The organism is Streptomyces sp. MCA2 (assembly GCF_023544705.1).
GTDB classification, from domain to species: Bacteria; Actinomycetota; Actinomycetes; order Streptomycetales; family Streptomycetaceae; genus Streptomyces; species Streptomyces decoyicus.
The window spans coordinates 1-54,769 of sequence record NZ_JAMJFM010000053.1 but is presented as its reverse complement, the minus strand read 5'-3'; the positions used below and the strand labels follow the sequence as shown (position 1 = coordinate 54,769).

Sequence of the window (54,769 nt, the reverse complement as noted above, 5' to 3'; positions counted from 1 at the left end):
ACCGGTATCAGGGCGGCGAGTGCCAGCAGTGGCAGCGGGAGCACCGCCATCCACAGCCACGTCAGCCAGCCGCCCGCGAAAAAGGGTTCGTTGTACAGGAAGCCGGTCAGCATCCCGGCCACCGAGGCGATCAGCAGATGCAGCCAGCGGGTGTAGGTGGCGGCCCGGAAGAGCGGGCGGAGAACGGCGGGGAGCGAGGAGGGCACCCCCTCATCGTGGCAGCGGCCGCCGGCCCGCGGCCTCCCCCGCCCGGGGGAGGCGATCCCCGACGACGGGGGAGGCCGGCGGGCGGGTACGGCCGACAGCCTTGCGGTATGACCCCCATCGAAGTGCAGCAGTTGACGAAGGTCTACGGAACCGTGCGCGCCGTGGACGAACTCACCTTCCGCGTGGAGCCGGGGAGGGTCACCGGGTTCCTCGGTCCCAACGGCGCCGGCAAGTCCACCACCATGCGGATGGTCGTGGGTCTGGACCGTCCCACCTCGGGCACCGTCACCGTCGGCGGCCGTGCCTTCCGCACCCTCGACCACCCGTTGCGGCACGTCGGGGCGCTGCTCGACGCGGGCGCCGCCCACGGGGCGCGGCGCGCCCGCGACCACCTCCTCGCCCTCGCGCACAGCAACCGCATCCCGGTACGGCGCGTGGCGGAGGTCCTGGAGGAGACCGGGCTGTCGGCCGTGGCGGGCAAACGGGTGCGGACCTTCTCGCTCGGCATGCGGCAGCGGCTCGGCATCGCGGCCGCACTGCTCGGCGACCCGGCCGTGCTGATGCTGGACGAACCCGCCAACGGGCTGGACCCGGAGGGCATCATCTGGATCCGTACGCTCCTCAAGCGCCTCGCCGCCGACGGCCGTACGGTGCTGGTCTCCAGCCATCTGATGACCGAGACCGCCCTGACCGCCGACCACTTGATCGTGCTGGGGCGCGGCCGGCTGCTGGCCGACACGGCCGTGGACACCTTCCTGCGCGAGCACACCCGGCGCAGGGTGCGGGTACGCACATCCGAAGGGCCCCGGCTGCACACCGAGCTCACCCGGGCCGGGTGGGCGGCGGTGCCCGACGGCTCCGGAGGCTGGCTGGTCGAGGGCGCGGAACCCGCCGACATCGGCGCGCTCGCCGCCCGCCGGGCCATTCCGGTCCTGGAACTCGCCGAGGAGGCGCCCTCGTTGGAGGACGCCTACCTGCGGCTGACCGCCGACGCCGCCGAGTTCGTGTCCGCCACCGCGAAGACCCAGGAGGTCTGACGTCATGCACTTCACCGCCGTGCTCCGCTCCGAGTGGACGAAGATCCGCTCGCTGCGTTCCCTGTCGTACAGCCTCTCCGCCATCCTGGTGGTGACCGTCGCGCTGGCCTGCTTCGTCTGCGGCGGTTACGACGGCTCGGAGGCACCCTCCGACCCGGTCTTCCACGCCTACTTCGGGCTCAACATCGGCCAGTTCGGGGCCATCGTCTGCGGGGTCCTCGCGGTCGCGGGGGAGTGGTCCAGCGGCTCCGTCCGGGTCTCGCTGGCCGCCGTGCCGCGCCGTGGACTGCTGTACGCGGGCAAGATCGTGACCGTGGGCGGGCTCGCCCTCGCCGTCGGGCTGGTCGCCGGCTTCGCGTCCGTGACCGGGGGGCAGGCGCTGCTCGGCGAGGCGGGCGTGAGCGTCGGCTCGCCGGGCGTGGTGCGGTCCGCCGTCGGCTGCGGGATCTACTTCGGGCTGCTCGCGGTGTTCTCCGCCGGTGTCGCCGCGCTGCTGCGCAGCCCCGTCGGGACCCTGAGCCTCCTCGTCCCGCTCTTCCTCTCGCTCGGCCCGCTGTTCGGCTCACTGGACGCCACCAGAAAGGTGGGCCAGTTCCTGCCGGACCGGGCGGGACAGCAGATTCTGCACCTTGCGCCCGAGGGGGCGCTCGGGGCGTGGGCCGGTCTCGCGGTGATGGCCGGCTGGGCGGCGCTGGCCGCGGCGGCGGGGCTGTGGTCACTGCTGCGCAGGGACGTCTGAGGGCCCGGGCGCGGGTCAATTGTCAGACCCGGGAGGTTTACTGACGGCATGACCATCGACGCGTATCTCACCGTCATCGACCGCTGGCGGCTGCGGGATTTCCCGGCCGCTCCGGGGCGCTCCGCCCTGGTCGAGAGCGGTCCGGGCTTCCACATAGCCGGCCTGCGGGTCAGCCAGGAGTTCTGGGACGCGGACCTCGCCGAGGTGGCGGAGGCCGCGGAGGAGTTCGAGGCCGAGCTGACGGCGCTGGTGCAGGCGCTGTCCTTACGGTGGGGCGAGCCCGAAGTAATGTATCTTGCCGACGACTTGGAACGCTCCGCGAGGGGCATACCGGTCCGGCCGCCGCTGGACACGCTGTGCGGCTATGTCCCGCGCATGTACGGCTGGCGGGTGCAGAGCCGGTGGATCGGGGTGGGCGTGGGGCAGGGCGACCGTGAGCTGCCCTTCCAGCTGCTGGTGGCGGTGGGGGAGGGGGAGGTGGCGCAGATGCGGGGTTAGCGGGCGAAGGCGGGGGCGAGCGCCGCGGTGACCAGGCGCTGTGGTCTTCCGGTGCCGTCGGCGGGAACGGTCCACAGGTCGGAGCCGAAGTCGCCCGGCAGGGAGTAGACCAGCGTGCGGCCGTCGCGCCAGACGGCCTGGTCGTCGACGTTGCGGTGTTCGCCGGTCGCGGTCTCGCGCAGGGTGCGCAGATCGAGGACGTACAGCCGCCAGGGCGCGTCCGGGTCGGCGCCGTTGACGCGCTTCTTGTACGCGATGCGGGTGCCGTCGGGGGAGAGCGAGGGGCATTCGACGTTGGTGTGCAGTGCCGTGAGCGTCCTGGCGGTCCGGTCACCGCGGACGAGGTAGGTCTTTCCGCCGGTGGCGGCGGTGGCGTAGAAGCGGTTGTCGTCGGCGAAGGTGACGCCCCAGATGTTGATGTCGACCGCGTGGACCGGGTGTCCGTCGACGGTCAGCGCGTAGGTCTCCAGGTTGGCGTCCAGGCGCCAGGTGCGGGTGTCGACGAGGGAGGTGCGGGTGGAGAACGCGGTGCCCGCGTAGGAGTCGCCGCTGACGAAGACGGTCCAGGCGACGGTGTGGCCGCCGGGGGAGACCCGGGCGCGGGTCGGGGTGCCGGCCACGTCGTAGCGGCGCAGTTCGTGCAGGCGCTTGTCGAGGACGACGGCGCGGTAGGTGTCGCGGAGTTTGCCGTGGACGGCCCGCAGACAGATACCGGTGCCGGCGGCTTCGTGGAAGCGCAGGCAGCGGACGCCGGAGGCGGTGCGCGGACCGGAGAGCCGGCCGGCCGGGACGGCAGTGATCTCGTCGCGGTGCGGGCCCCAGGCCATATTGCGGAACAGGGTGTGGCGCGGGTCGTCCAGGCGGACGGTTCCGGGGGCCACGGCCGGCCCGCCGGCCTGGGCGCGGTCCTTCTGGGCGGCGCGCCCGGCAGCGTGCAGGGTGGCGCCGACGGCGACCCCGCCGAGTACGAGGACGGTGGCCAGCAGGACGAGGAGACGTGCGGTGCGGCTCAGCGGGGGGCGGCTCACGATGCTTGCTCCGAGGGGGAGGCGAGGGGCGGTGGCGTGCCGGCACGGCGGAGGAGGCGGGCGCTGACGGCCGCGGCGAGGGCGAGGCCGACGGTGGCGGCCAGGACGGCGGTGTGGTCGCCCCAGGCGGTCCAGACGGCACCGAAGGCGATCGAGCAGACGAAGCGTGCGGCGGTCTGGCCGGTCTGGACCACGGCGAGCCCGCTGCCGCGGACGTCCTCGGGCACCGCATCGGCGGTCGCGGCCGCCAGCACCCCGTCGGTCGCGGCGTAGAACGAGCCGTGCAGCGCGAGCACGGCACAGACCAGGGCCGCGCCCCCGGCCGAGGGGACGAGCAGCAGCCCGTAGGCGCACAGCAGCGCCAGATGCCCCGCCAGGAACAGCCGCCGGCGGCCGATCCGGTCGGCGATCGCCCCCAACGGCACCGCCAGCAACAGGAAGACGGCGGCGGTGCCCAGCGGCAGCAGCGGGAACCACGTACCGGGCAGATCCAGCCTCCGTTGCAGGGTCAGATAGAGGAAGGAGTCGCTGAGGGTGGTCAGCCCCAGCAGTACCGCGCACCCCGTCAGCCGGCGGACCTCCGGCCGGCCGAGCAGCGCGCGCACCGGCGCCCGAGGTCCGGCCGGGGCCGACTCGGCGGTGTCCTCGGCGACAGCCGTGGGCCTGACGCCGACGGCTTCCTCGGCGACAACGGCGGGTCCGGCCGCAACGGTGCCCTCCGTGGCAGTGGTGGCGCGGCGCGGGACGAACAGCAGCAGCACGACCACGCCCACCACGGCCACACAGAAGCTGACCGTGAACACCGCGTCATACCCGTCGGCCGCGGCCCGCAGCAGCATGAACGCCACCAGCGGCCCGCACAGCGCGCCCGCCGTGTCCATGGCCCGGTGCACCCCGAACGCCCGTCCACGGGCGCCCGGTTCGGCGGCCAGCGAGATCATCGCGTCCCGCGGCGCGGTCCGCAGCCCCTTGCCGGTACGGTCCACCGCCAGCACCGCCCCGATCAACGGCAGCGAGTGCACCATCAGCAACAACGGCTTGCAGAGGGCGGAGAGCCCGTACCCCACCACGGCCACCGCCTTGTGACCGCTGCCCCCGCCCCGGTCCGACAGCCGGCCGCCCACCAGCCGGACCAGCGCGCTCACCCCGTTGTAGACCCCGTCCAGCACGCCGAAACCCAAAGGCGACAGCCCGAGTTCGGCGACGAGGTACAGCGGGAGCACGGCCGTGACCATCTCCGAGGAGATGTCGGTGATGAGGCTGACGGTGCCCAGGGCGAGCACCGTCGAGGGGAGGGCGGACCCGGCGCGCCGGCCCGGACGCCGGTCCGGTACGGCGCGCCGGCTGCCCGGCGCAGCTGAGGTGGAGGGAGCGGAGCCGCGGTCCGCGAGGTACACGTCAGCCGGCCCAGATGCCGCTGATGTCCTTGGCGTCGGCGGAGTTCCCCGCATGCGAGGTGCCGTACATGTCCTCGAGGGTGCGCAGTACGTCGTAGTGGTTGTAGGTGGTGGCCGAGGTGGCGCCGGCCGTGACCGGCTGGCCGTAGAGCACGGTCGGGATGCGGTTGCCGCTGAGCCGGTTGTCCTCGTCGAAGGTGACCAGCAGCAGGCTGTTGTGGGTCCTGGCCCAGTCGGCATAGGCCTTGAGGTGGTCCTTCAGCCAGGTGTCACCGGTGGAGACCGAGCAGTCGTGCATATCGCTGCACAGGTTCGGGACGACGAAGGAGACGGTGGGCAGCTTCGAGAAGTCGGTGGGGAAGGCGTCGAAGGTGTGCGCCGAGGCGGTGGAGACGTTGCCGAAGCCGAACCACGGGTTGTGCTTCTGCGCGTACTTGCCGCTCTTGCAGGTGGTGGAGCCCTCGGACGGCAGCGATTCGTTGTAGCTCGCCCAGGACTTTCCGGCCGCCGTCACCTCGGAGGCGAGGTTGGGGGCGTCGCTGAACCCCGGGTCGACGCAGCTGTCGTCGGTGACGCCCTGGGTGTCGCCGGAGAAGAGGGCGTAGTAGTTGGGCTGGCTGGGGTGCGTCTCGGCGTAGGACGCGGTGAGGCTCGCGCCGCCGGCGGCCAGGGAGTTGAGGTACGGGGCGCCGGCGCTGCCCATCACCTGGCCGTAGGCGTGGTTCTCGAAGACCACCACGACCACATGGTCGGGGGTGGGTACGGCGGCCGCGGCCGGCTCGGCGCCGAAGCCGGTGCCCGCCCAGATGCCGAGGCCTGTCGTGGCGAGGGCGAACGCCCCGGCGAGCGCGCCGGCCCTGCGACGGCGCGAGCGGCGGATGCGGTGGGAGGAGGAGCCGGAACGCGAGGACGACGGAGCGGGCACGGGGGGCCTCCGACGAGAGTGGGGGGTGCGCGGGCGGCGACAGCGTAGAACCGTCAGGTCGACATGTACACGGCCAGTAGATGACGCGCAGTCGAACGGTCACCGAGCGGTCGGGGCCGTGTGCTCACGGGCCGCCTGCGGACGGCTTACGGACGGCTTTCGGCCATGGCGCACGGTCTCCGCACCCGCGTCTCCGCACCCGCGTCGGCGGGGCAGCGGCCGGGCGTCGGCCGGGCACGCGCCGTCAGCCGTGCTCGCCGTCAGCGCCTCACACGTCGTCGTCCGCCGCGAACGCCGCGGCGCGCAGCCGCCCGTACTCCTGTGCCAGGGTCGCCGGCGTCCAATGGGCGTTCAGCCCGCTCGGGTTGGGCAGCGCCCAGATGCGGGTGTCGCCCAGGGTGCGTTCCTGGGGCCCGATCGCGGCGTGTTTGTCGTCGAAGGCGAGGCGATAGGCGGTGACACCGGCGACGGCCAGCCAGCGCGGGCGCAGCCGGGCGACCTTCTCGGCCAGCAGCCGGCCGCCCTCGCGGTACTCCTGGGCGGTCAGCTCGTCGGCCTTGGCCGTCGCCCGCGCCACGACGTTGGTGATGCCGAGCCCGTGGGCGAGCAACTCCTCCTGCTCGGCGGGCCGGAGCTGCCGCGGGGTGAACCCGGCGGCGTGCAGCACCGGCCAGAAACGGTTGCCGGGCCGGGCGAAGTGATGGCCGGTGGCGGCCGTCATCAGCCCGGGGTTGATGCCGCAGAAGAGCACGCGAAGGCCGCTCGCGGCCACGTCGGGGACGAGGCGGTCGCGAGCGGCTTCCAGCTCTTCGGGGGTGAAGCGCACAGGTCCTCGCGTCAGAGGATCGAGCCGGGGGTGTACGCCGCGGCCTGCGGGTGCTGCTTGGCGATCTCCCCGATCCGGGCGACGACGGACGCCACCTGGTCGGCCGCGGCGCCGGTGAAGGAGAGCTTGTCCGCCATCAGGGCGTCCAACTGCGCCTTGTCCAGCGGGATCCGCGCGTCCGCCGCCAGCTTGTCCAGCAGTTCGTTGCGCTCCGCGCCCTGCTCGCGCATGGCCAGCGCCGACGCGACCGCGTTCTCCTTGATCGCCTCGTGCGCCTCCTCGCGGCCCACACCGGCGCGTACGGCACCCATCAGCACCTTGGTGGTGGCGAGGAAGGGCAGGTAGCGGTCCAGCTCGCGGGCGATGACGGCGGGGAAGGCGCCGAACTCGTCGAGCACGGTCAGGAACGTCTCCAGCAGGCCGTCCAGCGCGAAGAACGAGTCCGGCAGGGCGACCCGGCGCACCACGGAGCAGGACACATCGCCCTCGTTCCACTGGTCACCGGAGAGCTCACCGGCCATGGAGGCGTAGCCGCGCAGGATCACCATCAGGCCGTTGACGCGCTCGCAGGAGCGGGTGTTCATCTTGTGCGGCATCGCCGAGGAGCCGACCTGGCCGGGCTTGAAGCCCTCGGTGACCAGCTCGTGTCCGGCCATCAGCCGGATGGTCTTGGCCAGCGAGGAGGGCGCGGCGGCCAGCTGCACCAGCGAGGTCACCACGTCGTAGTCGAGCGAGCGCGGGTAGACCTGGCCGACGGAGGTGAAGGCCTGGCCGAAGCCGAGGTGCCCGGCGATCCGCTGCTCCAGGTCGGCGAGCTTGGCGGCGTCCCCGCCGAGCAGGTCGAGCATGTCCTGAGCGGTGCCGACCGGGCCCTTGATGCCGCGCAGCGGGTAGCGGGAGAGCAGGTCCTCCAGCCGGCCGTACGCCACCAGCAGCTCATCGGCCGCGGTCGCGAAGCGCTTGCCGAGCGTCGTGGTCTGGGCGGCGACGTTGTGCGAGCGGCCCGCCATCACCAGTTCGGCGTGCTGGGCGGCCAGCGAGCCCAGGCGCGCCAGCACGGCGACCGTACGGTCCCGCATCAGCTCCAGGGACAGCCGCACCTGGAGCTGCTCGACGTTCTCCGTCAGATCGCGGGAGGTCATGCCCTTGTGGACCTGCTCATGGCCGGCGAGGGCGTTGAACTCCTCGATGCGGGCCTTGACGTCGTGCCGGGTGACCTTCTCGCGCTCGGCGATGGAGGCCAGGTCGACGGTCTCCAGGACGCGCTCGTAATCGGCCAGCGCCTGCTCGGGGACCTCCACTCCCAGGTCCTTTTGCGCACGCAGCACGGCAAGCCACAGCTTCCGCTCCAGCTTGACCTTGTACTCGGGGGACCACAGCACAGCCAGCTCCGCGGAGGCGTAGCGGCCGGCCAGGACATTGGGGATGCGAGGCTTCGCAGACACAGCAGTCACGTGGTCAGAGTCTACTGGCGGTTTACGCAGGCCAGCGCCCCGGTCCCGGCTGTACGTTCCTCCAAGCCACACCCGGAGGCGCGGCACCCCGAGCCGACCGGGCCGTCAGCCCTCGTACGGCAGCAGCTCGGGGCGCTTGGCGGGGCGGCCGTCCCCCGAGGAGCGGCCGGTGAGCCGCCGGGCTATCCACGGCACCAGATGCTCGCGCGCGAAGCGCAGATCCGCGGTGCGCCGCGCGCCCCAGCCCGGCGGTGCGGTGGCGGGCAGCGGTGTGTCCCAGTCGGACGCGGCAGGCAGTCCGAGCGCCTGCCAGACGGCTTCCGCGACCCGGCGGTGCCCCTCGGCGTTCAGATGCAGCCGGTCGTCCGCCCACAGCCGCGGATCGGACAGCGCCCGTGAGGCGTACAGGTCCACGACCACCGCACCATGCCGCGCGGCGACGTCGTCGATCCGCGCGAAGAGCTGCTCCATGCGCGGCCGGAAGCGCTCCATCACCGGACCCTGCCGCCCCGGACTGCGCATCAGCACCAGCTGCCCGCCGCCCCTGGCCAGCTGCCCGGCGGCGTCCTCGAACCGCGCGCAGACCTGGTCCACCTCGCACTTGGGCCGCAGCACGTCATTGAGCCCGCCGACCAGCGTCACCAGGTCGGCGCCCATCGCGGACGCCGGCCCGCACTGCTCGTCGGCGATCTGCCCGATGAGCTTGCCGCGCACCGCGAGATTGGCGTACCGGAAGCCGGGCGAGCCGTCCGCCAGCCGGGCGGCGAGCAGATCGGCCCAGCCGCGGTACGAGCCGTCCGGCAGGCCGTCCGACATGCCTTCGGTGAAGCTGTCGCCGACCGCGACGAAACTGGTGTACCGAGCATTCATTTCCATGGCGGGGAGATCCTACCGCTCGCCATACCGCGCGGTATGCCCGGCCCCCGGGGGTGCGCCGGGCCCCGCGGTGTACGGTCTGATCTCGTCGCAGGGGCGAGGAAAGGTACGGGTGGACGCACGATGACTCCTCGCCGGGGCGCCGGCCCCGACGCGCTGACCTTCACCGAACGGGCCCGCCGCCAGCAGCTCATCGACGCCACCATCGACCTGATCTCCACCCGCGGATACCCCGCCACCTCGCTGTCGGCGATCGCCGAGCGGGCCGGGCTGTCCAAGGCCGCGGTGCTCTACCACTTCTCCTCGAAGGACAACCTGACCCGGGCCACCCTGGAGCAGGTGATGGAGCAGTTCGGCGCGTATGTCACCGAGCGGGTGGCGCAGGCGGCCGGCCCGCGGGACGCGATCGTCGCCTACGTACGGGCGATGATCGGCTACCAGCAGGCCCACCGCCGACAGGTGCGCGTGATCACCGAGATGCTGCTCGACGACGAGGGAGGCACCCGGCTCAAGACGCCCGGCTCCCACGACACCCAAGGCCGCTGGCAGGCCCTCGCCGACCTGCTGGAGGAGGGCCGGCAGGCAGGTGCGCTGCGGGATTTCGACACCCGGACCGTCGCCCTGGCGATCGGCGGGGCGATCGACGGCGTGATCGCGCACTGGCTGGTGCACCCGGAGCTCGACCTGGACGCCGCGGCCGCGGAGCTGGAGGAGTTCACCCTGCACGCGATCGAGCGCCGGGCCTGACCCGGGCGAAGGCGGGGGTCCGCTCGGGGCGTACCCCGATCCCGCCCAGATAGCCGGTCACCGTCCGCAGCGGCGGCACCCTCCGCAGCAGTCGCATCGGCACCGGCAGCCGATCGCCGTCGAGCGTGCCGGCCAGCGCGTCCCGGATCATCGTGTGCTCGGCCCGCTGGGACCGCTGCATCACGCGCACCGGCAGCTGCCGCCGCTTCTGCACCCGCGCCAGCTCGGCCGCCCCGACCGTGCCGCGCCGCAGCGGTGCCGCCAGGATCCGGGCCGCCGCGACCGCGTCCTGGAGCGCCAGATTCACCCCCACACCGCCGACCGGCGACATGGTGTGCGCCGCGTCCCCGAGGCACAGCAGACCCTGCCGGTACCAGCGCCGCAGCCGCCCGAAGGTCACCTCCAGCAGCTTGACGTCGTCCCACGAGCCGATCGCCGCGGTCACCTCGTCGTCCCAGTCGAACAGCGCCCCGAGCCGGTCGCGCAGCCACTGGATGTCCCGGGCGCGCAGCTCCGCGTCCCGGCCCTTCTCGATCAGATAGGAGGTCTGGTAATACGTGCCGCGGTCCATGGTGACCGCGGCCTGACCACCGCCGAAGCGTGCAAAGACCCGGCCGTCCGTGAGGGCGTCGGCATGGGGGTCCCCCCTGCGCATCGGGGTCCTCCCGCTCGAGCGAAGCCGAGAGTGGGGGAGCGGTTGAGCGCTCGGGGGAGCGTCCACGCGCACCTGCCAGACGTCCATCGGCACGTCGAAGAGCTGCTGCCGCAGTCCGGCCGCCTGCCGCACCACGGAGTCCCGGCCGTCGCAGGCGACCGTCAGATCCGCGGCCAGCTCGCACGGGGTGCCGTGCTCATCGAGGAACCGCACCCCCGTGACGCGGCCGTCGTCGGTCAGCAGCCCGCGGACCTCGGTCCGCATCCGCAGCGTGAAGCACGGCTCCTCGGCCGCCGCCCTGGCGAGCAGATCGAGGAAGTCCCACTGCGGGACCATGGCGAGGTACTTGTGCCGGCCGGGGATGCGCCGCATATCGGCCATGACCACCGTGGTGCTGCCGATCTGCGCCCGCATCTCCGCCAGCTTGGTGAACGGCAGCCGCGCGAACGCCTCGCCGAGCCCCAGTTCGTCCAGCAGTCGCAGGGTCGACGGATGGACGGTGTCCCCGCGGAAGTCGCGCAGGAAGTCGCCGTGCTTCTCCAGCACGGTCACCTCGATGCCCGCCCGGGCCAGCAGCAGTCCGAGCATCATTCCCGCGGGTCCGCCGCCCGCTATGCAGCACGTGGTGCGTTCCATGCTCTGCCCCCTCCTCGCGCACGAATGCGATGGCGACCGGCGAGGACGCGACGCGTCCAACCGATCGGTCAGTAATCTAACCGATCGGTCAGAGCGTCGCTCGGCACCCCCTCGTCAGGCCGCGGGCCGCTGCTGTAGCACCAGCTCCCGGAGCACGTCCTCCATCGTCACCAGCCCCGCCAGCCGCCCGTCCTCGCCGATCACCGCGGCCAGATGCGTACGGGATCCCCGCATCGCCGTCAGCACGTCGTCCAGCAGCGTCGAGGCCTTGACCCGTGCGATCGGGCGCAGCGCGGACACCGGGAAGGGGACATCGCGGGGGGTGGCGTCCAGCGCGTCCTTGACGTGCAGATAGCCGAGGATGCGGCGGGTGTCGTCGACGACGGGGAAGCGGGAGAAGCCGGAATCGGCGGCCAGCTGCTCCAGTTCCTCGGGGGTGATCCCCATCCTCGCGGAGACGACCTTCTCGACCGGCAGCACCACGTCCCTGACCGGGCGGCGGCCCAGCTCCAGGGCGTCCCGCAGCCGCTCCTGCGCCCGCTCGTCGAGCAGCCCGGCCGCCCGGGAGTCCTCGACCATCTTCGCCAGCTGGTCGTCGGAGAACGTCGCGGCGACCTCGTCCTTGGTCTCCACGCGCAGCACCTTGAGCAGCGCGTTGGCGAGGGCGTTGATCGCGAAGATCACCGGACGCAGCGCCCGGGTCAGCGCGACCAGCGGCGGCCCGAGCATCAGGGCGCTGCGGACCGGCTCGGCCAGCGCGATGTTCTTCGGCACCATCTCGCCGAAGAGCATGTGGAGATAGGTGGCCAGCGACAGCGCGATCACGAACGAGATCGGGTGGATCAGCGCCGCCGAGATCCCCACCGCGTGGAACACCGGCTCCAGGAGGTGCGCGATGGCCGGTTCGGCGACCGCGCCCAGCACCAGGGTGCACAGCGTGATGCCCAGCTGGGCGGCCGCGAGCAGGGCCGAGACATGCTGAAGACCCCACAGCACGCTGGTCGCCCGGCGGTCGCCGCGCTCGGCGTACGGTTCGATCTGACTGCGGCGCACCGAGATCAGGGCGAACTCGGCGCCCACGAAGAAGGCATTGACGACCAGCGTCAGCAGGCCCACGAAAAGCTGGAGCGCGGTCATCGGCGGGCCTCCTTCTCCTGCTCGTCGGTGCTGCCGGGGCGGGGGGCGTGCAGCAGCACCCGGGCCGCGCGGTGGCCGGCGGCATCGAGCACGTCCATCCGCCAGCCGGCCACCTCCAGCGTGTCGCCGGCGACCGGTATCCGGCCGAGTTCGGTGGCGATCAGCCCGGCGAGGGTCTCGTACGGGCCCTCCGGCAGCCACAGGCCGATCCGCTTCAGCTGGTCGGTGCGGGCGGCGCCGTCGGCCTGATAGACGCTGCGCCCCTCGGTGTCGGTGCCGGCCGGCGCCAGGTCGGGGGTCTCCATCGGATCGTGTTCGTCGCGGACCTCGCCTACCACCTCCTCGACGATGTCCTCCAGCGTCACCACGCCGGCCGTGCCGCCGTATTCGTCGATGACCACGGCCATCGTGCGCCTGCCGGACAGGCGGTCGAGCAGCCGGTCCACGGTCAGCGTCGTGGGCACCAGCAACGGCTCGCGCACCAGCTCGGAGACCGGGTGGCGGGGGCGGCGCTCGGCCGGGACGGTCAGCACGTCCTTGATGTGCGCCACCCCGACGACGCTGTCCAGGCTGCCGCGGTAGACGGGGAAGCGGGACAGCCCGGTCGCCCGGGTCGCATTGGCCACGTCCTCCGCGGTGGACTGCACCTCCAGCGCGATGACCTGCACCCGCGGCGTCATGACGTTCTCCGCGGTCAGATCGGCGAGATTGAGGGTACGGACGAACAGCTCGGCGGTGTCGGGCTCCAGCGCGCCCTCCTTGGCGGAGTGCCGGGCCAGCGCCACCAGCTCCTGCGGCCCGCGCGCCGAGGCCAGCTCCTCGGCGGGCTCCAGGCCCATCCTGCGGACCATGTGGTTCGCGGTGTTGTTGAGATGCCGGATGAACGGCTTGAAGGCGGCGCTGAAGCCGCGCTGGGCCGTGGCGACCTTCTTCGCGATCACCAGCGGATCGGAGATGGCCCAGTTCTTCGGGACCAGCTCGCCGACCACCATCAGCACGACCGTGGAGATCGCGGTACCGAGCACCACGGCCACCGAATCCGCCACCGTGCGCGACAGGCCCATCGCGTCCAGCGGCCCCGCCAGCAGAGTGGCGATCGCCGGTTTGGACAGCATGCCGATGACCAGGCCGGTGACGGTGATGCCCAGCTGGGCACCGGAGAGCTGGAAGGTCAGGCCGCGCACTGCCGTCAGGGCGCTGTCCGCGCCCCGTTCACCGCGCTCGGCGGCGCGTTCGAGGTCGCTGCGCTCGACGGTCGTCAACGAGAACTCGGCGGCGACGAAGACACCACAGGCCAGGGTCAGGAGGAGCGCCACGCCCAGAAAGAGCAGGTCGGTCATCGAGTCACCTCCGTCCCATGATCGAACAGGATCGGGAGGTTCGCGCTCTGTCGGGAGGGTGCTCGACAACTAGGAGGCTCGTCCATGGCTGGACGCTCACACACCTTTCACTGGGGAGAGAGGAGACTCCATGGTAAAGGATCAGCAAAGTGGGTGGTCAGGGAAGAGCCCGCCCCTCGCCGGGGCGGGCTCATGGTGCGCTTCGGGTGCGTCGCTCAGCCGTCGAGGCGCCTGACCCAGCGGCTCCACTGCGGCTCGGGCGCGTAACCCGCCGCGCGCCACGCATGCCGCACCGGTTCGTTGCGGTCCAGCACCATCGCGTCGCCGCGCCGGCCGCCCAGCGCACGGAACCGCTCCTCGGCGGCCGTCAGCAGCGCGCCGCCGATGCCCTGCCTGCGGCGGCCGGGGTGCACGGCCAGCCGGTAGAGATGGCAGCGCCAGCCGTCGAAGCCGGCTATCACGGTCCCGGCGAGGACGCCGTCGCACTCTGCCAGCAGCAGGGCCTCGGGGTCCCGTGTCACCAGCCGGGCCACTCCGTCGCGGTCGTCGCTGATGCTCGTTCCTTCCGCGGCTTCGCGCCAGAACTGCAACACGGCGTCGATGTCCGGGAGGGTGGCGTGGCGGATGTGAAGATCGCTCATGGGGCGAGCCAAGCAGAGCGCCGGTCCGGCATGCGAACGGTTTCCGTGGTGGATGACGAAGCCGTCCAGGAAGGCTCTCCGCCGAGCACCTTCTAGGCTTCGGCCGGCCGGCGCGGTTCGCGCCACATCGCCCACAGGACCGGCCCGTTCCCCGGGAGCCGCAGCTCCTCACGCACGGTGAAGCCGAAGTGCTCGTAGAAGGGCAGATTGGACGGCTTGGAGGACTTCAGATAGGCGGGCAGACCCGCGGCGTCGGCCTTGGCCAGCCCAGAGCGCAGCAGAGCGGCCCCGTGTCCCCGGCCCCGGGAGGCCGGGTCGGCGCCGATCACCGCCAGATACCAGTGCGGTTCCTGGGGCGTGTGCTCGGCGGCCGCCTCGACGGCGTCCCTGAACAGTGGAGCCCGGTCACCGAGGATGTTCTGGAGCTCCTGGACGGTCTCCGCGTCCGGAACGGCCTTGTCCCGCGCCTCCGGCGGTACCCAGAAGGCGGCCGCCGACTCGGTGCGTTCGCACACCCCGTGCTGGGCGTACTGCCGGGTGAAGAGGGTGGTGAAGTAGCGGCCCGGTCCTGCCTCGCGTGAGGCAGGACCGGTGAAGAGCCAGCGCATCATCGGGTCGTCGTCGAAGGCGCGGGCCAAGGTGCGGCTGATCAGCGGAGCGTCGTCGATCGTTGCCGTCTTCGGGGTAGTTGTTATCGGCATACGGGGCATTATGTGCCCCGGTGTTCCTCGGCGATGGGGTGGGGTCCGGTTCCGCTCGGGGCAAGAGGCAGGCCGACGGCGGGAGTTGGGGCATGCCGACAGGGAGAGGCCACCGGCGGCCGTGCGGCGTCAGCGGGTGATGCGCCTGCGGGCCGCGTACGTGGTGGCGTCCACCGAGGGGCTGTGTGGTGGAGCCGGGCCGACGGCTCGTGCGCCCTGTCTCCCCCCCCCGCAAGCCGGTCAGATGTGGCCCTCCCGTAGCGCATAGGCGACGGCGTGGGCGCGGTTGCGCAGGTGGAGCCGGGTGGTCATGCCGTGCAGCACGTTCTTGACCGTGCGTTCGGAGTACGAGAGCTTGCTTGCGATCTCCGCGGTGTCCAGACCTTCGGCGATCAGGCGGATGACATCGACCTCGCGCGGCGCCAGCCCTGCCAGCGTGCCGGGCCGGTCGTCGGCGCTGCGCTGGAGCTGTCCGACCTGTTGGAGCAGCCGGGCGAGCAGATCCGAAGGTAAGTCGCCCTCTCCCCGGGAGGCCGCCAGGACGGCCCGGTACAGCCGGCGGGGGGTGGCCTGGTGGCGCCAGAGGATCGCTCCGACGCCGCACTCGATGACGGCGAGAAGTTCGGCCTCCCGGATCTGGTCCGCCACCAGCACGACCCGTGCCCCGTCGATCCGCACGAGACGGCGCAGCTGAGCGATCGTGGCGTCGTCCATCGTCGCGGTGACCACGACGGCCACCGGGGCCCGGAACTCCCCTCCGCCCTCCACCACCCGCACCCCCCGTTGCTGGCTGAGCTGGCTGGTCACGCCCGCCAGGGAGATCGGATCCGGTGCGCGGACCACGACGGATATCCTCGGCTCGCTCTGATGGTCGGTCGAATGCATCTGGGTTACCTCGTTTTCTGGAGCCCCCGACTCCGGCCGTGCCCCGCCCGCCCTCCGGCGCGCCGCCTTGGCGAGAGGTGCAAGGGCTGCCTGCCGGGAAGACGCCGCCCGGGGCCGCCGAGCCCGGTCCGGGCAGTGGGCGTCTCCCCCACCCGCATGAATCGGGAATAGTGCGAATCGTTCGTGAAGCATGCGGAGAAGCCCGCGCAGTCCAGCTGGTCCTGCTAGTTCAGCTAGTTCAGACGGTGGTGGCGGGCGTGGGGCCGGTTGCGGTGCATGGTGGTACGTCTCCCCGTGGGACTTCGGTGGCGGTTGAGCGGTTGAGCGGTTGGCGAGCGGGTCGGCACTGCCGGTGATGGAGGCGACGGCGAGAAAACCGTCGATGCGGAGTCGATGCGGAAGCGGGTGCGGATGCGGCTGCGCAGTGCGGCTCCCGGTTCGGCAATGCTGTGCACAGCCTGCGGGGCGGGGTGTCCGCGCGGCAATGATTCCGGGCCAACTAAGAACGCTGGAATGCCGGGAGGGGCCTTGACCTGCGAGAATGCCCTTTGCCTGGAACGCCTGCCTGGAACGCCTGCCTGGCACGACGCCCTTCCGGTCGACGAGACAGGGGGCCTCCGGGCGGAACTGACGCGGCGCCGGCAAAGGCAGCCGGCGTGCGGGGGAGCGCCGCTCGGCCCGGCCGCCAAAGGCTCCGTACTCCTGCCGACGGCGGGCCGGGAAAACAACGCTCAGTAACCGACCACCGCCTGCGCATCGATCTCGACCAGCATGCCGGCGAGCGGAAGCCCGACCTTCACGGTGGTGCGGCACGGCCGCGGCCCGGTGCCGAAGCAGCGGTCGACGAAGCGTCCGTAGGCCTCGTTCATCGCCGCGTAGTGCTCGCGTTCCGTCAGATGGACCCGGAGCATCACGAGGTCCGTGAGAGAGGCACCGCCGGCCGTCAGCGCGGCACGGACGTTCTCCAGCGCACACGTCGTCTGTGCCGCGACGTCTCCCGTGTGCAGGACGGCGCCGGTCGCCGGGTCGAGCGCGCCCTGTCCCGAGACCTGGAGAACGGGGCCCCGGCGGGCGAAGGGCGGGAAAGCCACTGGTGCCGACGGCACGTCCGTGGTCCGCGCGGTGCGGCCGGGAGAGGCCGTGCGGTGGTGGGAGGTCGGGGTCATGCCGGTTCTCCTGTGCCGGCCGAGGTGGGGGTGCCGTGGTGCAGGCGCCAGGTGCGGTCGATGCGCATGGTGGCCTGCCGGCCGGAGTCGTAGGGCTGCCAGCCTGGGTCGCCGTGGGTGGCGAAGGCGACCCAGGCGGCGTGGGTGCGGGCCGCGAGGTCCGCGACACCACGGTCCGGCAGGTCGGGGCCGAGGAGGGCGCGTGCGCCGTGCAGTGCGGGGAGGTCCGTGCGGTCGAAGGCGAAGGGCAGCTCGACGCAGTGGCAGGCGCCGAGTTGGTCGTCGAAGGCGGTGGACCGCCAGGCGAAGGTGTAGGCGAAGGTCCGGGTGCCCGGGAGGGCGCTGTGGGCGTCCGCGAGTGCGCGGCTCCCGGCGGTGTACAGGTCGGTCATCAGGCGGGTCGCCAACTCGCCCGGCCCGGCTCCCGGGAGCCGGGCGCGGTAGTGGGCCAGCAGGGCCTCCGGCCGGGCGGAGCGCCGTGCCGCGATGGCGTCCAGCGTGCGGGTGGTCATCGAACTGATCGCGCCGCCGGGGACGGTGTAGAGGGCCGCCTCGTCCGTGGTGGTGCCGATCAGGAGCTCTCGTGCCGTCACCGGTCCCGAGCCCTCACGGCCCGCCGTACGGAGGGCGAGTGCGGGCTGTCGATCCAGCAGAACGCCGTCGATCACGGGTTTGAAGGGGCTGTTGCCCAGAGACGGATCGAAGTGGCCGGAGAGCGCGGGACCGGCGGGCGGGAGTGCGTGCAAGGCGGCCGTCAGACGGGTCTCGTCCACACCGTGGAACGCCTCGGCGCGGGCCGGCAGTCCGAGCGTCGCACACATCTGACGCGTGATCGCGAGGCTGTGGCCGGCCGGGACGGCGCACAGACCGTTGCCGCTCTGGCTGATGGCCCGGCGGAAGAGTCCGGTGGCCGGGGGAGCGGCCAGGAGGGCGGCGACGATCATCGCGCCGGCGGACTGGCCCGCCACTGTCACGCGGTGCGGATCGCCGCCGAAGGCCGGGGCGTTGTCCGCCACCCAGCGCAGTGCGGCGATCACGTCGAGCAGGCCCCGGTTCTCCGGGGCGCCGGGCAGGGAGAGCCAACCCGGGATGCCCAGCCGGTAGTTGAGGGTGACGAGGACAACTCCGTTGTGTGCGAAGGGGCCTCCGTCGTAGAGGGCCGCCTGGCCGGTGCCGGAGAGGAGGCCTCCGCCGTGCACGAAGACCAGCACGGGCAGTCCGCCCGTGCCCGCGTCCGGCGTGGTCACGGTGACGGTGAGGTAGGCGTCGCCCGGTATCGGCGGGGGGCCGGTGACGGGGCTGAGGTCCATGCCTCCGAATCCGTTGCGGACCGGGGCCGGCGCGGTCGGGCCGGGCCGTGTGGCGTCCCTGACACCGTGCCAGGCGGGGGCGGGGGCCGGTGCCGCGAAGCGGGCGGCGCCGACGGGGGCGGCGGCATACGGGATCCCGTGGAACACCTGCACACCGTCCTGGTGCAGGCCGCGTACCCGTCCGCCGGTCGTGCGCACGACGGGACCGGGCCGTGCGTCGCGCGGAGGCGCGGTGCCCCGGCGGATCGGGTCCGGCCGGTCGGCACCGTGGTGGGCCCCGGTCATGCCGTGGCCTCCAGCGACGCCCAGGAGCGGATGGCGAACCGGCTGCCGGACCGTTCGACCCGCATCCCCGGCCGCCCACCGCGCAGATGGGCCGGGAAGACGATCCGCCCCGCGTCGGCGGCCTCGCCGAGGACCCGGTGGCGCGACTCGCGGGCACCCGCAGGGTCCTCGCAGAAGCAGCTGTTGCACTGGGGCTCCACCACCTGCACCGGGTGGTGCAGCAGGTCTCCGACGAAGACGGCACGGTCCTGGCCGGAGGAGAGCAGCACCACGCAGGAGCCCGGGGTGTGGCCGGGCGCCGGGGCCAGGGTCACGTTCTCGTCGATCACGAACGAGTCCTCCCACAGTGTCGCCAGGCCGGCGCGGACGACAGGCTCGACGCTGTCCTCGAAGACATTGCGGTTGGCCTCTTCCATACGGCGGGCGTGGTGGTTGGCCGGATTCCAGAAGTCGTAATCGGCACGCGGGAAGAGGTAGTGGGCGTTCGGGAAGGTCGGCACCCACTCCCCGTCCACCAGGCGGGTGTTCCAGCCGACGTGGTCGGCATGGAGATGCGTGTTGACCACGACATCGACATCCTCCGGTGTCACCCCGGCGGCCGCGAGGCGCGCGAGGTATCCCGTGTTCAGCCGGTGGAAGGCCGGCATGGCGGGGCGTTCCTTGGCGTCGCCCACCCCGGTGTCGATCAGGATCGTCCGGCCGGCGCTGCGCAGCACCCAGGTCTGGACGCATGACCTCAGCAGTCCCGTCCGTACATCCCAGAAGTCGGGGGCGAGCCAGGGCTGGTGGGCCTCCCAGACCTCGCCGGGTATGTCGCCGAACATCTCCTCCGGCAGCCGGGTCGTGCCCTCGTACTCCACCGTCCGCAGCACCGAGACGTCTCCAAGGGTGATCGCATTCATGAGTTCTCCTCACGGGCAGGTGGCGGCAGGCGCGGGACGCAGCCGTCGCGCTTGCCGCAGTCGTGGTGGCCGTCGGCGCGGCATCAGCCCCTGTGCTGCGTGCCGTTTTCGTGCACTCGATGTGCCGCGTGCGCCGTATTTCGTCACGCTAGCACGCCGAATGGCGCGATGCAGGCATAGAATGACGCAATCGGGCGCAAGGTGCGGCGTCGATGCCGTATCCCCGCACAGGGTCCCTCCTGGTGCCTGATTCCGGCAGAGGCTGGGCTAGGGTCGAGAGCCGACGAGAGCCGACCGGCCGACGCCAGTCGACGTCAGCTGTGGAAGACGAGGCGCCAGTTCCCATGGAGGACACCGTGATCGACGAGATCGATCTCGACCTGATCGCCGCACTACAGATCGCCCCCCGGGCCTCCTTCGACGTGCTGGCCCGCGTCCTCGACAGCTCGGCCCGTACCGTCGCCCGCCGCTACGCCCGCCTCGTCGACGAAGGGGCGATGCGGGTGATCTGCGAAATCGAGTGGTCGCTGCTGGCCGAAGGCCTGCCCGCGACCGTGTGGATCGGCACCGACCCCGGGCGGGCCCCCGAGGTGGCACGAGCCCTCGCCGCGCGCGCCGACACCCCCTTCGTGTCACTCGCGTCCGGAGCGGCGGACGTCTTCTGCATGCTGCACGGCCCCACCCGCGCCGACACGACCCGGGCCCTCACCACCGAACTGCCCGCGGTGCCGGGGGTCCGCACGCTGCGCACCGAGTGGATGCTGCGCCGGCTCACCAGCACATCGGCCTGGCGACTGCCTCGCCTGACGTCCGATCAAATCGCCGCGCTCGCCGGGCAGAACACCGTCCAGCGCGCCGCCCACCCGCGCGACACGCCGCTGACCGGCCTGGAACGCGACACCGTCGCCGCCCTGCGCCACGACGCCCGGATGCCCTTCTCCGCCCTTGCCCGCACCCTCGACATCACCGAGTCCCGCGCCCGCCGCACCGTCGCCGCCCTGCTCGAATCCGGCCTCTTGCGTCCCCGCGTCGAGATCGATCCACGGGACATCGGCTACGCGGTCGAGGTGGTGCTGAGCATCGGCTGCCGCCCCGGGGCCGTGCAGCGCCTCGCCGCCTCCCTCGCGGATCATCCGGCGACGCGGTTCCTCGCCCTCACGGCGGCCGCTTCGGTCTTCACCTACGGAGGTGTCTTTCGCGACGAGGAGCACCTCGCCGACTTCCTCACCGGCGGTTTCGAGGGCAGCGAGGAAGTCACCTCGCTGGAATGCTCCCTACAGATCGAGGTGCTCAAGCGGTACTGGACGGCCCGCCCCTGAGCCCCGTTTGAACGGGGCCGAGGATCGCGGTGGCGGAGCGTCGGCCGGTGCGGGGGCCAGGGTGCGGTGTCGGCGTCGCATGCCGATCCGGGCGGGCTTGCGCGATCATGGTTCTCACGTAGGGGGCGACGAAGGCCGCAGCGGCCCGCCCGGTCTCCCGGTGACCCGTTGCCTGAAGAGTCCGAAAATGAGAGGGAAGTTGGCAATGTCGGGGCAGCTCGGGGAGGCTCGAGGTGGTTGTGTAGGGGTGAATGGTCCGTGCGCGATGCGCGTGGGCGGGGAGGGAGTTGACAGTGCAGGGGGCTGAGGAAACGTCCGGGGTCGCGGCGCTGCTCAAGGAGTTGAAGGACCGCTCCGGGAAAAGCTACGGGGTGCTCGCCAAGCGGCTGCACATGAGCACGTCGACGCTGCACCGCTACTGCAATGGTGATGCGGTACCGACGCAATACGCTCCGCTGGAGCGGCTGGCACGGCTGTGCCGGGCGACACCGGACGATCTGGTGGAGCTGCATCGGCAGTGGATCCTGGCGGACGAGGCGCGACGCCGGGAGCGGGACCGTAAGCAAGGGGGTGGCGACAGGACGGTTGTTGCCGCGAGGGTCGAGACGGTTGCCGGGGCCAGGCCCGGGGCCGGGCGCGAGGCCGAGTCCGCGTCCGAGCCGCAGTCCGGGTCCGGGCCTGAGCGCGGGCCCAGCCCTGCGTCCACATCCGAGGCCGGGGCCCCGCCCGTGCCGCCAACGGCCCCTCTCGCGATCGACTCCGACTCCGACTCCGGCTCCGACGCCGCCTCCGAATCCGCCCCCGGCCGGATCGCAGTGATACGCCCCGAGGGGCGGCCCGTGGCCCAGGCGGGGCCCGGCGGCGGCCGGCGGCGTTTCGCGCTGGCGGCCGGAATCGCCGTGGCCGCCGTGGCCGCGTCCGCCGCGCTGGCCGCCGGACTGGTCGCCGACGGGGACGGGACCGGCCGGAAGACGGCAGTCGGGCGGACCGCGAGCCCGGAGGCCGGTAACGAAGTGGCGAGGAGCGAGGGCGGCCGGTTGCCGTCGACGTCCGCGAAGCCGACCAGAAAGGGGAGCGTGAGCCCGCCCCCGTCTCATACGCCCGGAGGTCAGGCGCCCGGCGACGGCGGGGCGACCACTCCGGGAGCAGCCGACCGGACCGGGCTTCCGGTGAGTGTGGATGTCCGCCCGTACCGCTGGGAGGACCCGTGCAGCCAGCGCTACTTGGTCGACCGGAAACCGGGCAAGATGCCGCCGCCGCCCTCCGAACAGGACGCCCGGGGCTGGATTTCGGCACTGGGCGCGGTCTCGGCGGGGAGTCAGCTGGTGCAGGTGTCGGTGCAGGGCGCGGGGGAGGACACCGTGGTGCTGCACGCGCTGCGGGTGCGAGTGGTGAGTACTTCCGCGCCGCCCGCCTGGAACGCCTTCAGCATGGGCGTGGGCTGTGGTGGCGGCATCACCCCCAAGACGTTCGGGGTTTCCCTGGCCGCTGCGCAGCCGAGGCTCACGCCGGAGGGCGGACAGCGGGACTTCCCCTACAAGGTGAGCGAGCGGGACCCCGAGGTCTTCAAGGTCACCGCGCACGCCGGGGCCCGGGCGGTGCGCTGGTACATGGAGCTGGAGTGGTCCAGCGGGAACCGGCACGGCACGCTCCGCATCGACGACAACGGGGAGCCGTTCCACACCGCGGGGATGGAGGGCCGGCCGCAGTACGACTACCCGCTGGGCGGCAACGACTGGGTTGCCGCCCCGAAGGAGAACGGCTGAACCCGGCCCCGGGCAGCCACCCGGGGCCAGGCTCCAGCCGTGATCAGGCTCCGACCGTGCTCAGTGATGAACGTTCACCAGGTCAGCGCGTCCTGGGCGCGGGACTGCCAGTAGGTGACCCAGGCCGAACTGTCGGTGAGAACGCCTCCGTTGGGCAGGGAGAGCCGCACGGCCGGGCCGGTGGAGCCGTCGCCCGCCCGGTTGCCGAACAGGACGCCCAGAGTGCGGGCAGTGTGGCCGCTGTTGCCCGAGCCGTCCGCGGACTGGTACATGATCCCGGCGTACGCGGACTCGCCCGGCGCGAGCGTGACCACGGCCTGCGGCTTGGAGGCTTCGAGGAACGTGGTGGCGGACTGCGCGTCGTCCCAGCGGAGGTAGGGCGCGCCGTAGGCATTGCAGGGGCGCGGAGCCGGTGTTGGTGGCGGTGAGCAGCATGTGGTTGAGGGGGCGCTTGACCTTGGTCACGGTGACCTTGACGTGCGCACCGGTGCAGGCTGCGGTCGTCGTCCGGCTTCCGGAGCCCTGGCCGGCGGCCTGACCCGGGCCCTTCTTGCCGGCGTTCCCGCTGCCGGAGGCGCCCGACGCGGAGGCCTTGGACGCGTGACTGCCCTCGGCCGGGCCGTTCCCCTTGGAGGGGGACGGGGCACCCTGATCACCGGTCGCGGACTGGGAGGACGCGGCCGGAGCGGGGCTGCCGGTGTCCTTGGTGTCGTTCTGGCAGGCGGTCAGTGCGAGGACCGCCGTCAGGGCGGCGGCGGAGGCGACGAGATGGGTGGCGCGACGGGTGGTGGGCATGGTGAGTCCGGTGCCTTCTGTTCGGTTGGCTGCGGTCGGAATGCGTGCCGTCAGAGACGGCTGACGATCAGGAGGAAGACGGTCGCGACTGACGCGGCGAGTACGGCCACAGCCACCGCATCGGTGACGTCGGCGTTGCGGAACCGGCGGCGTACGAAGCGGATCCGCATGACTTCTTCCTTCGGCATGAGGTCGTCGTTGCTTGCTGACCTCAGCTTGCGACGCCCTTCGTCCCGGCTGCCACGGCCGACGCGGGAAATGGGACACTGGAACGTTCGTAGCGCCTCTGACCTGCGTAAACGAACCTTCCCTGGGACGCGGTGACGGGACACCGGGACGGGACGCGGTGAGCCAGTTCCGCACCGCCCTTATGGCAGCTGGGCGGTCGTCGGATCCTGGGCGGACGCCACGACGGTGGCCAGGTCCGAGCCCGCACGGAGGAGCGCCATGGTTCGTGTGGCGATCCGGTCCACACGGTGCCGCAGGATGCGTTGGGTCTCTTCCAGGCCGTCGAGCCGCTGGAGGGAGCCCATGGCCTCGCGCACTGCGGGAATGCCGTAGCCGGCGCCACGGAGAGCCACCACGATGCGTGCCGCTCCGATGGCTGACACGCCGTAGCGGCGTGCGCGCAGGGATGTCACGCGCTCGGGGGTGACAAGTCCTTCCTGCTCCCAGAACCGCAGGGTGGAGGGGCGTACGTTGAGCGCTTCGGCGAGCTCCGTGATCGTCATCGCGTCACTCTCCTGCTCGAACCCGCTGGTGTCCGCCGCGCTGGTGTCCGCTTCGGCCCGGATCGCCCGCAAGGCCCGTTGGGCGCGCAGCGTCTCCTCGCGTTCCCGGGCGAGCCGGACATGCACCGCGTTGACCGCCGACGCGGCCTCCGCGGTCGTCCCCGTTCGCAGCTCCGCGAGCAACTGCCGGGCCGCGACCGGCCCCACCGCACCCGCGAGGCCTCGATAGGCCCGGAGGGCGTGCACATGAAGCGGTGTGTAGGAGCGGTAGCCGTTGCCCGACCGAGCGGCCACCGGAATGACTCCCAGCCGTTCCAGGTCGCGCACCTGTTGTACGGAGTACCCCGACTCTCTGGCGACATCGACGGTTCGGAGCGGTACTCGTGGCGAACCGCTCGCCGGCTCGTCCATCGGCCAACCCCACATAAGCACTTGAAGGTGATGCTTGAACCATGAGTATGGAACAGATCATCGCGGCCGTACGAGGCTTCGACGGCGCGCTCGTGGTCGCCCCGGCGCCGGGCGGCGACTTTCCCGAGCTCGCGTGGGGGGACGCCTTCTTCTACTTCGCCCCCGACGGTCAGCTGCCGCAGCACGTTCAGCCCTACGGAACGATCGTCGTCAAGAACTACCCCGACGACACCGCTTGCGACCTCGACGCTCCGGGACGGTGGCGGGTGAACATCCACGTCGACCGTGCGACGTTCCGGGAGTTCACGGAGGAGGAGCCGCGCAGCCTCACCCGGCCTCACGACTACACAGCCGCCGACACGGTGCTGCCGCACCCGGTATACGGGGCACTCGGCTGGCTCGCTGTCGTCAATCCCGGCGAGAAGACCACGGACACGGTGGTGCGGCTGCTGCGCGGTGCCCACGACGCGGCTCGTGCCAGATTCGCGCGGCGACATGAACCGGGAGGGTCGCCGGACAACGACTGACGCAGTCCCGGCCGCGCGGGCGGACGGCCGGGACCGGCCGTGGGCGGGTGCTCGACGGCGGGAGTTCAGCGGAGGGCGGCGAGGCCGGCCTTCGTGGCGTCCTTGATCAGGGCGTCATCGGAGGCCGCGTCCTTGGAGCCGCGGTCGGACAGGACGGCGACGACGATCGGCGCCCCGCGGTCCGGCCAGACGATCGCGATGTCATTGCGCGTGCCGTACCCGCCGTTGCCCGTCTTGTCGCCGACCTTCCATCCGGAGGGGACTCCTGCCCTGATGTAGGGGCCCCCGGTCGTGTTCCCGCGGAGCCAACTCGTGAGCAGTTGCCGCCGGCCTTCGGGCAGCACGTCGCCGAGGACGAAGCCGCGCAGATCGGTGCCGAGGGCGCGCGGAGTGCTGGTGTCCCGGGTGTCGCCGGGCTTCGCTTCGTTCAGCGCCGGTTCGGTCCGGTCGACCCGCGTCGTCGTGTCTCCCATCGAGCGGAGCGCCTTTTGCAGCCCGGCAGGCCCACCGAGCTGGTCCAGGAGCAGGTTGGCGGCCGTGTTGTCGCTGTACTGCAAAGCGGCCTTGACGAGATCGCGCAGCGTCATTCCCGTGCCCACATGCTGCTTGGTGATCGGTGCGTACTCCTCAAGGGCCGAGGCGCTGTAGTGGATGACGCGGTTGAGCTCGTCGTCCGTGCTGCGCTTGAGCACGACCCCGGAAGCGAGGGCCTTGAAGGTCGAGGCGTGCGCGAACCGCTCGCCCGCTCGGTACGTCACCGTGCGGCCTGTCCCGGTGTCCAGCATGTACACACCGAGGCGGGCATGGAAGCGGCGCTCGACCTGAGCGAGGGCCTTGGCGGCGCGCTCCCGTGATGCGGCCGGGGCGGTCGGTGTCGAGGCGGTTGAGGACGCCGGCCGGGCCGAATCGGTGTCGCCGGACCCGGTGCATCCGCTCAGCAGGCCCGATGCGAGCACGAGAGTGGCTGCGGCAATGGCTGTCCTGCGCTGGGAAGAGATCATGTCCGACACCCTTTCCGGCAGCAGTTCATGCGGTCAAAGACACAAACGTGGCTTCGCATGCTGTTTTGGCATACGGTGCCGATTGTGGATCTGGTGGCGGCGTGTCGAGTGTTCGTACAAGTGGGCGAGCGCGGCAGCTTCACCCTCGGCGCTGAGGCTGTCCGCGTGCCGCAGTCCGTGGCGAGCCGACGGGTTGCCGCGCTGGAGGAGCATTTCGGGGAGCGGCTGTTCGATCGCTCGACGCGGCGGGCGGCGCTCACCGCGTTCGGGCGCGACATGCTCCCGTCGGCGAAGCGGCTCGTGCAGTTGGCGGAGGCGTTGGAGTACCACGCCGAGCAGGCGAAGCTCCGGCCGTTCGGTCTCGCGGTGCCCGAGACCTGCTCGGTCCGGCACTTGGCGATGCTCGACGCGGCCGCTCGTGACGAGGACACCTTCCTGGACTTCCGTACCGCCGGCCCCGCGGAACGCACGGAACTGCTCCGGTCCCGCGAAGTCCGGGCCGCCCTCGTCGCGGTGCCACCGGAAGGCGCCGATTGGACGGTGCCGCTCGGCGTCGCCTCCCCGACGGACAGCGGCAGGGGGCCGCTCCACCTCGAGACCCTGCGGCCCGGCAGGGCGCAACGCGCGTTCCGGCGCATCTGGATCCAGCCGGAAGACGATGTTCCCCATATCCGGGACCGTCTGGAGCAGACCGGTCATCGTGTCGCCCTCGTGCCCGCGCAGGTCGCGGTCGCCGCATCGCTGACCGCCGCCGTGGCCGCGACGATGCACACGGACGACTTTCTCCTCTGCTCGGCGGCGCAAGCACATGATCTGGGGCTGTACTGGCGCCGGCTGGCGGGAACGCCCGTTGCCCGCGGCTACAACATGTCCGCGGTGGCCGGTGACGACGCGGAACGGGTGCAGGCCGGCCTCTGGACACAGGTGGCCCGCGCCCTGGGAGCGCCCACGGATGCCAAGGAGCGTGCATGAGCGCCGAGCGAGTGACACAGGAACTCCGCGGTGTTCTCGCCGGAGCGGGCCTGTCGGGATCCTTCCTGGTGCGCGATCTGTCCACCGGCGAGGAGATCGGCATCGATCCCGATATCGAGTTCCCGGTCGCGTCGCTGGTGAAGGTGCCGCTCGCCGTCGCCGTGCTGGACCGCATCCACGACGGGCGCATCGACGGGGCCGCGATGATCGACGTCGAGCCGGGGCGCATCGCGTCCCCGGGGCCGGTGGGACTCAGCAGATTCCGTCACCCCGCGCGCATCGCGGTCGACGACCTGCTCTACCTCAGCACGGCGCTCAGCGACAACGCCGCCTCGGACGCACTGTTCGACCTGGTCCCGCCCACCGAGGTCAACCGGACCCTGCGCGACGCCGGAGTCAGCGGCATCGCAGTCCGGCACCGCATGCGCGACCTCGTCGAAACCCCGGCCGAGCAATTCGACCCGGGCGATGTGCACCTCGCCCACTCCCTCGCGATCGGATCACGCACGGCAGGACGCGGCCACCCGATCCCCCAACTCGATGTGAGCAGAGCGAACTCGGGCTCCGCGCGCGCCTTCGTCGACCTGCTGGAAGCCCTGTGGCTCTCGGCACGCTTTCCGACCGGCGTGGCCGCGCAGGTGCGCTCGCTCATGGGCCAGAACGTGATCCGGCACCGCCTGGCGCCCGACTTCAGCTCGGACGCCTCGAAGTGGTCATCAAAGACCGGCACCCTGCTGAACCTCCGGCACGAAACCGGGGTGGTCGAGCACGACGACGGTGGCACCTTCGCCATCGCCGCCCTGACCGAGTCCATGGTCCCGGCGGCAACCCAACCGGCCGCCGAAGCAGTCATGGCCCAGGTCGCCCGGACCATGCACGACCACCTGCGCGCCCAGTGAGGACACTTCACCTGACTCCTGACTCCTGACTCCTGACGGCGTCTGGGGTCAGGACGGTTTGTGGGACTCGGGGTTCTGCTCCGCTGACCTTGGGGTCGGTTGGGGTGCGGTCAGGTCCAGCAGGAGCAGGGCGTCGTGGTCGGGGGTGCCGGGGGTGGCGACGTAGACGCCGAGGCGCTGGCCCGGGGTGTGCCCTCCAGGTGCATGGCCTGGGCGGTGAGGGTGATCGTGCCGACGTGGGGGTGGTGGAAGGTCTTGTGCGCGGGTTTGCGGCTGTCACGTCGTAGGGTTCACAGAGCTTGGCGGAGCCGACCGCCCGTCAGCTCCTCCGGTCCTGGCGCTGTCGGCCCGGTCCGTCCTTGTGTCGCTCGTCGCGGGGCCGGGCGCGCAGATGCTGGATCAGGTAACCGGCAGCGGCGACCACGAGGAGCAGGACGACGGTGCCGAGAGTGAACGTCTCGAAGGTGAGCCGGGAGACGCCCCAGATCGCCCGGAAGTCGTACGGGATCCCGAAGAGCTGCTCCAGGGTGCCGGGAAACAGGGCTACCCACGAGCCGAGCAGGATCCATGCATAGACGAGCAGTGTCGCGACGGCGAAGCCCCGGGTGCCGAACGGGGCCTGGTACGGCCGGGGCACCTCGCGGTGGCGCAGCCGCAGCGCCAGCAGGGAGGGGACCACGGCGAGGTAGGACAGCAGCAGTGTGGTGATCGCGACGGCCAGCACCACGCCGAAGACGGCCGAGGCATCCCCGTTCGCCAGGTTCATCGCGGCGGCCATGAAGACGGTGGCGGTGACACCGGAGAGCAGATTCATCCGCACCGGGGTGCCCAGCCGCGGATGGAAGGCACCCAGGCCCCGGCTGAAGAACCCGCCGTCGGCGGCCGCCATGGCCTGCATCCGGTCGGCGACGATCATCCAGGCGCTGCCCTGCGTCAGCAACGCCACCACGAACAGCACGGCGACACAGGTCAGCAGCGGGCCGCGCCAGCTCCCGTAGACGCCGAAGACCAGCCGGGCGGCATCCATGAAGCCGCCGACGCCGGTGATCCGACCGGCCGGTACGGCGGAGAGAATGGCCAGCACCGGCAGCAGATAGCAGCAGGTGGCGATGGCTCCCGACATCCCGATCGCGACCGGGACATCGCGCTGCGGGTCCAGCATCTCGTCCCCCGCCGCGTTGGGCGCCTCGAAGCCGACGAAGGCGAACAGCAACACCGGCACCAGCGCCAGAAATCCCGCTCCGGTGGGGGAGAAGCCGGCGCCCTCCAGGCCGCGGAAGCCGTGCTGGATGCCGTACGCCAACGCCGTGCCCGTGAAGAACGCCAGCGCGGACACCTTGGCACCGGCGCCGGCCGTGGTGATCCACTTGCCGCGGCGGAGCGAGACCACCGCGGTGAGGATGGCGGCCCAGATGAAGACCAGCTTGAAGGCGTGGTCCGCCACCGTGCCCGAGCCGAGCGGGAAGACGAAGCCGTCCCATGCCTGCGCGGCCACGAAGACCAGCGAGCCGCCGAGCCAGACGGGATTGGTGACCCAATAGAACATGGTGGTCAGTGCGGCCACCAGCCGGCCGAAGGCCAGCTCCACCCAGACATAGGGCCCGCCCTCCTGCGGGAACGCGGCTCCGGTCTCGGCGAAGACCAGGGCGTAGGGCAGCAGAAACGCCACCGCGATCACGGCGATCCAGGTGACGGCCTCGCCGCCGCCGGCGGCGATCTGCCCGATCACATCGAAGGAGATCACGGCGGCGACGCCCATCGCCATGATGTCGAAGCGCCGCAGGCTGCGCTTGAGCTGCGGGACGGGGGCTGGGACGGACACTGCGGTGGTCCTCCTGGGGGCCGGGCGGTCGTGGGCGGTCCGGTCAGTCGCCGAGCCCGCCGGTGGGCCCCGGCCGCACGACGGATCACATCGTGCGGCATCCGCTTCGGCGGCATCGGCAACGGCACGCGGGTGGGGCGCGGTCGGCCACCGGCTACGGCGTCGGGCTCATGCCGATCGGCGGGACGTCCGAACGGATGCCAACTCAGGAGGCGAGACCGGAGTTGCTGCGTTGCTGCGCGGAGGGTCGGTGGTACGGGCGCCGCACGAGCAGCTCGCGCGGGCACCGGATCTCCTCCGGCCCCTGTGCCCCCGCCATCCGGGCCCCTGCCCCCGGCCATCCCGTCCCCCGCCCCACGCGATACCCGCCCCGGGCGCGGACCTGCGAAGCTTGCCGCTGCTAGCGGACGCGCGCTAGCTTGGAGGGGTGGCGAAGACACAGCTGAATGTCCGCGTGGACGAGGCCACCGCCGAAGCGGCGCGAGAGCGTGCCCTACAGCGGGGAGTGAGCATGAATCGCTATATCGAGGAGCTCGTCCTCAAGGACGCCGGTGAGGTCGGCCAGACCTTCGTCGAGGCCGCCTCCGACTTCATGAAGCAGTACGAGCGCGTCTTCGCCGAGGAATTCGGCCTGGAACCAGGCGGCGCCCAGGGCGCCGCGACCACCACCAACCACGAAGGACTGCCGGGCACAACGTGACGCTGCGCATCGACCTCGCCTGGCTCCTTCTGATCGCCGAACAGCACACCCCAGGAGACCCCCAGGTCACCGACTGGGGCGCTCTGGTGGCCGCCGTCAGCCGCCATGAAGCCGAGATATTCGGCGTGCCCGTCTACACCGAACCGCAGGACCGCGCCGCCTCGCTCCTCCAACTCCTGCTTCAGGTACCGGCGTTGGAGCGCTCGAATGCGATGTTCGCGACCGCCGTCGCCTATGGCTATCTCGTCGCCAGCGGACTGAAGATCGCCACCTCTCCCGAGCAGGTCCGCGAACTCGCCCGCCTCGTCAAGGAGGGCACGGCCGACGTCCGCACCATCGCGGACGAGCTGCGCACCTGGACGGTGTGAGGGTCGCGGCGAGGAGCGGGCAGCCGGTGGCCCCGCGGGGATTCTCCGTCAGCTCGTCGCAGCGAGGCCCGCTCAGTCGGCCGGCCGCCGCGCCACGCCCAGCACCGCCGGTGACGTGGGCAGCACCGGCCCGCGCTCCGGCACCTTCAGCCGACGCACCCGCAGCACATCGAACCCGGCCTTCCGGATCTCGCCCAGCGGGTCCCGGCCGGTGTGACAGCCGCCCATCAGCAGCGGCCAGACCGTCCGGTCCAGCGACCACTGCACCGCCGCCAGCCCGCGCCCCGCGGCCCGCCCGTGCTCGAAGAACCGCAGCTCACCGCCCGGACGCAACACCCGACGCAGCTCCACCAGCGCCCGCTGCACCTCTCGCACGGAACACAGCACCAGCGACGCCACCGCCGTATCGAACGCCTCGCTCTTGACCGGCAGGGCCTCCGCCACGCCCGGCACCAGATCCACCGGCACCTCCGCACGCGCCGCCGCCGACCTGGCCACTTCCCGCAGCGTGGCCTCCGGTTCGATCGCCACCACCTCCGAGACCGTTCCCGGGTAGTGCGCGAAGTTCAGCCCGGTGCCCGCGCCGACCTCGATGACCCGGCCCGTGGCGCCGGCCAGCAACTCCCTGCGGAGCACGGCCACGCCCGCCCGCGCGTCCGCGGCCGGGCCGCAGCAGCTCGCATAGAAGCGGGCGAACACGGGGTGATGGACGCTGCCTTGCGGAACTCTCCTGCGCTGCCACATGACCGACCCTTTCGCCGACGATGCCCGCTCCTGCTGTCAGTCTCCCCACCGGGCGGACCGCCAGCCGCCACGAGCTCCCTCATCCGCCGTGCGGACATCCGTACGAGCCGACGGCGGGAGCCGAGCGGACCGCCGCGGGCGCGCTGCGCAGCTCAGGTCCTCGTTGAGCACCCACGCGGCGGGGTTCACCGGGGTACCGGCGTTCCACCATCGCGGCAGCACGCCGCCGACGTCATGAAGGGATGGGCCGACATCACGAGGGGATGCGCCAACGTCACGAAGGATGCGCCGACGTCACGGGGACGCGTCGGCGTCACGCGGGGATGCGCCGACACCACGAATGGACGCACCGGCGTCACGCGGGGATACGGAACGCGTCCGATCCGCCGAGCACCGGCGCCAGCCAGTCGGCGGCCGCGGCGCGGAAGGCCCGCGGCGTGAGCCCGCCGGAGCCCTCCGGGATCAGGCCGAGGAGCGGGGCGCCGGCGGCGTCCGGGAGGTCCGCGAGATTGCAGCGGGAGGCCAGGTCGGGTTCGGCCGGCCAGCTGCCGACGACGACGCCCGGGGAGTCGAGCCCGTACGAACGCAGCGCCAGCGCGGTCAGTGCGGTGGCGTTGAGGGTGCCCAGACCCGCCTGTGCGACCACCAGGACGGGGGCGCCCGCCAGCCGCGCGGCGTCGGCGAGGGTATGGCCGTCCGTGTCGAAGCGGACGAGCAGCCCGCCCGCGCCCTCGACCAGGACCAGATCGTGCGAGGCGTCCAGTTTGGCGGCGGCCTCGGCGATCTCGTGGGGCAGTACCGGCGGCAGACCGGCCCGCAGTGCCGCCGTGGCGGGTGCCAGCGGGTCGGGGAAGCGGGCGAGTTCGGCGGTGGTGACCGGGCCGGCCAGCCGCTCGACCTCCGCCGCATCGCCGCTCTCGTGTGCCGTGACACCGGTCTGGGCCGGTTTGAGCACGGCCACCGAACGCCCCTGGGCGAGCGCCGCCGCGGCGATCGCGGCAGTGGTCACGGTCTTGCCGATCTCCGTGCCCGTGCCCGTCACGAACAGCACCGACATGGTGTGCCTCCGACTCTGCGCGGCCGATCCCGCGCGGTTACGGCGAATGGTGGTGGGGTGAACGGCTCTTGCGGGAGCGGTTCGTGTGGAAGGGGGAGGGGGAGCGGCGGTGGCGGCCGAAGCGTCCTCGACCGGCCACCGCCGCCCGGGTGTTCAGCCTTCCCGTGCCGCCGCGCACACGGCGGCGCAGATGCGCGCCACGTCGTCGTCGCCGGTGATGTACGGCGGCATGGTGTAGATCAGATCCCGGAACGGGCGCAGCCATACGCCCTCCCGGACCGCCGCCCGGGTTGCGGCCGCCATGTCCACCTCGTGGTCGAGCTGGACGACACCGATCGCGCCGAGTACACGTACCTCGCGCACCCCGGGGAGGTCAGCGGCCGCTGCCAGACCGTTCCGCAGACCGGCCTCGATGCGCTTGACCTCCTGTCCCCAGTCCTGGGACAGCAGCAGGGAGATCGAGGCATCGGCGACGGCGGCGGCGAGCGGATTGCCCATGAAGGTGGGGCCGTGCGCCAGCACCGGCAGCGCGCCGCGGGAGATGCCGTCCGCGACGGCCGTCGTGCACAGCGTCGCCGCCAGGGTCAGATAGCCGCCGGTCAGCGCCTTGCCGAGACACATCACATCGGGTGCGACACCCGCGTGTTCGGCGGCGAAGAGCGCGCCCGTACGGCCGAAGCCGGTCGCGATCTCGTCGAAGACGAGCAGCACGCCGTGCTCGTCGCAGGCCTCCCGCAGCACCCGCAGATAGGCGGGTGAGTGGAACGACATCCCGCCCGCGCCCTGCACCACGGGCTCCACGATCACCGCCGCCAGCTCCTCGGCGTGGCGGCCGATCAGCTCCCGCAGATGCGCCGCGTACGCCTCGTCGGGCGCGGCGTCGAAGCCCGCCGGCGGCGCGTCCGCGAAGATCTGCCGCGGCAGCGCTCCCTGCCACAGCTCGTGCATGCCGCCGTCCGGGTCGCAGACCGACATCGGCTGCCAGGTGTCGCCGTGGTAGCCGCCCCGCCAGGTCAACAGCCGCTGTTTGCGCGGCTTGCCCAGCGAGCGCCAGTACTGGAGGCACATCTTGACGGCGACCTCGACCGACACCGAACCGGAGTCGGCGAGGAAGACGTGCTGAAGCGGCTCCGGGCTGATGTCGACCAGCCGCTTCGCCAGTCGCACGGCGGGCTCGTGGGTGAGCCCGCCGAACATCACATGGCTCATCCGCTCCAGCTGGCCGTGCGCGGCGTCATTGAGCACCGGGTGGTTGTAGCCGTGGACCGCCGACCACCAGGAGGACATGCCGTCGACCAACTCGTCCTGGCCCTCGACCGGTTCGGCCAGCCGGAGCCGGACGCCGGACGCCGACTCGACCAGCAGCGGCGCGGCCTTGCCGGGCATCGGCCCGTACGGATGCCACACATGCTGCCGGTCGAGCGTGAGCAGTTCGCCGGGGGTGAGCGGCTCAGGCATTGGGGGGCAGGTCGGTACCGGCGCCGCGACGGCGCACCGAGACCAGGTCACGGCGGGTCTCGTCGGACGGTGCCGGGACGGTGGTGGCCGGCGCCTCGGCCTCGGCGGCGGCCTGGTCGGCCACCCCGGCACCGCACTGCCTGCGGTGCTCGGGCAGCGTGGTGGTGTCCGTGCCCTCGACCTCGAAGCCGGCGTCCTCGATCATCGCGAGGTCGTCCTGGCCTGCCTGCCCCTCGCTGGTCAGATAGTCGCCCAGGAAGATGGAGTTGACCAGGTGCAGGGCGAGCGGCTGCATGCTGCGCAGATGCACTTCACGGCCGCCGGCCAGCCGTACCTCGATGTCCGGGCAGACGAACCGCACCATCGCCAGGATGCGCAGCGCGCGCTGCGGGGTGAGGTTCCATTCCTTGGCGAGCGGGGTGCCCTCGAACGGGATCAGGAAGTTCACCGGAACGGAGTCCGGGTCCAGCTCGCGCAGCGCGTAGACCACATCGACGAGGTCGGCGTCGCTCTCGCCCATACCGGCGATCAGCCCGGAGCAGGCCGACATACCGGCCGCCTGGGCCTGCTGGACGGTGGAGACCCGGTCCGAGAAGTCGTGCGTGGTGCAGATGTCGCCGTATGTGGCTTCCGAGGTGTTGAGGTTGTGGTTGTACGCATCGGCGCCCGCCGCACGCAGCCGGCCGGCCTGGCCGTCGGAGAGCAGACCGAGGCAGGCGCAGACCTCCACGCCCTCGTTCTGCTCCTTGATGGCGGAGATCGTCTCCGAGACGCGGTCCACGTCCTTGTCCGTGGGGCCCCGGCCACTGGCCACCAGGCAGACGCGCTTGGCGCCGCCGGCCACCCCGGCGGCGGCCGCCTTGGAGGCGTCGTCGGGCTTGAGCCAGGTGTACTTGAGGATCTCGGCCTTCGAACCCAGCCGCTGGGAGCAGTAGGAGCAGTCCTCGGGGCACAGCCCCGACTTGAGGTTGACGAGATAGTTGAGTTTGACCCGCCGCCCGAACCACTGGCGGCGCACCTTTCCGGCCGCGGCCACGACATCGAGCAGTTCGTCATCGGAGGTGGCCAATACAGCCAGTGCCTCTTCGCGGGTCGGCAACTCGCGCCGCAGTCCCTTGTCCACCAGTGTGTTCAGCAGGTCCATGGCGTTGATCCTGACGCACGCCACCGCTCCCGGCCAAGGAGGATTCCCACAACGAGCTGCGATCGAGGTGTGTGTATCGCCACACCGTGCGCCTGCGGAACGACCGCTAACGTCTATCGACAGCCCACAATCGAAGCCGACAGACGAAGGAAGCCGATGCCGCAGGACTCCGCCCCGTCGCTGCTTCGCGACACCTCCCCGGCGAGGCTCACCGAGCCCTCCGCCGAGCCCGCCCGTGCGGCGTACGACGCGGCCTTCGACTGGCTCGATACGGCCTGCGCCGAGCGCCGGGACGCCGGACTCGTCCGCACTCTGCGCCCCCGCCCCGCCGACTCCCCGCTGCTCGATCTGGCCGGCAACGACTATCTAGGGCTCGCCCGGCACCTGGAGGTCACCCGTGGTGCGGCCCAGGCCGCACACCGCTGGGGCGCCGGCGCGACCGGCTCCCGGCTGGTCACCGGCAGCACCGAGCTGCACGCCCTGCTGGAGACGGAACTCGCGGCATTCTGCGGCTTCGAGGCCGCTTTGGTGCTGTCCTCCGGCTATGCCGCAAATCTCGCCGCCGTCACGGCACTCACCGCCCCGGGCGCCCTGATCGTCTCCGACGCGGGCAACCACGCCTCCCTCATCGACGGCTGCCGGCTCTCCCGGGCCCGTACCCAAGTCGTTCCGCACGCCGACCCGGAGGCCGTACGTGCCGCGCTGACCGGCCACGACGGCCGGGCGCTCGCCGTGACCGACTCGGTCTTCTCGGTCGACGGGGACGCCGCGCCGCTCCCCGCGCTGGCCGAGGTCTGCCGGACACGGGGAGCCGGGCTGCTCGTCGACGACGCACACGGCCTGGGGGTGCTGGGCGAAGGGGGCCGTGGCGCGCTGTGGGCGGCCGGACTCGCGGGTGACGGTGATGTGGTGGCCACCATGACGCTCTCCAAGTCGCTCGGCTCCCAGGGCGGTGTGGTGCTCGGACCGGCCCGGGTCATCGAGCATCTGGTCAACACCGCCCGTTCGTTCATCTTCGACACCGGTCTCGCCCCGGCGGCGGCGGGCGGTGCCCTCGCGGCGCTACGGCTGCTGCGCCGTGAACCGCAGCGCGCCACCCGGGCCGTGCGGATCGCTCAGGGGCTGCACGAGCGGCTCACCGCGGCGGGTCTGACGGCGGTACGCCCGGACGCGGCCGTGGTCTCCGTACGTGCCCCCTCGCCGGAAGCGGCGCTCCGGTGGGCCGCCGACTGCCGTGCGGCCGGGCTCGCGGTCGGCTGCTTCCGGCCGCCGTCCGTGCCCGACGGGATCTCCCGGCTGCGGCTCACCGCCCGCGCGGACCTGACGGCTGCTCAGCTCGACCGGGCGGTCGGCACGATCGTGGCCACGGCGCCGACGGGCTGAGCCGGCGACCGTGCGGAGCGGTACGGCGGCCGGCCCCGCGGCAGGCCGCCGTCCGCGGAACCGTCTGGCCCCTGTGCCGTCTGTCCGCGGAACTGTCCGTCCGTGAGACCGTCCGTCCGCCGCGGCCGTCCGTCCGCCGCGGCCGTCCGTCGTCACGGCGCGGGGGAGTGGCGGGTGAAGGCCCCGCGCAGCAGGGCCCGCAAGGTGTCGGCGGCCGGGGTGCCGCCGGGGCGGTAGGCCACCGAGATCCGGCGGTGCAGCTCCGGTGGGTCCAGCCGGCGGACCCCCAGCGGTGTCATCGACCCCTCCGCCACCATCTCCGGAACCACCGCCACCCCGAGCCCCGCGCTCACCAGCGCGCACACCACGGCATAGCTCGGCGACTCACAGCGCACCGCTTCACTGGCCCCGGCGGCCGCCAGCGCCGACTCCACCTCCCGCCGGTTGGGATTGGCCGGCGCCATGCTGACCAGCGGCTGACCGGCCAGCTCGGCGAGCGGCAGTCGTCCGGAGCCCGCCGAGAGGGCATGGCCGGGCGCCGTGACCAGCACCAGCTCCTCGGTCAGCAGCGGTTCCAGGCGCACTCCCTCCGGCGCCGGCATCGCCTCGCCCGGCACATACTCATGTGTCAGCGCCAGATCGACCTCGCCCAGCGCCACCGCCGCGGTCGCCTGCGGCGGTACGTACTCCGTCACGCTCAGCTCCACATCGGGGTGCGCCCGCCGGAACGCGCTGAGCGCGGGCGGCAGCAGATGCGTGCCGGCGGTCATGAACGTGCCGACCCGCAGCCGGCCGCCGGACAGCCCCGCCAGCCGGGACAGCTCGTGCCGCGCCTGATCCAGCTCGTCCAGGACCCGCCGGGCCCGTACCAGCAGCAGCTCACCGGCGGCCGTCAGCCGAGCCCCGCGATGGTGGCGCACCAGGAGCGCCGTCCCGGCCTCCCGCTCCAGCTTGGCGAGCTGCTGGGAGAGCGCGGGAGCGGTGTAGCCCAGCCGGGTGGCGGCCCGGGTGATCGAACCGGCCTCCGCCACCGCTACCAGGGCGGCCAGCCGTGTGGGGTCGTACATAAGAATCTCTTTAGGCTCTCCAAGAACATTGCCAATACCTATTAAAGGCTCGGACCGGCGATGCTGCACTCATGGACGGACAGCTGATCGCCTTCACCGGAGTCGCCGCGGGCATGGTCGCCATGCCGGGCGCGGACTTCGCGGTCGTGGTGCGCAATGCGCTCGACTCGCGCCGGGCGGGGGTGGCGACCGCCGTCGGAGTCGCGGGCGGGCTGCTGGTGCACACCGCCCTGGCGGTGGCCGGGCTCGCGGCGGTGCTGGTCGCCGTGCCCACACTCTTCGGAGCCGTCCAACTCCTCGGCGGCGGCTACCTGTTGTACCTCGGTGTCCGCGCCCTGGCCGCGGCCTTCCGCCGCCGGGCGGCCACCACGGACGGTACCGACGGCCCGGCCGGCACCGCACCGGCCGACGGCCCCCGGCCCGCCGCTCTGCTGGGCACCACGCAGAGCCTGCGGCAGGGCTTTTTGACCAATGCGCTCAACCCCAAGGCCCCTGTTCTCTTCCTCAGCCTGCTCCCGCAGTTCGTCCCGGCGGGACAGCCCGCGCTGCCCCGGACGCTGCTGCTCGCGACGATGGTCGTCGCCATGGCACTGGTGTGGTTCCCCGCCGTCGCGCTGCTCGTCGACCGGCTGGGCGTCTGGCTGCGCCGCCCGCGGGTGGCCCGTGCCCTGGAGGCCACCACCGGGGCGCTGCTCACGGCGCTGGGAGGCATCCTGCTGGTGGAGCTGGCGCTCGCCTGAGGGCGGCGCACAACCGAACCTTCTCCGGCCGGTCCACGACAGCCACGACCGCCGTGCGGCACCTCAGCACCTCGGCGCCCACCGGCACGAACCCGGCGGCGACAATTCACCGATCGTGAGATGAACGGCCAGGTCAGTGCACCCGCCCGTACCAGACCGAGCGGCTCCAGATCCGTTCCAGCCGCACGACGCTCCCGGCCTTGGGCGCATGCCACATCCGGCCCCGGCCCGCGTAGATACCGACGTGGTAAATACCGCTGCGCGAGTGGAAGAAGACCAGGTCACCGCGGCGGCGCGAGGAGGCCGGGATGTGCCGGGTGCGGCTGTACTGCGCGGCGGCGGTGCGTGGCAGGGCCCGCCCGGCGCGCTTGAACGAGTACACCGTCAGCCCGGAACAGTCGAAGGCGTGCGGCCCTTGGGCGCCGTACCGGTACGGAGATCCTCCCTTGGAAGCCGCGATCCGCAGCGCATGGACGGATACGGACGCGGCTTCGGCGTTCCCGGCCGCTCCTGGAGCCATGGTGGTCCCGCCGAGGGTGACCAGCGTCAGAGCGGTGACGGTGCCGGCGCGCGCCAGCAGATTCGGCGTATGCATGCGCACGGTCATGCGCAAACCCTTCGTCAGCCGCCTGCGAAGGAAGACCTGTCGGGTTCGGGCAGGCGAAGATGCCCGGCCGTATGCACGGCTTCACCCCAAGGAGCCCTCGGCCGTGAAGGCCGGGCCCCGCTCTGCTCGGGTCCTCCGCTCCCGCCGATCCACATCGTCGACCGGAATCCGGCACGGCGGCGGGATTAGGCGCCCGTCCGGACCGCCCCGTCGCTGTGGCGGGGTCTTGTCGTCGAAGGGATCGTCACGCACCCAGCACCCGAATTCCGAGCTGAAAATGCCGTATGTGAGATGGGTCACAATTGACCCGAATGGTTAGATTTGTTCCCTCAGCTGCCGCGGCGCGGGGTCTTGCACCCCCCGGACCAGGGGCGAAACATCAAGGGCCGGAGAAAATGTGTCCGCCCCGCGCAATTCGTCACCTCCCCACATCGGGCGCGGACGCTACGCCGTATGTGCAGCCTCCGGCGCGTGTCGCGTCAGATTTCCTCGGGTGGCGGCACCGTCACCAGCCCGGTCCGGCGTTCGCCGTCCAGCACCCGCAGTGCCCGGGTCAGCGTTCCGCGGTGCACCTCGCTCTCGCCCCGGCTGTGCATCAGTGTCAGCGCGTCCCGTAGGCGGGTCGCCTTGCCCACCAGGGCCTGGGCGGCGCGCAGTCCGCTGTAGGTGCCACCGCAGCGGGTGGGGTTGATCCGGCCCAGCAGGTCGATCACCTCCAGATAGCTGTCGATCAGCTCGCCCTCGGCGCGGGTCAGTGCGGGCAGCGGCGGCGGTTCGGGGGGCAGCATCGGGCTCACCGCGCCACGGGCCCACGGACCGACTGCTTGCGGTTGCGGGTGAGTCCGTCGATCAGGCCGTACTCCTGAGCGGCGAGGGCGTCGAAGATCTTGTCGCGTTCGATATCGGCGGCGATCCGCTCGCGGGGCTGGCCGGTGTGCCTGGCCAGCATCTCCTCCAGCACGTCGCGGGTGCGCAGCATCTCCTCCGCCTGGATCTGGAGATCGGTGGCCTGCCCCTGGACCGGTTCGCTGAACGACGGCTGGTGGATCAGGATCCGGGCCCCGGGCAGTGCCAGCCGCTTGCCGGGCGCGCCGGCGGCCAGCAGTACGGCGGCGGAGGAGGCGGCCTGCCCCAGGCAGACGGTCTCCACGTCGCACGACACGAAGTTCATCGTGTCGTAGATGGCGGTCATCGCGGTGAACGAGCCGCCGGGGGAGTTGATGTAGAGCGAGATGTCCTGCTCGGGCGCGGCGTGTTCGAGGTGCATGAACTGCGCCATCACGTCATTGGCGGAGGCGTCGTCGATCGGGGTGCCCAGGAAGACGATGCGCTCGCTGAGCAGCTTGGAATACGGGTCCATGGTGCGCGTCCCCTGTGAGGTGCGCTCGGTGAACTCCGGAAGGACATAGCGGGCCGTCGGTCGCAGCATGTCTGCTCCTCTCCTCCGTACAAAATGTACAGGATGTACATCCAGTTAGAATGGGAGCATGGCCTACGAAATTCCGGTGACGCAAGCTCGTGCGGAGCTGGCCGATCTGATCAACCGTGTTGTCTACGGCGGTGAGCGGGTGGTCGTCACGCGCCACGGCAAGCCGCTGGTGGCGCTGGTATCCGCCGCTGACCTGGAGCTACTTGAAGAGCTGGGGCGGCGCGAACAGGGCGCGGAGGACGAGCAGGTGATCAGCACGGTCTCCGCCGTGCGGCCGCTCCCGTCCGCTCCGGGCGAACGGCGGCGGTTCGGTATCGCCGCAGAACACCGCGACCCGGCTGCCGGGGACCGGCGGCCGGGTCGCGAGAGCTGACGGTTCAGCGGGTGCTGACCGTGCGGCGGGGCGGGTGGCTCAGGAGCTGAGCTCCCATATCGCGTGGGCGATGGCGTCGCTGTTGGTGTCGAGCGCCTTCTCGTCGATGTTCTTCGAGGTGTCGCAGGCCTGGTGGTAGCAGGCGTCGAAGGCCTTGCCGGCCTCGCCGCCCCAGTTCTTGGCCTGCTCCTCGGTCTTCTTGTAGTCGGCGCCGGAGAAGAGACCGCCGACGGCGATGCCCGCGTCCTTGAAGGAGGCGTGGTCCGAGCGGCCGTCGCCCTCGGTCTCCTTCTCGGTGGCGATGTTCTTCTGGGCGTACCAGTCCTTGAAGACCTTCTCCAGGCGGGTGTCGTCGTCGTAGACGAAGTAGCCCGGGTTCGGCGAGCCGATCATGTCGAAGTTCAGATACGAGTCGATCTTCGACTTGTCGGCGCCGAGCTTGTCGACGTAGGCCTGCGAGCCGACCATGCCGTCCTCTTCGTCGCCGAACCAGGCGAACCGAAGGTGCTTGGTGGGCTTGAGCTCCGCCTTGGCGACCGCGAGGGCCACCTCGAGGATGCCGGCCGAACCCGAGCCGTTGTCGTTGATGCCGGGGCCGTCGGGGACCGAGTCGATGTGGGCGCCGGCCATCACGGTCTTGCCCTCGTCGCCGCCCGGCCAGTCGGCGACCAGGTTGTAGCCCTTGGCGCCGTTGTTGTCGAACTCCTGGACCTTGGTGGTGAATCCGGCCTTGTCCAGCTTGCCCTTGAGGAAGTCGATGGACGCCTTGTGGCCCGGCTGTCCGTGGGCCCGGTTGCCGCCGTTGGCGTCGGCGATGGACTGCAACTGGTCGAGGTCGGCCTTGACGGCCTTGACGTCGATGTCCGGGGCGGCCGCCGGCGCGGTCTCGGCGTAGGCGCCGGCCGCGGTGAAGACGGTGGCGGCCAGGGCGGTGACGGCGCCCGTGGCCAGCGCGGCCCGGCGTATTCGTGTGGAACGAGGCACTGTGTGGCTCCGATACTGGTGTGGGGGGGAATGGCGCGGAGCTGCTTTGACGCGCACATGTTTAACGCGCACACGAGAATTGCGATCACCGCGGGAACCGTCAAGAGCGCATACCGGACAGCTGAGTTCGCCGAGCGGAGTGCGTCTGATTTGCGGCGATCATGTCGGTTGATGGTGCATGACACGCCTCTGTTCCCCGGGTGCCGCCGGCCCGCGGGGTGCGGATCCGGCCTTCGGGTTCCGGGCACTTCCGGGGAAATGGGCGGGATGAGGCCGCCGCGGGGATCGGTTGCCGCGCCGTAACGGGCGGTAGTGACACCGCGTTACATCAGGCGTAAGAGGGGACGCTGATGTGTCCCTGGTTGTAACGCCGACGAAATCCCGCCGAACTAGTCTCCGAGCGTGGGGCTGTTGATGGCCAAGTGCTGGAAGTCGGTTTGCTCCTCCTTTAATTATTGCGTGGTACATCTATCGTCACGGGTGTCTCCACGCCTGTGACCTGGGCGAATGTGTCCGGGCGGGAAGACTGTGAGGTGGATCGTATGCAACTGACCCCGCATGAGCAGGAACGCTTGATGATTCATGTGGCGGCAGATGTGGCTGAAAAACGCCGTTCCCGGGGGGTGAAGCTGAACCACCCGGAATCGATTGCCCTGCTGACCGTGCACATCCTCGAAGGTGCCCGGGACGGCCGAACCGTCGCCGAGCTCATGTCCTCCGGTCGCAAGGTGCTCACCCGCGACGAGGTCATGGACGGCGTGCCCGAGATGATCCACGACGTGCAGGTCGAGGCCACCTTCCCGGACGGCACCAAGCTCGTCACCGTTCACGAACCCATCAACTGAACGGAGGCAGCAGACGATGATCCCGGGACAGATCCTCCACGCCGACGAGCCGGTGCGCCTCAACGAAGGCCTTCCCCGCACGCGCATGACCGTCCTCAACGCCGCCGACCGCCCCGTCCAGGTCGGCTCCCACTACCACTTCGCCGAGGCCAATCCCGGCCTCGACTTCGACCGCGTGGCCGCGCACGGCAAGCGGCTGAACGTCCCGGCCGGCTCCGCCGTGCGCTTCGAGCCCGGCATCCCCACCGAGGTCGAACTCGTCCCCCTCGGGGGCAAGCGGATCGTCATGGGCCTGCGGGGCGAGACCGGAGGAACTCTCGATGGCTGAGCTGACCCGCCAGGCGTACGCCGATCTCTTCGGCCCGACCGCTGGCGACCGCATCCGGCTCGCCGACACCGACCTGGTCATCGAGATCACCGAGGACCGCTCGGGCGGACCGGGACGGGCCGGTGACGAGGCCGTCTTCGGCGGTGGCAAGGTGATCCGCGAATCGATGGGCCAGTCCCGCGCCACCCGCGCCGAGGGCACCCCCGACACCGTGATCACCGGCGCGGTCGTGCTGGACCACTGGGGCATCGTCAAGGCCGATGTCGGCATCCGTGACGGGCGGATCACCGCCCTGGGCAAGGCCGGCAACCCCGACACCATGGACGGCGTCCACCCCGACCTGGTCATCGGCCCCGAGACCGAGATCATCGCCGGCAACGGCAAGATCCTGACGGCCGGCGCCATCGACACCCATGTCCACTTCATCTGCCCCCAGCAGGCGGACGAGGCGCTGGCCTCCGGTGTCACCACGATGATCGGCGGCGGCACCGGACCGGCCGAGGGCAGCAAGGCCACCACCATCACCCCCGGCGCCTGGCACCTTGCCCGGATGTTCGAGTCGATGGACTCGCTGCCGGTCAACGTCGGCCTGCTCGGCAAGGGCAACACCACCTCCCTCGCGTCGATGCGCGACCAGCTGCGGGCGGGCATCCTCGGCTTCAAGATCCATGAGGACTGGGGCGCCACACCCGCCGTCCTCGACGCCTGTCTGAGCGTCTGCGAGGAGAGCGGCGCCCAGCTCGCGATCCACACCGACACGCTCAACGAGGCCGGCTTCCTCGGCGACACCCTGGCCGCCATCGCCGGCCGCTCCCTCCACGCGTTCCATGTCGAAGGTGCAGGCGGCGGCCACGCCCCCGACATGATCGCGATGGTCTCCGAGCCGAATGTGCTGCCCGCCTCCACCAACCCCACGCGGCCGCACACTGTCAACACCGTCGAGGAGCACCTCGACATGCTGATGGTCTGTCATCACCTCAACCCGGCGGTCCCCGAGGACCTCGCCTTCGCCGAGTCCCGGATCCGGCCGTCCACCATCGCCGCCGAGGACATCCTGCACGACCTCGGCGCCATCTCGATCATGGCCTCCGACGCCCAGGCCATGGGGCGCATCGGCGAGGTCGTGCTGCGGACGTGGCAGACGGCGCACGTCATGAAGCGGCGCCGCGGCGCCCTCCCCGGCGACGGGGGTGCGGACAACCACCGCGCCCGTCGTTATGTCGCGAAGTACACCATCAACGCGGCTCTCGCGCAGGGCATCGACCATGTCGTCGGCTCCGTCGAGGACGGCAAGCTTGCCGACCTCGTGCTGTGGGACCCGGCGTTCTTCGGCGTCAAGCCGCAGCTGGTCATCAAGGGCGGGCAGATCGCGTATGCGCAGATGGGAGACGCCAACGCCTCCATCCCCACTCCGCAGCCGGTGCTGCCCCGCCCGATGTTCGGCGCCACCGGCAGGGCCCCGGGCAGCAACTCGCTCAACTTCGTCTCCCGGCAGGCCCTGGAAGACGCACTTCCCGAGCGCCTGGTGCTGGCCAAGCCCTTCGAGGCGATCCACAGCACCCGCGGCATCACCAAGGCCGATATGCGCAACAACGACGCCCTGCCGCGCGTCCATGTCGACCCCGACACCTTCACCGTGACCATCGACGGTGAGGTGGTCGAGCCGCAGCCCGCGGCCGAACTCCCCATGACCCAGCGGTACTTCCTCTTCTGAGGCCGCCGATGAACACCCCGATGAAGGGCACGTACCACCGATGAGCCGCGCAGCGCTGCTCGTCCTCGCCGACGGCCGGTTCCCCGCCGGAGGGCACGCCCACTCGGGCGGCGCGGAACCGGCCGTCACCGCGGGACGCATCAAGGACGCCGCCACCCTGGAGACCTTCTGCCGGGGCCGGCTGCACACCGCGGGCCTGGTCGCCGCGGGGCTCGCCGCCGCGGCCGCGGCCGGCCACGACCCGCTCCTCCTGGACGACGCCGCCGATGCCCGTACCCCCGTACCGGCACTGCGGACCACCGCCCGCAAGCTGGGGCGGCAGATGATGCGGGCCGCGCGGGCGACCTGGCCGAGCGCCGCACTCGACGCGCTCGCCGCGGCCCGTCCCCGCGGCGCCCACCAGCCCGTCGTCCTGGGCCTGGCCGCCCGGTCCGCGGGCCTGCCGCCGCTCGATGCCGCATACGCCGTGGCCTACGAGAACATCAGCGGCCCGGCCACCGCGGCCGTCCGCCTGCTGAGCATGGACCCCTTCGACGCCACCGCCGTGCTCGCCCGGCTCGCCGCCGAGCTCGACCAGGTGGCGCAACAGGCCACCGAAGCCGCGCTGCGCGTCGCGGCCGAAGGAACCGGTGCCCTGCCCGCCGCCTCCGCGCCACTGCTCGACCTCACCGCCCAACAGCACGCCGCCTGGCCGGTACGGCTCTTCGCGTCCTGACCCCGCCGAAGCCCCGCGCCGCCCGCCGCCGTACTCACCACCGGAGTGACCATGCACCGTGACCACCAGGACCCCTTCCCCGAGCGCTACACCTACGGCGCCGCCGGCCCGCAGCGGGTCGGGGCGGCATCCGGGCGCCACCAGGAGAGCCGGGACGGAGTGCGGCGCAGTGGCACCCGCCGCGCGCTGCGCATCGGCCTCGGCGGACCGGTCGGCACCGGCAAGACCGCCACCGTCGCCGCGCTGTGCCGGGCGCTGCGCGACGAGCTGTCCCTCGCCGTGGTCACCAACGACATCTACACCCGTGAGGACGCCGAGTTCCTGCTCCGTGAGGCCGTGCTGCCCGCCGAGCGGATCGCCGCCGTGGAGACCGGTGCCTGCCCGCACACCGCCATCCGGGACGACATCTCCGCCAACCTCGAAGCCGTCGAGGACCTGGAGGAGGCGGTCGGTCCGCTCGACCTCGTGCTGGTCGAATCCGGCGGCGACAACCTGACCGCCACCTTCTCCAAGGGCCTCGTCGACGCCCAGATCTTCGTCATTGACGTGGCGGGCGGCGATGACATCCCGCGCAAGGGCGGCCCCGGCGTCACCACCTCCGACCTGCTCGTCATCAACAAGACCGACCTCGCCCCGTACGTCGGTGCCGACCTGGAAGGCATGGCCCGCGACGCCAAGGCGCAGCGCGGCGAACTCCCCGTCGCCTTCACCGCCCTGAAGATGGAGAACGGCGTCCGCCCGGTGTCGGACTGGGTGCGCGAGCGGCTGGCGGACTGGACCGCGGGCCCGGCATGACCCTCGCACCCCCGACGCCGGCGGCACCGCGGGCCGACGCCCGCTCCGCCGCCGGGCTGCGCGCCACCGCCCGCATCCTCGCGCGGACCGACGCCCACGGCACCACCCGGCTGCCCGTCCTCGACGGCGACGGGCCGTTCGCGCTGCGCCGCCTCCGCGCGCACGGCAACCAGGCCGAGGTCTGTGTCGTGGGTGCCATGAGCGCCCCGCTCGGCGGCGACCGGCTGGCCATCGAAGCCACCGCCGAGGCGGGCAGCGTGCTGCGTCTCACCGCTGCCGCCGCGACCGTCGCGCTGCCCGGCCGTACGGGCGAACCCGCCCGCTACGACGTGCGGTTGACGGTGGGCGACGGCGCGCGGCTCGACTGGCTGCCCGAACCGCTGATCTCCGCGGCGGGCAGCGACCTGCGGATGACCACCACCGTCGAACTGGCCCCCACCGCACGCCTGGTGCTCCGCGAGGAACAGGTCCTGGGACGCAGCGGCGAGGAGACCGGCGCGCTGCGCAGCCGCCTCACCGTCCGCCGGGCCGGCCGGACGCTGCTCGACCAGGAGACGGCGTACGGGCCCGGCGTCCCGGGCTGGGACTCCCCGGCCGTCCTGGGCGGGCACCGCGCCGTCGGTCAATTCCTGCTCATCGGGCCGGAGTACGAGACGAAGCCGGCCGAGGTGCGGCTGCTCGGTGCCGCGGCGGGCGAGCGCTCCGACGGCGGCGCGGGGCAGGGCGTACTGGCGCCGCTCGCGGGTCCAGGGGCCCTGGCCACGGCCGTGGCCCCGGACGCGCTACGGCTGCGGCGCCTCCTGGACGAGGCCGCCGCGGCGGCCGCCGCCGAGTGACGGCGGCCGCACCGCCTCATACCTCCAGATCGGCCTCCAGCCGGGAAAGGCGGAGGCGCGCCAGTGCAAGATTGGCGCGCTTGCGGTCCAGCACCAGGTAGAGGAAGAGACCGGCACCGCTCTTGCCCGTCACCGGGCGGATGATGTGGTACTGCGAGGTCAGAGTGATGAGCATGTCCTCGATGGCGCCCTGGAGTTCCAGCATCTCCATGGTGCGCATCTTGGCGCGTACGACATCGGTATTGCCGGCCGCCGCGACATTGAGGTCCAGCGCCTGCTTGTCTCCCAGGGTGGCCAGGGCCATGCCGCTGGTGTAGTCGACCAGGGCGACGCCGACCGCGCCCTCGATGGTCGACATCGCGTCGGCGAGAGCGGATTCCAGTTGAGCCATGAGGGGTTCAGACCTTTCGATTCCTTGACGGTGTTTCTCGGATTCCGGGTTTCCGGATTCCGGGTGGTCGCATTTCTGCGGGTGCGTGGGGGAGGTCTCCTACCGGTGGGGCTGTGCGTCCACGAGGGCGCCGATGCGGGCCGCGGCCCTTCTGGCCTGAAGATGAAGCCGGCCCACGTTGGTGTCGGGGCTGGCCACGGCGGTCAGGACCGCGCGGCGTCCGGCCGAATAGGCCGCGATATAGCCGTCCGCGCCACGCGTCAGGGATTCCTCGAAGTCGCCCTGTCCGGTCGCGTCGGTGAGGCGTTTGGCGACGCCGATCGCGGCGGCGGTGAGGGCGGCCAGGCCGTCCGGCTCGATATCCGGCAGATCATGGGCGATCACCATGCCGTCGACGCTCGCCACCATCCCGCCCTGGAAATGGCGTACTTGATCGCGCAGCGTGTGCAATTCCTCCCGTATCCGGGGTTCGATCGTCATCAGTCTCCTTTTCGAGGCGTGCCTTCTGATGACGCGCCTCATGGGGTGCACGGTCTTCGTGCGCAAGGGCTCACAGGCTTTCCTCCAACGCCGTACGCAGTCGGACAAGGAGGGCAATATCCGGATCGGCGGTATCGAGGACGTCCGGTACCGGTAGTTGCCAGCTCGCGTCGGGGCTCCCTTCGGCCACGGGGGCGGGACCGTTCAGACAGGCGCCGGGCCGCCGGCGGGGGAGTGCTGCCGCCGCCCGGGGGACGTGGACGAGGCCGGCGGCGGCGAGGCGGCGGATGTCGAGCAGCGTCCCGAACGCGGACTGGCCCAGCGCGCGGGCCAGTTCCTGGGGTGTCTGCCGGCCGTCGGCGCGGTCGAGCAGCCGCCGCTGGCGGCCCGTGGTGGGGGCCGGGCTGCGCGGGTGGACGGGGACGACGGGGGAGGAGTCGACCGCCGCCCAGGGGTGCAGCCGGTCGAGCAGTGTCCGGCGGCGGGCCGTCGCCTGCTGGAGGGCGGTGGCGCTGATGGGGCGTATGACACCCAGCCAGTGCCCGGTCCCGGGGGTGAAGGAGGTGGCCTCCGGTGCCAGTGGAAGGGCGAAGAACGCGGCGTCGAGCAGGGCGGCAAGATGACATATCTCCAGTTCGCCCTGCGTCAACCAGCCCTCGCTGACCAGGAATTGGCCGCCGCTCTGCCGCGGTCCTGCCGTTTCGGCGGCGTACTGCCAGCCCCGCGGCGGCAGCTTGCCGGCCGCGGTGAGACGTATGTCGAGCCCGGGGGCGGCGGTGCCCTCGATGCAGTAGACCGCACCGTCGAGAAAGTAGAAGCAGCCGTGCGGACCGCTGAGGGTGCCGGTGACGCGTTCGGCGGCGCAGCGGTCGAGCAGCCCGGCCGGGGCGGGCGGGTGAGGAGATATGGGCAGGCCCATGGCTGGTTCCCTTACCGTTCGTGCGGTGTGGCGGAGGGCGCCGTCAGGACGCGACCAGCTCCGCGGCCAGCGCGCGCAGCCGTAGCCGGGCGACGGCGAGGTTGGCCTGCGTGCGGTCCAGCCAGAGGTAGAGATAGGTCTGGCTGTCGAAGGCCGTGTGCACAAAACGGATGAGGTGGTAGCAGCCCGCAGCCGTGATGATGAGGTCTTCGAGGGCCGGGCCCGCGGTGCCCGTGGTGTCGAAGGTGGCGTTGCGCACCACGGCCTGCACCACCTCCGCGGTGTCCGCGGCGGCCGCGTCATGATCGTCGTGCGGCGCCTGCCCGGCCGTACCGAGCGTCAGACCACTGGTCCAGTCGATCAGTCCGGCACACCGAACGCCGGGGATCCCCATGGCTTGGGACAACACCTGATCGATACCCGGCACTTCGGATCTCCTTCGCGACGGCTCGGACGGGGCGCGAAAACGCCGAAGCCCTCCCTTGTGGCGGTGAGTGGGAGAGCCTTCACGGAAGGTTACTGAAGGTGTGCGGCTGGCACATGCCTGAAGGGCAGGTCTACGGCAATTGACGTATTCTCGCCCCTGCGCGCCCCTCCGGGAGTCATCGCGCCGTGCCGCACTCCACCAGGCCGGCCACGGCAGGAACCTCTCCGCCGAGCAGTCCCGACCTGGCGTGAGGCGCCTTACCGGCTCGTCAACTGCTCCTCTTGCGGGCGGAGTTGCTGCTTCCGATGAGTGTGGCGGGTGTGACGCGGGCGCGTGGGGCACTGTCCGGCGGCCTTGGCCGGAATGGTGAGGTTCCGCTGCGATGTCCGGCCGTTCACCGGCACTGCTACGGGGTCTGCGTGCGCGCCACCCGCATTCCGGCGCAGCGCCCGCGCACTTCCACGGCTGCGCGGACTGCCGCACGCCAACAGGCCGAAGCCGACGCGGCCGGAAACCTACAGCTTGGTAAAGAAGTGTGGGTCGAACCTGTTCAAGAGGGGACGCCACACGTCAGGATCCCTTCGTAAGCCTGTGATCAACGCCGCCACAAGTGGCACACCATGCAGGGGGAATTAACCACGTGAGAAAAACAGCAGCGCTCGGCGCCGCCGGCACCATGGTGACCGGAGCGCTCCTCGCCGGAGCGATATCCGCCACGCCCGCCAGCGCGGGCGAGCAGCACCAGCGCGGTTCGGCCGAAGCACGCGGTGTGGCGACCGCTGCCGCGCGCGCGGCCAAGAAGGGCATCGACTGGCAGGAGTGCCCCGCCGACTGGGGCTTCAAGTCGCCCATCCAGTGCGGCTATGTCACCGTCCCGGTCGACTACGCCCGGCCCAACGGCCGCACCATCAAGATCGCCGTGGACCGCGCCGTCAGCACCGGCAGCAAGAAGGAGCGACAGGGCTCCCTCGTCTACAACCCCGGTGGCCCCGGCGGTTCGGGCATGAAGTTCCCGAGCCGTATCACCACCAAGAGCCCCCTGTGGGTCAAGACCGCCAAGGCGTATGACTTTGTCGGATTTGACCCCCGGGGTGTCGGACACTCCGCGCCGATCTCCTGCATGGACCCGCAGGAGTTCGTCAAGGCCCCGAAGGCCGACCCGGTACCGGGCAGCGAGGCCGACAAGCGCGCTCAGCGCAAGCTCGCCAAGGAGTACGCCGACGGCTGCGCCGAGCGCAGTGGCGGCCTCCTGCCGTACATGACGACCAAGAACACCGCCCGCGACCTCGATGTGATTCGTGCCGCGCTCGGTGACAAGAAGCTCAACTACCTGGGCGTCTCCTACGGCACCTACCTGGGCGCCGTCTACGGGACGCTCTTCCCGAACCATGTCCGCCGGATGCTCGTCGACAGCGTCGTCGACCCGTCCCGAGAGAAGGTCTGGTACCAGGCCAACCTCGACCAGGACATCGCCTTCGAGACCCGCTGGGGCGACTGGAAGAAGTGGGTCGCCAAGAACGACGCCACGTACCACATCGGTGCCACCCCCGAGAAGGTCCAGGCGGCGTGGGAGAAGCTGCGGGCGACCGCCAAGAAGAATCCCATCAGCGGTGTGGTCGGCCCCGCCGAGCTCACCGGCTTCTTCCAGAACGCGCCGTACTACGACTCGATGTGGGCCTCGGTCGCCGAGGTCTGGAGCGCGTACCTCTCCGGCAACAGCAAGCCGCTGGTGGAGAACGCCGGGCCGAACCTCCTGGACCTCGCCGGCAACGCCTCCGCGGAGAACGGTAACGCCGTCTACACGGCCGTCGAGTGCACCGACGCCAAGTGGCCCACCAGCTGGAAGAAGTGGGACCGCGACAACACCCGCATCCACCAGCAGGCACCGTTCATGACCTGGTCCAACGCCTGGATGAACCTGCCCTGCGCCACGTGGCCGGTCAAGCAGCAGCGACCGGTCGACGTCAAGACCGGCAAGGGTCTGCCGAGCGTCCTGATCGTGCAGAGCACCCGTGACGCGGCGACGCCTTACGGCGGCGCGGTCGAGCTGCACCACCGTTTCAAGGGCTCGCGTCTGATCACCGAGCGGGACGCCGGATCGCACGGTGTCACCGGTCAGGTCAACCCCTGCATCAACAGCCGGGTCGACGCGTACTTCCTGGAAGGCAAGACCGACGCCAAGGACGTGACCTGCGCTCCGCACGCCACGCCCCAGCCGGCCAAGCCGACGGCGAAGGCCGCCGCCAAGGGTGCCTCCATTCTTCCGGTCGCCCCCTAGTGACGCCTTGACCATGCCGGCACGGAAGTGACGGCACGCAGGGGCGGCCGGGAATCCTCCCGGCCGCCCCTGTCGTCGTCAGTGCTCCTCCGCGCGCCGCTTACCCGGGAAACGCCTCGGAGAAGGCGGCCCTGGTGGGGGAGTCCTCCCGACGGTCCAGCACGGCGAACACAACGCGGTCGAACCAGCCGCGGAACCGGCCTCCGTCCAGCAACGCGGCCGCGAACGCCCCTGCCACCTCGGCCGGTTCATTACGGAACACCCCACAGCCCCAGGCGCCCAGCACCAGCTGCCGGTGCCCGCCGGCCGCCGCGACCTCCAGCACCCGCTCCGCACGCGCCGCCAGCGCCGCCGCCACCCGGCCCGTCTCGGCCGGCCGCTGCCGCGCGATCACTCCCGCGTTCGGCGCCGCGGCCGTCAGAAAGCCCGCCTCGTACGGCACCTCGAGCAACCGGCCCCGGTCGTCGCGGAACACCGGTACACCGGGGGAGAGGATCACCCGGTCGCTGTAGAAGGGGCTCGGCTCGGCCCGGTGTGCGGCATAGAAGTCCGGGGCCTCGCGCACGCAGGTGTAGAGCGCCGACCCCCGGCACAGCGCCTCCTCCTGGGCCTGCGCGCCGTTCAGATAGCCGCCGCCGGGATTGCGCGCGGAGGCGAAGTTCAGCACGGCGAGCGGCCCCTCGCCCGTCTCGGCCAGCCGCCGCCCCGCCGTGAGGCTGCCCTCCCCCGTCACCTCGAACACCGTGCGCGCTCGCGCCGACGGCTCCTCCACGGCGACCGGCTCCGGGCCGTACAGGCGAGTCGCGGCCCGCGCCCGTCCGACCGCCGCCGCGATCTCCACCAGCCGTCCGCTCGGGGCGTGGTACGCACCCGCCGCGACGATCTGTTCCGTTTCCTGTGCCATGCCCCGCAGTCGGGCGCTCATCGTCGGCACCCCCGTATCCGATGCTTCATAGCGATCAAGGTACGGGCCGGCGGCACGCCCCGCGATCGGATATCGCCGCCGGCCCGCCGCGGGGCCTCAGGGCCGCCCGGCGGCTCAGCCCGCGGCCCCTTTCCCGTGCCCACGCCGTCCGTGTGCCCGCGCCTGTGCCTGCGCCGCGGCCTTGGCCTCGCCCGCGTAGGTGTCGACGTACTCCTGCCCGGACAGGGTGAGGATCGCGTACATGATCTCGTCGGTGACGGCGCGCAGGGCGGCGCGTTGGTCCTCCAGGCCCGCATACCGTGAGAAGTCCAGCGGTGCGCCGAAGCGGATAGTGATCCGCGTGATGCGCGGCAGCCGCCGGCCCGTCGGCTGCGCCTCGAACGTGCCGATCATCGCGCACGGCACCACCGGCGCCCCGGCCTTGATGGCCATCGAAGCGACGCCGGTACGCCCCTTGTAGAGCCGGCCGTCGTGCGAGCGGGTGCCCTCCGGGTAGATGCCCAGCAGCCGGCCCTTGCGCAGGACGGAGAGGCCCGAGGAGATGGCCGCCTGCGAGGCGCGGCCCCCGGAGCGGTCCACCGGAATCTGCCCGACGCCCCGGAAGAACGCCGCGGTCAGCCGTCCCTTCAGGCCGGGCCCGGTGAAGTACTCCGCCTTGGCCAGAAACGTCACCCGGCGCGGCAGGATCGCCGGCATCACAAAGTGATCGGCGAACGACAGATGATTGCCCGCAATGATCGCCGCGCCCTCCTCCGGCACATGATCGAGCCCCTCGATCCGCGGTCGGAACACCAGCCGCAGCAACGGCCCGAGAAGCAGGTACTTCAGCACCTGGTAGAGCACAGGGCAGCTCCCCATTCCGTCGGCTCGCCCGGGCGGCTACCTCGTTCCAGGTCACAAGGGTCTCCGGGGACGGCCAGTGAGTTTATGGGCAAGTGCCCTCGCGGGTAACCACCTTCGGCCGGATCGATGCTGACTCTTTTCCGGTCCCGGACACCCACGAGACGGGTGAGGTGAGCGCCGCCGACAGGTACGTACGGGGGGCCACCGCCCAGGTACGCCAGGTGGGAGGGCACCGCGTCACAAGGCGGCGGATCGCGGCCGGCCGTACCGGGGGCTGGCCCTACCAGGAGCGGGCGGTCAGCAGGATCGTCCCGGGCGGTCGCTTCCGGAAATGCTGGGACCGGCACATATCGCTGGTTCCCGATGATTCCGTAGGAGTTGGCCCGTGCGTGAGCAGACATGGCAGAGGTTTCGTTCTTCCGGGCGGCGGCCGGGCGGTCGGCGCAGAGCCGTGCCGGCCGCGGTGGCCGTGGCCATGGGCGTCATGACGATGGGTGTCCTGGCGCCGCCCGCGGTGTCCGCTGCCCCGAGGCCGGACGCCGTCCGGCAGGGGCTGAGCGCGCTGGTGCGCTCCGATGGCCTGCCCGCCGCGCTGGCGAGCGTCAAGGACCGTGCGGGCCGCACCCGTACCTACACCGCGGGGGTGGGCAACCTGGCCACCGGCTCGAAGGTGCCCGAGGACGGTCAGGTGCGGATCGGCAGCAACACCAAGGTGTTCACCGCGGTGGTCATGCTGCAACTGGTCGGTGAAGGGAAGATCGGCCTCGACGCCACGGTCGACACCTATCTGCCGGGCCTCGTCCGCGGGGAGGGGATCGACGGACGCCGCATCACGGTCCGTCAGCTCCTTCAGCACACCAGCGGACTTCCCAACTACACCGCATACCTCGGTGACGACGTCCGGTACTTCGAACCCCGCGACCTCCTCGACATCGCCCTCCAGCACAAGGCCGACTCCGCCCCCGGGAAGAAATGGGAGTACAGCAACACCAACTACGTGCTGGCCGGCCTGATCATCCAGAAGGTCACCGGCCGGCCCCTCGCCAAGGAGATGGAGCGGCGCGTCATCCAGCGCATCGGGCTGCGCCACACCTACTTCCCCGCCCCCGGTGACATGACCATCCGAGAACCCCACCCCCAGGGCTACTACCGGGATGCAGCGGGCGGTCCTCTGCGCGACATCACGGAAATGGACCCCTCCTGGGGCTGGGCGGCAGGGCAGATGATCTCCACCAACTCCGACCTCAACCAGTTCTTCACCGCGCTCCTGGCCGGCCGACTCCTCCCGGCGGCCCAGCTCGCCCAGATGCGTACCACCGTCCGCGCTCCGTACTTCGGCTCCGGCGCCCGCTACGGACTGGGTCTCGTGAGCAAGCCGCTGTCGTGCGGTGATGTCTACTGGGGCCACGGCGGCAGCCTCCCGGGATACGAGACGCGGGGCGGCGCCACCGCCGACGGCCGCGCCGCCGACGCCGCGGTGACCATGCAGCCGACCGACGAGGCAGCCATGAAGCGCGTCGAGCGTCTCGTGGACACGGCCCTGTGCCGCTGAACCGCGCCTGCTCGCCGGACGGTGCCTAGGGC

General features: G+C 71.5%; 56 protein-coding genes, 2 pseudogenes and 1 riboswitch (1 of these 59 cut by a window edge). Of the genes and pseudogenes, 22 read left to right on the top strand and 36 right to left on the bottom strand.

Annotated elements, in window-relative coordinates; genetic code table 11:
• Positions 1–206 carry the 5' portion of a histidine kinase gene (locus M8I34_RS33065; RefSeq protein ID WP_250055863.1) on the bottom strand. Its footprint begins 1,027 nt before the window's first position, so 206 of the gene's 1,233 nt are visible here — the first part of the coding sequence; the start codon lies at positions 204–206; its stop codon lies off the left edge, out of view.
• Between the two features lie 108 nt (positions 207–314).
• On the opposite strand from M8I34_RS33065, the gene M8I34_RS33060 reads away from it, so the two are divergent.
• From M8I34_RS33060 to M8I34_RS33050, 3 genes are read left to right on the top strand one after another with little or no spacing between them, the layout of a single operon-like run.
• The gene (locus M8I34_RS33060) at positions 315–1,244 is read left to right on the top strand and encodes an ABC transporter ATP-binding protein (protein ID WP_250055861.1); all 930 of its coding nucleotides are present in this window, start codon (positions 315–317) and stop codon (positions 1,242–1,244) included.
• Between the two features lie 4 nt (positions 1,245–1,248).
• Positions 1,249–1,983 carry an ABC transporter permease subunit gene (locus M8I34_RS33055; protein ID WP_250055859.1) on the top strand — a complete coding sequence of 245 codons (735 nt, stop codon included), beginning with the start codon at positions 1,249–1,251 and terminating at the stop codon, positions 1,981–1,983.
• A 48-nt stretch (positions 1,984–2,031) separates the two neighbouring features.
• The gene (locus tag M8I34_RS33050; protein WP_250055851.1) at positions 2,032–2,481 is read left to right on the top strand and encodes a hypothetical protein; all 450 of its coding nucleotides are present in this window, start codon (positions 2,032–2,034) and stop codon (positions 2,479–2,481) included.
• Here the strand turns inward: M8I34_RS33050 and M8I34_RS33045 are convergent.
• The 6 genes from M8I34_RS33045 to M8I34_RS33020 all read right to left on the bottom strand — a co-directional run bounded on the left by M8I34_RS33045 (position 2,478) and on the right by M8I34_RS33020 (position 8,987).
• Positions 2,478–3,494, bottom strand: coding sequence for a TolB-like translocation protein (locus tag M8I34_RS33045; protein WP_250055903.1), 1,017 nt, complete (start codon positions 3,492–3,494; stop codon positions 2,478–2,480). The two genes, M8I34_RS33050 and M8I34_RS33045, sit on opposite strands and share 4 nt — an antisense overlap.
• 11 nt (positions 3,495–3,505) lie before the next feature.
• On the bottom strand, positions 3,506–4,906 hold the full coding sequence (locus M8I34_RS33040; protein ID WP_250055849.1) for an MFS transporter: 1,401 nt from the start codon (positions 4,904–4,906) through the stop codon (positions 3,506–3,508).
• Between the two features lies 1 nt (position 4,907).
• Positions 4,908–5,831, bottom strand: a complete 924-nt coding sequence (locus M8I34_RS33035) for an alkaline phosphatase family protein (RefSeq protein ID WP_374211022.1) — start codon at positions 5,829–5,831, stop codon at positions 4,908–4,910.
• 268 nt (positions 5,832–6,099) lie between these two features.
• Entirely contained in the window at positions 6,100–6,657 is a 558-nt protein-coding gene (mug, locus tag M8I34_RS33030) for a G/U mismatch-specific DNA glycosylase (RefSeq protein ID WP_250055847.1), read from the bottom strand.
• Positions 6,658–6,668: 11 nt separating this feature from the next.
• On the bottom strand, positions 6,669–8,102 hold the full coding sequence (gene purB, locus M8I34_RS33025) for an adenylosuccinate lyase (protein WP_250055891.1): 1,434 nt from the start codon (positions 8,100–8,102) through the stop codon (positions 6,669–6,671).
• A 114-nt stretch (positions 8,103–8,216) separates the two neighbouring features.
• Positions 8,217–8,987 carry an SGNH/GDSL hydrolase family protein gene (locus M8I34_RS33020; RefSeq protein WP_250055845.1) on the bottom strand — a complete coding sequence of 257 codons (771 nt, stop codon included), beginning with the start codon at positions 8,985–8,987 and terminating at the stop codon, positions 8,217–8,219.
• Between the two features lie 123 nt (positions 8,988–9,110).
• Between M8I34_RS33020 and M8I34_RS33015 the strand changes: the two genes are divergently transcribed.
• A complete protein-coding gene (locus tag M8I34_RS33015) occupies positions 9,111–9,734 on the top strand; it encodes a TetR/AcrR family transcriptional regulator (protein WP_250055843.1) in 624 nt (207 codons plus the stop codon).
• On the opposite strand, the gene M8I34_RS33010 is transcribed toward M8I34_RS33015, so the two are convergent.
• From M8I34_RS33010 to M8I34_RS32970, 9 genes are all read right to left on the bottom strand, one after another.
• On the bottom strand, positions 9,703–11,025 hold the full coding sequence (locus M8I34_RS33010) for an FAD-dependent oxidoreductase (RefSeq protein WP_250055841.1): 1,323 nt from the start codon (positions 11,023–11,025) through the stop codon (positions 9,703–9,705). The two genes, M8I34_RS33015 and M8I34_RS33010, sit on opposite strands and share 32 nt — an antisense overlap.
• Positions 11,026–11,139: 114 nt before the next feature.
• Positions 11,140–12,162 (bottom strand): hemolysin family protein, encoded by a 1,023-nt coding sequence (locus M8I34_RS33005; protein WP_250055839.1) that lies wholly within the window; start codon positions 12,160–12,162, stop codon positions 11,140–11,142.
• Positions 12,159–13,502, bottom strand: a complete 1,344-nt coding sequence (locus tag M8I34_RS33000) for a hemolysin family protein (protein ID WP_244417242.1) — start codon at positions 13,500–13,502, stop codon at positions 12,159–12,161. Before M8I34_RS33000 ends, M8I34_RS33005 begins: the two co-directional genes overlap by 4 nt.
• A 215-nt stretch (positions 13,503–13,717) precedes the next feature.
• Positions 13,718–14,143 carry a GNAT family N-acetyltransferase gene (locus M8I34_RS32995; protein WP_250055837.1) on the bottom strand — a complete coding sequence of 142 codons (426 nt, stop codon included), beginning with the start codon at positions 14,141–14,143 and terminating at the stop codon, positions 13,718–13,720.
• Between the two features lie 92 nt (positions 14,144–14,235).
• Positions 14,236–14,853 carry a GNAT family N-acetyltransferase gene (locus M8I34_RS32990; protein WP_250055835.1) on the bottom strand — a complete coding sequence of 206 codons (618 nt, stop codon included), beginning with the start codon at positions 14,851–14,853 and terminating at the stop codon, positions 14,236–14,238.
• Between the two features lie 231 nt (positions 14,854–15,084).
• Positions 15,085–15,729 carry a response regulator transcription factor gene (locus M8I34_RS32985; RefSeq protein WP_244417238.1) on the bottom strand — a complete coding sequence of 215 codons (645 nt, stop codon included), beginning with the start codon at positions 15,727–15,729 and terminating at the stop codon, positions 15,085–15,087.
• Positions 15,730–16,460: 731 nt separating this feature from the next.
• Positions 16,461–16,895 (bottom strand): RidA family protein, encoded by a 435-nt coding sequence (locus M8I34_RS32980; protein ID WP_250055833.1) that lies wholly within the window; start codon positions 16,893–16,895, stop codon positions 16,461–16,463.
• The gene (locus M8I34_RS32975) at positions 16,892–18,490 is read right to left on the bottom strand and encodes a carboxylesterase/lipase family protein (protein ID WP_250055831.1); all 1,599 of its coding nucleotides are present in this window, start codon (positions 18,488–18,490) and stop codon (positions 16,892–16,894) included. The genes M8I34_RS32980 and M8I34_RS32975 overlap by 4 nt, the downstream gene beginning before the upstream one ends.
• Complete coding sequence (locus M8I34_RS32970) at positions 18,487–19,392, bottom strand: MBL fold metallo-hydrolase (RefSeq protein WP_250055822.1); 906 nt, start codon at positions 19,390–19,392, stop codon at positions 18,487–18,489. Before M8I34_RS32970 ends, M8I34_RS32975 begins: the two co-directional genes overlap by 4 nt.
• Positions 19,393–19,736: 344 nt before the next feature.
• Between M8I34_RS32970 and M8I34_RS32965 the strand changes: the two genes are divergently transcribed.
• Positions 19,737–20,711, top strand: a complete 975-nt coding sequence (locus M8I34_RS32965; protein ID WP_250055820.1) for an Lrp/AsnC family transcriptional regulator — start codon at positions 19,737–19,739, stop codon at positions 20,709–20,711.
• A 293-nt stretch (positions 20,712–21,004) separates the two neighbouring features.
• Positions 21,005–22,477 carry a transcriptional regulator gene (locus tag M8I34_RS32960; RefSeq protein ID WP_250055818.1) on the top strand — a complete coding sequence of 491 codons (1,473 nt, stop codon included), beginning with the start codon at positions 21,005–21,007 and terminating at the stop codon, positions 22,475–22,477.
• Positions 22,478–22,551: 74 nt separating this feature from the next.
• Here the strand turns inward: M8I34_RS32960 and M8I34_RS32955 are convergent.
• Together M8I34_RS32955 and M8I34_RS32950 are read right to left on the bottom strand one after the other, a co-directional pair.
• A pseudogene (locus M8I34_RS32955) lies at positions 22,552–22,821 on the bottom strand (DUF4232 domain-containing protein); the annotation flags it as partial.
• A gap of 819 nt (positions 22,822–23,640) precedes the next feature.
• Complete coding sequence (locus M8I34_RS32950; protein WP_250055816.1) at positions 23,641–24,414, bottom strand: MerR family transcriptional regulator; 774 nt, start codon at positions 24,412–24,414, stop codon at positions 23,641–23,643.
• A 47-nt stretch (positions 24,415–24,461) separates the two neighbouring features.
• On the opposite strand from M8I34_RS32950, the gene M8I34_RS32945 reads away from it, so the two are divergent.
• A complete protein-coding gene (locus tag M8I34_RS32945; protein WP_250055889.1) occupies positions 24,462–24,941 on the top strand; it encodes a DUF6194 family protein in 480 nt (159 codons plus the stop codon).
• A gap of 65 nt (positions 24,942–25,006) precedes the next feature.
• Here M8I34_RS32945 and bla read toward each other — a convergent pair whose 3' ends face one another.
• Positions 25,007–25,942 carry a class A beta-lactamase gene (gene bla / locus M8I34_RS32940; RefSeq protein ID WP_250055814.1) on the bottom strand — a complete coding sequence of 312 codons (936 nt, stop codon included), beginning with the start codon at positions 25,940–25,942 and terminating at the stop codon, positions 25,007–25,009.
• Positions 25,943–25,969: 27 nt separating this feature from the next.
• On the opposite strand from bla, the gene M8I34_RS32935 reads away from it, so the two are divergent.
• Together M8I34_RS32935 and M8I34_RS32930 are read left to right on the top strand one after the other, a co-directional pair.
• Positions 25,970–26,914: a LysR family transcriptional regulator gene (locus M8I34_RS32935; RefSeq protein WP_250055812.1), complete on the top strand. Its 945-nt coding sequence runs from the start codon at positions 25,970–25,972 to the stop codon at positions 26,912–26,914.
• Entirely contained in the window at positions 26,911–27,813 is a 903-nt protein-coding gene (locus M8I34_RS32930; RefSeq protein WP_250055811.1) for a serine hydrolase, read from the top strand. Before M8I34_RS32935 ends, M8I34_RS32930 begins: the two co-directional genes overlap by 4 nt.
• A gap of 48 nt (positions 27,814–27,861) precedes the next feature.
• Here M8I34_RS32930 and M8I34_RS32925 read toward each other — a convergent pair.
• Together M8I34_RS32925 and M8I34_RS32920 are read right to left on the bottom strand one after the other, a co-directional pair.
• Positions 27,862–28,117, bottom strand: a pseudogene (locus M8I34_RS32925) (transcriptional regulator); the annotation flags it as partial.
• Between the two features lie 15 nt (positions 28,118–28,132).
• A complete protein-coding gene (locus tag M8I34_RS32920; protein ID WP_250055810.1) occupies positions 28,133–29,635 on the bottom strand; it encodes an APC family permease in 1,503 nt (500 codons plus the stop codon).
• Positions 29,636–30,062: 427 nt separating this feature from the next.
• On the opposite strand from M8I34_RS32920, the gene M8I34_RS32915 reads away from it, so the two are divergent.
• Positions 30,063–30,335: a toxin-antitoxin system HicB family antitoxin gene (locus M8I34_RS32915; protein ID WP_244417226.1), complete on the top strand. Its 273-nt coding sequence runs from the start codon at positions 30,063–30,065 to the stop codon at positions 30,333–30,335.
• On the top strand, positions 30,332–30,703 hold the full coding sequence (locus tag M8I34_RS32910; RefSeq protein ID WP_030985195.1) for a hypothetical protein: 372 nt from the start codon (positions 30,332–30,334) through the stop codon (positions 30,701–30,703). Before M8I34_RS32915 ends, M8I34_RS32910 begins: the two co-directional genes overlap by 4 nt.
• A 72-nt stretch (positions 30,704–30,775) precedes the next feature.
• On the opposite strand, the gene M8I34_RS32905 is transcribed toward M8I34_RS32910, so the two are convergent.
• The 4 genes from M8I34_RS32905 to bioB form a co-directional block, all read right to left on the bottom strand.
• The gene (locus M8I34_RS32905) at positions 30,776–31,447 is read right to left on the bottom strand and encodes a class I SAM-dependent methyltransferase (RefSeq protein ID WP_250055809.1); all 672 of its coding nucleotides are present in this window, start codon (positions 31,445–31,447) and stop codon (positions 30,776–30,778) included.
• A gap of 355 nt (positions 31,448–31,802) precedes the next feature.
• Positions 31,803–32,552: a dethiobiotin synthase gene (gene bioD, locus M8I34_RS32900; protein WP_308372733.1), complete on the bottom strand. Its 750-nt coding sequence runs from the start codon at positions 32,550–32,552 to the stop codon at positions 31,803–31,805.
• Between the two features lie 105 nt (positions 32,553–32,657).
• Positions 32,658–33,962: an adenosylmethionine--8-amino-7-oxononanoate transaminase gene (locus M8I34_RS32895; RefSeq protein WP_250055807.1), complete on the bottom strand. Its 1,305-nt coding sequence runs from the start codon at positions 33,960–33,962 to the stop codon at positions 32,658–32,660.
• On the bottom strand, positions 33,955–35,106 hold the full coding sequence (gene bioB, locus M8I34_RS32890; protein ID WP_250055806.1) for a biotin synthase BioB: 1,152 nt from the start codon (positions 35,104–35,106) through the stop codon (positions 33,955–33,957). The genes M8I34_RS32895 and bioB overlap by 8 nt, the downstream gene beginning before the upstream one ends.
• Positions 35,107–35,262: 156 nt before the next feature.
• Here bioB and M8I34_RS32885 point away from each other — a divergent pair, with 156 nt between their 5' ends.
• Entirely contained in the window at positions 35,263–36,489 is a 1,227-nt protein-coding gene (locus M8I34_RS32885; protein ID WP_250055805.1) for an 8-amino-7-oxononanoate synthase, read from the top strand.
• Positions 36,490–36,641: 152 nt separating this feature from the next.
• On the opposite strand, the gene M8I34_RS32880 is transcribed toward M8I34_RS32885, so the two are convergent.
• Entirely contained in the window at positions 36,642–37,556 is a 915-nt protein-coding gene (locus tag M8I34_RS32880) for a LysR family transcriptional regulator (protein WP_250055804.1), read from the bottom strand.
• Between the two features lie 71 nt (positions 37,557–37,627).
• Between M8I34_RS32880 and M8I34_RS32875 the strand changes: the two genes are divergently transcribed.
• Positions 37,628–38,296, top strand: coding sequence for a LysE family translocator (locus M8I34_RS32875; protein ID WP_250055803.1), 669 nt, complete (start codon positions 37,628–37,630; stop codon positions 38,294–38,296).
• 133 nt (positions 38,297–38,429) lie between these two features.
• On the opposite strand, the gene M8I34_RS32870 is transcribed toward M8I34_RS32875, so the two are convergent.
• From M8I34_RS32870 to M8I34_RS32860, 3 genes are all read right to left on the bottom strand, one after another.
• Complete coding sequence (locus M8I34_RS32870; protein ID WP_250055802.1) at positions 38,430–38,903, bottom strand: C40 family peptidase; 474 nt, start codon at positions 38,901–38,903, stop codon at positions 38,430–38,432.
• 4 nt (positions 38,904–38,907) lie between these two features.
• Positions 38,908–39,105: riboswitch (cyclic di-AMP (ydaO/yuaA leader) on the bottom strand.
• A 277-nt stretch (positions 39,106–39,382) separates the two neighbouring features.
• Positions 39,383–39,691 carry a hypothetical protein gene (locus M8I34_RS32865; RefSeq protein WP_030076198.1) on the bottom strand — a complete coding sequence of 103 codons (309 nt, stop codon included), beginning with the start codon at positions 39,689–39,691 and terminating at the stop codon, positions 39,383–39,385.
• 5 nt (positions 39,692–39,696) lie between these two features.
• Entirely contained in the window at positions 39,697–40,332 is a 636-nt protein-coding gene (locus M8I34_RS32860) for an ATP-dependent Clp protease proteolytic subunit (RefSeq protein WP_250055801.1), read from the bottom strand.
• A gap of 58 nt (positions 40,333–40,390) precedes the next feature.
• Here M8I34_RS32860 and M8I34_RS32855 point away from each other — a divergent pair, with 58 nt between their 5' ends.
• The gene (locus M8I34_RS32855) at positions 40,391–40,705 is read left to right on the top strand and encodes a type II toxin-antitoxin system Phd/YefM family antitoxin (RefSeq protein WP_244417206.1); all 315 of its coding nucleotides are present in this window, start codon (positions 40,391–40,393) and stop codon (positions 40,703–40,705) included.
• A 39-nt stretch (positions 40,706–40,744) separates the two neighbouring features.
• Here the strand turns inward: M8I34_RS32855 and M8I34_RS32850 are convergent, their stop codons facing one another.
• The gene (locus M8I34_RS32850; protein WP_250055800.1) at positions 40,745–41,689 is read right to left on the bottom strand and encodes a M28 family metallopeptidase; all 945 of its coding nucleotides are present in this window, start codon (positions 41,687–41,689) and stop codon (positions 40,745–40,747) included.
• Positions 41,690–42,231: 542 nt separating this feature from the next.
• On the opposite strand from M8I34_RS32850, the gene M8I34_RS32845 reads away from it, so the two are divergent.
• From M8I34_RS32845 to M8I34_RS32820, 6 genes are read left to right on the top strand one after another with little or no spacing between them, the layout of a single operon-like run.
• Entirely contained in the window at positions 42,232–42,534 is a 303-nt protein-coding gene (locus tag M8I34_RS32845) for an urease subunit gamma (RefSeq protein ID WP_026170153.1), read from the top strand.
• A gap of 16 nt (positions 42,535–42,550) precedes the next feature.
• Positions 42,551–42,862 carry an urease subunit beta gene (locus M8I34_RS32840; RefSeq protein ID WP_250055799.1) on the top strand — a complete coding sequence of 104 codons (312 nt, stop codon included), beginning with the start codon at positions 42,551–42,553 and terminating at the stop codon, positions 42,860–42,862.
• The gene (locus M8I34_RS32835) at positions 42,855–44,576 is read left to right on the top strand and encodes an urease subunit alpha (RefSeq protein ID WP_250055798.1); all 1,722 of its coding nucleotides are present in this window, start codon (positions 42,855–42,857) and stop codon (positions 44,574–44,576) included. The genes M8I34_RS32840 and M8I34_RS32835 overlap by 8 nt, the downstream gene beginning before the upstream one ends.
• A 40-nt stretch (positions 44,577–44,616) precedes the next feature.
• Positions 44,617–45,291, top strand: a complete 675-nt coding sequence (locus tag M8I34_RS32830) for an urease accessory protein UreF (RefSeq protein ID WP_250055796.1) — start codon at positions 44,617–44,619, stop codon at positions 45,289–45,291.
• 51 nt (positions 45,292–45,342) lie between these two features.
• Positions 45,343–46,086 (top strand): urease accessory protein UreG, encoded by a 744-nt coding sequence (ureG, locus tag M8I34_RS32825; RefSeq protein WP_250055794.1) that lies wholly within the window; start codon positions 45,343–45,345, stop codon positions 46,084–46,086.
• Positions 46,083–46,922, top strand: coding sequence for an urease accessory protein UreD (locus M8I34_RS32820; protein WP_250055792.1), 840 nt, complete (start codon positions 46,083–46,085; stop codon positions 46,920–46,922). The genes ureG and M8I34_RS32820 overlap by 4 nt, the downstream gene beginning before the upstream one ends.
• A gap of 16 nt (positions 46,923–46,938) precedes the next feature.
• Here the strand turns inward: M8I34_RS32820 and M8I34_RS32815 are convergent, their stop codons facing one another.
• The 4 genes from M8I34_RS32815 to M8I34_RS32800 form a co-directional block, all read right to left on the bottom strand.
• Positions 46,939–47,313: a hypothetical protein gene (locus tag M8I34_RS32815; protein WP_030076211.1), complete on the bottom strand. Its 375-nt coding sequence runs from the start codon at positions 47,311–47,313 to the stop codon at positions 46,939–46,941.
• A gap of 99 nt (positions 47,314–47,412) precedes the next feature.
• On the bottom strand, positions 47,413–47,793 hold the full coding sequence (locus M8I34_RS32810; protein WP_030076212.1) for a roadblock/LC7 domain-containing protein: 381 nt from the start codon (positions 47,791–47,793) through the stop codon (positions 47,413–47,415).
• A 70-nt stretch (positions 47,794–47,863) separates the two neighbouring features.
• Positions 47,864–48,712: a hypothetical protein gene (locus M8I34_RS32805; protein WP_250055790.1), complete on the bottom strand. Its 849-nt coding sequence runs from the start codon at positions 48,710–48,712 to the stop codon at positions 47,864–47,866.
• A gap of 43 nt (positions 48,713–48,755) precedes the next feature.
• Positions 48,756–49,139 (bottom strand): hypothetical protein, encoded by a 384-nt coding sequence (locus tag M8I34_RS32800; protein WP_030985229.1) that lies wholly within the window; start codon positions 49,137–49,139, stop codon positions 48,756–48,758.
• A 640-nt stretch (positions 49,140–49,779) separates the two neighbouring features.
• On the opposite strand from M8I34_RS32800, the gene M8I34_RS32795 reads away from it, so the two are divergent.
• Positions 49,780–51,417, top strand: a complete 1,638-nt coding sequence (locus M8I34_RS32795) for an alpha/beta hydrolase (protein ID WP_250055787.1) — start codon at positions 49,780–49,782, stop codon at positions 51,415–51,417.
• A gap of 100 nt (positions 51,418–51,517) precedes the next feature.
• Here M8I34_RS32795 and M8I34_RS32790 read toward each other — a convergent pair whose 3' ends face one another.
• Together M8I34_RS32790 and M8I34_RS32785 are read right to left on the bottom strand one after the other, a co-directional pair.
• On the bottom strand, positions 51,518–52,342 hold the full coding sequence (locus tag M8I34_RS32790; protein WP_250055785.1) for a TIGR02452 family protein: 825 nt from the start codon (positions 52,340–52,342) through the stop codon (positions 51,518–51,520).
• Between the two features lie 114 nt (positions 52,343–52,456).
• Positions 52,457–53,185 (bottom strand): 1-acyl-sn-glycerol-3-phosphate acyltransferase, encoded by a 729-nt coding sequence (locus M8I34_RS32785; protein ID WP_250055783.1) that lies wholly within the window; start codon positions 53,183–53,185, stop codon positions 52,457–52,459.
• 451 nt (positions 53,186–53,636) lie between these two features.
• Between M8I34_RS32785 and M8I34_RS32780 the strand changes: the two genes are divergently transcribed.
• On the top strand, positions 53,637–54,737 hold the full coding sequence (locus tag M8I34_RS32780; protein WP_250055887.1) for a serine hydrolase domain-containing protein: 1,101 nt from the start codon (positions 53,637–53,639) through the stop codon (positions 54,735–54,737).
• Positions 54,738–54,769 lie beyond the last annotated feature (32 nt).

What these genes read in the sequence shown, in the direction of transcription:
- M8I34_RS32875 (WP_250055803.1), top strand. Translation starts at nt 37,628, where the DNA reads ATGGACGGACAGCTGATCGCCTTCACCGGAGTCGCCGCGGGCATGGTC.
- M8I34_RS33000 (WP_244417242.1), bottom strand. Translation starts at nt 13,502, where the DNA reads ATGACCGACCTGCTCTTTCTGGGCGTGGCGCTCCTCCTGACCCTGGCC.
- M8I34_RS32885 (WP_250055805.1), top strand. Translation starts at nt 35,263, where the DNA reads ATGCCGCAGGACTCCGCCCCGTCGCTGCTTCGCGACACCTCCCCGGCG.
- M8I34_RS32830 (WP_250055796.1), top strand. Translation starts at nt 44,617, where the DNA reads ATGAGCCGCGCAGCGCTGCTCGTCCTCGCCGACGGCCGGTTCCCCGCC.
- ureG (WP_250055794.1), top strand. Translation starts at nt 45,343, where the DNA reads ATGCACCGTGACCACCAGGACCCCTTCCCCGAGCGCTACACCTACGGC.
- M8I34_RS33020 (WP_250055845.1), bottom strand. Translation starts at nt 8,987, where the DNA reads ATGGAAATGAATGCTCGGTACACCAGTTTCGTCGCGGTCGGCGACAGC.
- M8I34_RS32840 (WP_250055799.1), top strand. Translation starts at nt 42,551, where the DNA reads ATGATCCCGGGACAGATCCTCCACGCCGACGAGCCGGTGCGCCTCAAC.
- M8I34_RS32975 (WP_250055831.1), bottom strand. Translation starts at nt 18,490, where the DNA reads ATGACCGGGGCCCACCACGGTGCCGACCGGCCGGACCCGATCCGCCGG.
- M8I34_RS32965 (WP_250055820.1), top strand. Translation starts at nt 19,737, where the DNA reads ATGGAGGACACCGTGATCGACGAGATCGATCTCGACCTGATCGCCGCA.
- M8I34_RS33050 (WP_250055851.1), top strand. Translation starts at nt 2,032, where the DNA reads ATGACCATCGACGCGTATCTCACCGTCATCGACCGCTGGCGGCTGCGG.
- M8I34_RS32865 (WP_030076198.1), bottom strand. Translation starts at nt 39,691, where the DNA reads ATGCTGCCCCCCGAACCGCCGCCGCTGCCCGCACTGACCCGCGCCGAG.
- M8I34_RS32970 (WP_250055822.1), bottom strand. Translation starts at nt 19,392, where the DNA reads ATGAATGCGATCACCCTTGGAGACGTCTCGGTGCTGCGGACGGTGGAG.
- M8I34_RS32985 (WP_244417238.1), bottom strand. Translation starts at nt 15,729, where the DNA reads ATGCATTCGACCGACCATCAGAGCGAGCCGAGGATATCCGTCGTGGTC.
- M8I34_RS32945 (WP_250055889.1), top strand. Translation starts at nt 24,462, where the DNA reads ATGGAACAGATCATCGCGGCCGTACGAGGCTTCGACGGCGCGCTCGTG.
- M8I34_RS33015 (WP_250055843.1), top strand. Translation starts at nt 9,111, where the DNA reads ATGACTCCTCGCCGGGGCGCCGGCCCCGACGCGCTGACCTTCACCGAA.
- M8I34_RS32895 (WP_250055807.1), bottom strand. Translation starts at nt 33,962, where the DNA reads ATGCCTGAGCCGCTCACCCCCGGCGAACTGCTCACGCTCGACCGGCAG.
- M8I34_RS32995 (WP_250055837.1), bottom strand. Translation starts at nt 14,143, where the DNA reads ATGAGCGATCTTCACATCCGCCACGCCACCCTCCCGGACATCGACGCC.
- M8I34_RS32835 (WP_250055798.1), top strand. Translation starts at nt 42,855, where the DNA reads ATGGCTGAGCTGACCCGCCAGGCGTACGCCGATCTCTTCGGCCCGACC.
- M8I34_RS33005 (WP_250055839.1), bottom strand. Translation starts at nt 12,162, where the DNA reads ATGACCGCGCTCCAGCTTTTCGTGGGCCTGCTGACGCTGGTCGTCAAT.
- M8I34_RS32815 (WP_030076211.1), bottom strand. Translation starts at nt 47,313, where the DNA reads ATGGCTCAACTGGAATCCGCTCTCGCCGACGCGATGTCGACCATCGAG.
- M8I34_RS32805 (WP_250055790.1), bottom strand. Translation starts at nt 48,712, where the DNA reads ATGGGCCTGCCCATATCTCCTCACCCGCCCGCCCCGGCCGGGCTGCTC.
- M8I34_RS32810 (WP_030076212.1), bottom strand. Translation starts at nt 47,793, where the DNA reads ATGACGATCGAACCCCGGATACGGGAGGAATTGCACACGCTGCGCGAT.
- M8I34_RS32880 (WP_250055804.1), bottom strand. Translation starts at nt 37,556, where the DNA reads ATGTACGACCCCACACGGCTGGCCGCCCTGGTAGCGGTGGCGGAGGCC.
- M8I34_RS32980 (WP_250055833.1), bottom strand. Translation starts at nt 16,895, where the DNA reads ATGACCCCGACCTCCCACCACCGCACGGCCTCTCCCGGCCGCACCGCG.
- M8I34_RS33010 (WP_250055841.1), bottom strand. Translation starts at nt 11,025, where the DNA reads ATGGAACGCACCACGTGCTGCATAGCGGGCGGCGGACCCGCGGGAATG.
- M8I34_RS32855 (WP_244417206.1), top strand. Translation starts at nt 40,391, where the DNA reads ATGGCCTACGAAATTCCGGTGACGCAAGCTCGTGCGGAGCTGGCCGAT.
- bioB (WP_250055806.1), bottom strand. Translation starts at nt 35,106, where the DNA reads ATGGACCTGCTGAACACACTGGTGGACAAGGGACTGCGGCGCGAGTTG.
- M8I34_RS33060 (WP_250055861.1), top strand. Translation starts at nt 315, where the DNA reads ATGACCCCCATCGAAGTGCAGCAGTTGACGAAGGTCTACGGAACCGTG.
- M8I34_RS32935 (WP_250055812.1), top strand. Translation starts at nt 25,970, where the DNA reads ATGCGGTCAAAGACACAAACGTGGCTTCGCATGCTGTTTTGGCATACG.
- bla (WP_250055814.1), bottom strand. Translation starts at nt 25,942, where the DNA reads ATGATCTCTTCCCAGCGCAGGACAGCCATTGCCGCAGCCACTCTCGTG.
- M8I34_RS32820 (WP_250055792.1), top strand. Translation starts at nt 46,083, where the DNA reads ATGACCCTCGCACCCCCGACGCCGGCGGCACCGCGGGCCGACGCCCGC.
- M8I34_RS32790 (WP_250055785.1), bottom strand. Translation starts at nt 52,342, where the DNA reads ATGAGCGCCCGACTGCGGGGCATGGCACAGGAAACGGAACAGATCGTC.
- M8I34_RS33055 (WP_250055859.1), top strand. Translation starts at nt 1,249, where the DNA reads ATGCACTTCACCGCCGTGCTCCGCTCCGAGTGGACGAAGATCCGCTCG.
- M8I34_RS32930 (WP_250055811.1), top strand. Translation starts at nt 26,911, where the DNA reads ATGAGCGCCGAGCGAGTGACACAGGAACTCCGCGGTGTTCTCGCCGGA.
- M8I34_RS32990 (WP_250055835.1), bottom strand. Translation starts at nt 14,853, where the DNA reads ATGCCCCGTATGCCGATAACAACTACCCCGAAGACGGCAACGATCGAC.
- M8I34_RS32950 (WP_250055816.1), bottom strand. Translation starts at nt 24,414, where the DNA reads ATGGACGAGCCGGCGAGCGGTTCGCCACGAGTACCGCTCCGAACCGTC.
- M8I34_RS32845 (WP_026170153.1), top strand. Translation starts at nt 42,232, where the DNA reads ATGCAACTGACCCCGCATGAGCAGGAACGCTTGATGATTCATGTGGCG.
- M8I34_RS32860 (WP_250055801.1), bottom strand. Translation starts at nt 40,332, where the DNA reads ATGCTGCGACCGACGGCCCGCTATGTCCTTCCGGAGTTCACCGAGCGC.
- M8I34_RS32870 (WP_250055802.1), bottom strand. Translation starts at nt 38,903, where the DNA reads ATGACCGTGCGCATGCATACGCCGAATCTGCTGGCGCGCGCCGGCACC.
- M8I34_RS32905 (WP_250055809.1), bottom strand. Translation starts at nt 31,447, where the DNA reads ATGTGGCAGCGCAGGAGAGTTCCGCAAGGCAGCGTCCATCACCCCGTG.